Here is a 56,352-nt window from a genome sequence, read left to right on the forward strand (position 1 = left end):
TCGGCCGGTCGAGTTATGAAGTTCTTAGAATCAATGCCTTGCGGCCTACTATGCCCTACGGGCATGGGTAATCAGGGAGGGGTGGCCTCCTCCCTGAGTTAGTTATTAATTCACAAAATCATCAATTGTCTTTTCTCCATTTAAGATTGCTTCGGCATCTTCAGGCCACTTAATAAGCCCTTCTCGCTTGGCTCGGAACAGGTCATCAAGCCTAAGGGTATCTTTGACCTCGGGTAGCGCCATACCGAGTGTCTGTCTGATTATCTGGATCAGATTGGTCAGCTGAAGGCCGTCATGGTGGGAGATCTTCTCAAGCTCGAAAAGAGCACCTTCGACAAGCTCTAAGTCTTTAATAGAATGGGTGTTAGTCATCATCAGTATTTCTCCTACTGGTTGTGATTAGTGGCTGGCTCCAGTTGGCGCTGGCGTCAGTCACGATTGGATTTACTATGTTCTCCAGAAAGGTCCTGGCTCATGCTCAGGATCAAACAGCTGTTCGTTGTCGTATTCGAAAATCAGCCACTCCATCTCCAACCGTATCGTGGCGATCTCTCTCAACTTTTGATCGAAATAGAAGTTCAACTGGTCCCATACTTTGCCGGCTAGAAATGGGTCTTCTCTTTTCTGTAGCCCTCTCCAGTACCGTGAAAACTCGCGGATGATGTAGTGCAGATAGAGGCCCGTGCAGTCTCCGAAATTCTTCCTTGCGCGGGCTTCGATATCCTCTAGTGGCTCCAGATAAGGAATGACCTTCGGGGACACCATTAGTCTTCTACCATGACGAAGTCGCCGCAGAACTCGGTCTTAACTAGCTGCTCGATGCCTTCGGTGAATTTTACGAGTACCTCGATCTGTTCATTCATGGTCAGAACACCAACAACAACACCAGTCTTGCTGATTGGTGGGTTAGGCAGGCACGCGCGATCTTCAAGCCGAACGACTTCGCGGTTTAACACCGCGACAGCTTCTTCAACGGTAAAGCGGAGGTCTGGGTCCCAGTCACCCAAAGAATCAACACCCGGGAAATCGGTCATCTGTTTCATATCGTTATCTCGTTGGCTTGAACGCGCGTACAGTTATTGACACGAGTCCAAGGGAGCCGCGTCGGGTCGGCTGCGCCGATACCGTTCGCGTCTCTCCTTAGCTCGTTGGCAAAACCTGCTTGCTGCTCGCTCTCCGTCGCTCGCGCTTCGCTGGTCCTGCCTTCTCTTTCTAGTGAATCTGAGCCGATCAGCGTCCATTTCCTGAATCGTGAAATGAACTGATGACCATCGCTCTGCAGCCCAATGACTCGGGATGCGATGGGGTCGCCATAAGCGCCCAGGTTGTCTTCGAATAGTTCCCCCGTTTCTTCATCGACGCACTCTGTCTCGCTATAGAGAGGCTGGATTGGTCGGTCTTTCTTACGCAGGATCGGGCCACCCATTACCATGACGTACGCAGCCCACTCTGAAGCATCTGCAGCGATCATTGCCTGCATTAGCGCAGAGTCATCAGGCTTGGCATTTTTGAGCAAGTCAGAATGCGGAGAAGCTAGTCTTCGAAGCTCTCTCCAAACGGTTACGCTTGGACCTCCGATGAATTGGAATTGGCGGATTCCCCATGTGCTGGCCCAAGAGTCAATCGCGGCTGCAGCAGCTTTGGAATCACTGCCGTCTAGATCGTAATCGATGTGAGCACCGTCAATGTTCTTGGCGATGTATTTAGCGATGTAGCCAGCGGCGCTACCTTTCTCTCGGTCGATGCCAACAGCTTTAAAACGGTGCTTGGATGCCCCGCGTTCCTGGCCGTCTTCTTTCAATGAATACTCGGAGAAAATTTGCCGAACGGTTCTGCGATGTTGCTCAGGCATAAACAGCAGCAGATGCCAGTGAGGGGTTCCATCATGGTTTGGTTCAACGACCCGAATGCCGTAAACGAAGATCCCTTCGCGGTGAAGCTTTGCGCGGATGCACTGAAAAAGCTGGTTCAGGTGTTGGTGAGCTTCTATTGGTGTCGTGCCATCGTACTTCGGGTTGGCTTTTCCATTGCGCTTAAACCGGGCGTGCATCTTTGATGGGGCGGTTAGGGTGTAGAACTCGCCAATGTGACCAAGGTGCTCTGCTACCATCTCAAACCCTTTAATGCGGGTCATGAGTTCACCGCGGCGAATTGCTGGATTGGAAACAGATAGCTCGGCCAGCTCTTTAAGGCTGTATTTCTGCCCTTCATCGTTCTGAATGAAGGTGTTGGATAGGTAGTGATCGTTCCGGCTCTTTTGATCTTGCCGAATGCTTTGACTGATCATGCTGGAGTAGGGGGCGGCGTACTGTGACACCAGGCCGATATCTCGTGCGACGGCTTCGATAGTTCGGCGCTGGAGGGTAAACAGTTTTTTACGCCACCAGCGCTCACTTTCCATCCTGCGGATGCAAGGGCTGAATACTCCCTGCTCTTTGGGTGTCGGCGGCTCAAGGGTATATCGCTCCGCTAGTTGGGAGCAGAGCTGATACGACTTCAGAACGTAACCGTACCGAGCGGCAAAGTGCCGGCATCGACTCGCTTGGTAGTCTGCAAATCTTTTCAGCTGCACCGAGTCGGATGAGCAGTTGAAGTCTCTGATCTTGAGGCGAGCATCGAGGGCGCTTAGGTTTTGATTGGCGACAACGTAGCCTTTGGTTTTGGCTATGTCTTCGTAGATATGAGCAAACCCACTGGCTAGTTGTGGGTGGGCTTTGAAAATTTGAGCGCGGAATCGACGGCACTGGAAGGTTCCATAGCCATCAAGACGATTGGTGATGCTCGGCAGGTCTTGTGCCGAAATTGTGCCCGATCTGTGCCCAACTGTAGCCCTATGGGGACCACTGTGGACCAGATGGGTATTTGGGAGAGTTTGACCACAGGCCCCGTGGCCCGTGGTCTGCAGCGGTCTAGAATGGTCTCCAGTGCCGCTCTGTTTGGTGGAGCTGGCGGGACTTGAACCCGCGTCCACGATGTTTCCGAACCTATGATCTACATGCTTAGTCAGTCTTTTAAGTAACCCTTAAGACTCCGACAGACAGGATTCCGCAGGGCGTGCCGGATTAGTTTTAGCGCTTGGGTCCCCGGCCGGGCTTACACGCGATCCTGTATGGGATGACCCTCCGAACCCCAGCCTACAGGCAAGCCAGGTGGAAGGGCGCTAGGCAGGTGTTTAGGCTGCTAGTGCGTAGTTGTCGTCATTGGCAACTATAAGTTGGTATACGTTGATTTACGTGATCGTTTACCCCTCACGGCATGCACACAGGACATCCGCACCCTGTCGAAACCAAATCAGCCCCGAAACTTGTCGGTGTCCGTTATCGGCTTGCGGGCCGATGGGACTTTCCTCTCTTTTCTTCGCTGAATGCAGCGATAAGTTCTAGCTCAGCGTCTCCCCGTTGGAGTCGGGGAGGGGGGAGAAGTTCGAATTTGGTTGGCTTGGCGTTAGCCGCGCCCCATGATCCGTTGCTTCTGTCGACCCCAGTCGCGATCTTTTTCGGTCGCGCGCTTGTCGTGTTCTTTCTTACCCTTGGCCAGTGCGACTTCGCATTTGACCCGGCTGCCTTTCCAGTACAGCGCCATGGCGACGCAAGTATGGCCCTTCTGCTCGGTGCTGGCAAACAGCTTGGCCAGTTCGCGCTTGTTGAGCAGCAGCTTGCGCGGACGGGTTGGTTCGGCGACCACGTGGGTGCAGGCGGTCTGCAGCGGGGTGATGTAGGCCCCGAGGAGCCAGGCTTCACCGTCTTTGAGCCAGACGTAGCTGTCGACCAGTTGCACCTTGCCGGCGCGAATGCTTTTGACTTCCCATCCGGTCAGCACCAGGCCGGCCTCAAAGCGCTCTTCCACTTTGTAGTCAAAGCGGGCGCGTTTGTTTTGGACGATGGAGCCGGGGGAGGGGGATTTCTTCTTAGCCATGGGCGGCGATTATATAGGGAAAATCGCGTAAGTGTAGCGGATATGCACCGATGATCATTTTTTTCGACGGGGCATTCCTATAAAATCGCCCGACCTGTTTTCAGTCAGTCGGGTTTTTCATGCAAGATCGTCAATCTATTCACGGTTCCTGGGCGAGCCGTTGGACCTTTATTCTGGCCGCTACCGGTTCGTCCGTCGGCCTGGGCAACATTTGGAAGTTTCCGTACATCGCCGGCGAGAACGGCGGCGGTGCCTTTGTGCTGATGTATCTGGTGTGCATCGCGCTGGTCGGTATTCCGATCATGATGGCCGAGGTGCTGTTGGGACGTCGTGGGCGCCAGAGCCCGGTTAATACGCTAAAGGATATGGCGATTGAGATCGGTACCACCAAGCGCTGGGCCTGGATCGGCCTTTGTGGTGTCGCGGCCGGGATCATGATCCTGAGTTTCTACAGCGTCGTCTCCGGTTGGGTTATCGCTTACGTGGTTTACGCCGCCGAGGGCACCTTTACTGGCGCCGGGGTGGAGCAGATCGGCAAGGTCTTTAATGACCTGCTGGCCGACCCGCAGGAGCTGGTACTGTGGCACACGCTGTTTATGATCGTGGTGGCCGGTACCGTGGCGCGCGGCGTCAACAAGGGCCTGGAGGCCGGTATCCGTGTGCTGATGCCGATGCTGTTCGCGCTGCTGCTGTTGCTGTTGGTTTACGCCATCACCGCCGGTGATTTCGCCGCCGGCTGGGACTTTATGTTCCACGTCGATTTCGGCGCACTGAGCTGGGAAGCGGTGTTGATCGCGATGGGGCACGCCTTCTTTACCCTGAGCCTGGGGATGGGCTCGATCATGGTGTACGGCTCTTATATGCCGAAGAAAGCCTCGATCGGCGGCACGGTGTTGACCGTTGCCGGCCTGGATACGCTGGTGGCGCTGATTGCCGGTCTGGCGATCTTCCCGCTGGTATTCGGCAACCAGCTCGATCCGGGCGCGGGTCCTGGCCTGATGCTGGTTACCCTGCCGGTGGCCTTTGGTAACATGGCGGGAGGTCAGATCTTCGGCTTCCTGTTCTTCGCGATGGTGGCGATTGCGGCCTGGAGTTCGGCGATTTCGCTGCTGGAGCCGGTGGTGGCCTACGTGGTCGAGCGCTACAAGATCGGTCGGACCTCGGCCTGTGTGATCCTGAGCGGTTTCGTCTGGGTGCTGGGTGTCGGCGCGCTGGGCTCGTTCAACTTCGGCAGCGACTGGTCGTTCTTCGGGTTCAACTTCTTTGATCTGCTCGACTTTATGACCGCCAATATCATGCTGCCGTTGGGTGGATTGCTGGTCTGTATCTTCACCGGTTGGTGGGTCGGCAAGAAGATCACCGCCGACGAGCTGAACATGAAATCCGAGCTGGTGTTCAACAGCTGGTTCTTCGTGGTTCGCTTTATCGCTCCGGTGGCGGTGGCCATCGTCTTTATCGCCAACCTGTGGCAGAAGTTCGCAGGCTAACGGAGGCCCTATGACTCAAGTTGATCGCAGTGCCCTGGTTCTGCACTCCGCAGAGCAGATGTACGAGCTGGTGAACGACGTGATGAGCTATCCGTCGTTCCTGCCCTGGTGCAGCGGCGCTGAGATCATCGAGCAGGCCAAAGAGCAGATGGTGGCGAAGCTGAAGGTGGCCAAAGGCGGCTTCAAGTACAGCTTTGTCACCCGTAACTCGCTGGAGGCGCCGACCACGATCAAGATGGAGCTGGTCGAAGGGCCGTTCTCCAACCTGAGCGGCTACTGGCACTTCACCGCGTTGAGCGACGAGGCCTGCAAGGTCAACCTGAAGCTGGACTTCGATTTCAAAGGCAAACTGGCCGGGATGGCGATGAGTAAGGTGTTCAACCAGATCGCGATTGCGATGGTGGACGCCTTCTGCGCCCAGGCCGATAAACGCTACGGCTGAGTTTCAGCCCGCAGGTATCAACATGATCAATGTGGAAGTGGCCTTCGCGCTACCCGAAGAGCAGAAGATCGTCGCCCTGAAGGTGGAAGACGATTGCACCATCTATGACGCGGTGATCCGTTCCCGGATTGTGGAGTACTTTCCGCAGATCGATCCGGACAGTTTTCCGATGGGAATCTTCGGTAAGGCGGTGCGGGATCCGAAAACCGAGTTGCTCAAGGAAGGCCAGCGGGTGGAGATCTATCGGCCGCTGATTATCGATCCGAAGACCGCCCGCGCCAACCGCGCCGCCAAGATGAAAGCGGCGAAGCAGGATAAAGACTAGACAGCCGTCTAAAGACTAGAAAGTCTCGATCCGCCGAGGCTTATTGCGGCTCGGCGGTGGTGTCGGCCTGGGGTTGCGGACGGTAGTCGCCATCCATCTGAACCAGCTTGTCGTCTTCAAAGTACAGCGTCAGCCGTTTTTGCTCGAGTTCACCGTAGCCGGGCTTGAGGCTGTAGAAGTAATCCCAGCGGTTTTGGGTGAAGGTGTCGGTGACGATCGGCGATCCCATGATGTAACGAACCTGGCTGCGGGTCATGCCCGGCTTGAGCTTGTTAACCATCTCTTGGGTGATCAGGTTGCCCTGCTGCACATCGATCTTGTGTACGCCGGGAAAGAAGCCACCTTCGGGGATGTAACTCTCGATGGACGAACAGCCGCTAAGGCTGATCAGAGCGGTAGTTAGAGCCAAGGTGGAAATAAGATTTTTTTGCATTAGCTTACGGCTTCAATCAAACTGAGACGCAGGATGATAACCCATTCTTCCTGACGAGCTAAGCGCAAGTTAGTGACACTAGAAAAACGGTAAAAGAATTAATCATGAGTGCAGAGAATCAAGAACTTCGCAAAGCAGGCCTAAAAGTTACCCTTCCCCGGGTAAAAATCTACCAAATTCTGGAGAAGGCCGGCGAAGGTGATCACTTCAGTGCGGAAGATATCTATAAGCTCCTGATGGAGTCTGGTGAAGACGTTGGTCTGGCCACCGTTTACCGGGTACTGACCCAGTTTGAAGCCGCAGGTCTGGTCGTGCGCCACCACTTCGAAGGTGGTCATTCGGTGTTCGAACTGGCCGACGACGAGAAACACGATCACATCGTTTGTGTGAAGAGCGGTCTGGTCAAAGAGTTCAGCGATCCGCGCCTGAATGCGTTGCTGAATGAAATCGCCGAATCGATGGGCTTTACCGTCACCGACAGAACCATTTACCTCTACGGTGAACACAAGGATGCCAAAGATTAAGTAGCCGCAACGCTGCTGTAATCGTTAAAAAAGACCAGCCTGAGGCTGGTCTTTTTTTATGCCTGATCGGTAGCGCTTATCAGTGGTCGCTGGCGCTGGGTCCCGGGCACTGATCACCAGTCACGGCGCTGAAGGTAGAGAACTGGTGGTTCTGTGCTGAAGGATCAGTGCAGCGCCAGCATCTCTTCGGCGTGGTCGATCGAGCGCTGGGTGATATCGATACCACCTAGCATCCGGGCGATCTCTTGGATCCGGTCGTCGCTGTCGAGCTGACGGATCCGGGTTTTGTTGCTGCCGCGGCTGGTCTGCTTGCTGACCTGCAGGTGATGGTGGCCCTGGGAGGCGACCTGGGGCTGGTGGGTGACGCAGAGCACCTGACAGCGCTGACCCAGCTCGCGCAGCAGTCGTCCGACCACTTCGGCGATGGCGCCGCCGATTCCGACGTCCACCTCATCAAAGGCCAGCACCGGGGTGTCCGAGGTTTGGGCGGTCACCACCTGGATCGCCAGGCTGATCCGTGACAGTTCGCCACCGGAGGCGACCCGACTCAGCGCCTTGGCCGGTTGGCCGGGGTTGGTGCTGATCAGGAACTCGATCTCGTCTATCCCCTGGGCCTTGGGCTCGATCGGGGTCAGTTCGGGGTTGAAGCGGCTGTTGGGCATACCCAGCTGCTTGAGCTGCTCGTTGACCTGATCGCGCAGTTGCTTGGCGGTCTTGAGCCGCTGCTTGCTGAGTTTGGTGGCCAGTTTCTGATAGCTGTCCTGTTCCTGCTGGCAGCGGGCTTCGAGTTGCTCCAGCGCCTCGTCGCCCAGGCTCAGGCTGCTGAGCTCATCGGCCAGCTGCTGGTGCAGGGCCGGCAGTTGATCGGCCTCGACCCGATGTTTGCGGGCGATCTGAAAGAACAGCCCCAGGCGCTCTTCGACCTGCTGCAGTCGCTGCGGGTCCTGCTCGACCCGATCCAGGTAGTGGCCCAGCTCGCGGGAGGCTTCCTCCACCTGGATCAGCGCGTTGTTGATCATCTCGTTGACGCTGTCGAGGCTGTCGTTGCTCAGGTTTAGTTCGGCCAGTTGCTGCAGGCTGTGATTCAGCAGGCTGACGCAGTTGCCGTTATCGCTCTCGCTAAGCTGCTGGCGCACGGCCTCGCCGTTGAGCAGCAGGTTGTCGGCCTGGGCCAGCTGTTGCTGTTCCTGCTCCAGGGCCAGCAGTTCGTCCGGCTCCGGGGCCAGCTGGTCCAGCTCCTGTACCTGATAGCGCAGCAGCTGTTCGCGGGCGTTCTGTTCGTCGCTGCGGTTGCGCAACTGCTCCAGTTGCTGCTGCAACTGCTGCCAGGATTTGAACTGTTGCGCCACCTCGGAGGCCAGCGGTTCCAGTCCGCCGAAGCCATCCAGCAGCAGACGGTGGTGCTCTTTCTTCAATAGCTTCTGGTGTTCGTGCTGACCGTGGATTTCGATCAAGCGCTCACCCAGGGCGCGCAGATTGCCAAGCGGCGAGGGTTGACCGTTGATGTAGGCCCGCGAGCGACCGTTGCGTCCGACCACCCGGCGCAGGATGCAGTCATCGCCCTGGTCCAGTTGCTGCGTCTCCAGCCAGGCGCGGGCGTGGGGCAGTTGGCTCAGATCGAAGCTGGCGCAGATCTCGGCCCGCTCGCTACCGTGGCGCACCATGTCGGAATCGCTGCGATCGCCGAGCGCCAGTCCCAGCGCGTCCAGCATGATCGACTTGCCGGCGCCGGTCTCGCCGCTGATGACGGTCATGCCGTGGTCCAGCTCGATATCGAGTTGTTCAATCAGGGTGAAGTCGCGAATGCTCAGGTGGGTCAGCATGGTCATCTCCGGAGATAACGGATGTCGAATTCATGGTTATTTATACAGTACTTTTTTTGATCTCGCCAGCGATCTTAGCGAGACGAATTTTTAGCCTTGTTTTTGGCCTTGAAAGCCGCGCGGTTATCCCCATATAGGCCACAGTAATGATTTTGACCGTCTGAACGAGAGTTGGAGGCGTAGATGGCGAACGAAGACAAGGCTCCGGTTGAAGAGACAATCGAGCAGCCCGAATCCACCGTAGAGGTTGAGCTGGAGACAGCCGCCGAAGTTGAGGCCCAGCAGCAGAGCGAGCAAGACCAAGGCGCTGAGCAGCTGCAGCAGGAGCTGGAACAGGCTCAACAGGCTTTGGCCGAAGCGCAGGAGCAGGTGCTGCGTGCCCAGGCTGACGTGCAGAACATGCGTCGTCGTGCCGAGCAGGACGTGGCTAAGGCGCGCAAGTTCGCGCTGGAGAAGTTCGCCGAAGAGCTGCTGCCGGTGGTGGATAACCTCGAGCGCGGTATCGAGTCGTCCCAGAACGACCAGGCCGATGTGGCAACACTGCGTGAAGGGGTTGAGATGACCCTGAGCATGTTCGTCAACGCGCTGAAGAAGTTCAACATGGAGCCGGTGGATCCGCAGGGCGAGCCCTTCGATCCGCAGCTGCATCAAGCGATGTCGATGGTCGAAAACGACAACGTCGAACCCAACACCGTGCTGCACGTGATGCAGAAGGGCTATCTGCTCAACGGTCGTCTGGTTCGCCCGGCGATGGTGATGGTATCCAAAGGCGGTGCCAAGAAGCCGGATGCACCAAAAATCGACGAGCAGGCTTGAATCCCTGCGAAACGTACCTATATAGGCATTAACTGAATTCAAGCCGGCGGTCAGCACCCTATCTGGACGGCCGGCTAAGCAAGACTGGAGCAAAACATGGGTAAAGTAATTGGTATTGACCTGGGCACCACCAACTCCTGCGTGGCGGTACTGGACGGCGAAAAGCCGAAAGTTATCGAGAATGCCGAAGGCGATCGCACCACACCGTCGATCATCGCCTACACCGACGACAACGAAATTCTGGTCGGTCAGTCGGCCAAGCGTCAGGCGGTCACCAATCCGGACAACACCTTGTTCGCCATCAAGCGTCTGATCGGTCGTCGTTTCAAAGACGACGTGGTCCAGAAAGACATCAAAATGGTGCCGTACAACATCATCGAAGCCGACAACGGCGACGCTTGGGTTAACGTCAAGGATCAGAAGCTGGCTCCGCCGCAGATCTCTGCCGAAACCCTGAAGAAGATGAAGAAGACCGCCGAAGACTTCCTCGGTGAAGCCGTCACCGAAGCGGTTATCACCGTACCGGCTTACTTCAACGACTCTCAGCGTCAGGCCACCAAGGACGCCGGTAAGATCGCCGGTCTGGACGTCAAGCGGATCATCAACGAGCCGACTGCCGCCGCACTGGCCTACGGTATGGACAAGAACCGTGGCGACAGCACCATCGCGGTTTACGACCTGGGTGGTGGTACCTTCGATATCTCCATCATCGAGATCGCCGAAGTTGACGGCGAGCACCAGTTCGAAGTGCTGTCCACCAACGGTGACACTTTCCTGGGTGGTGAAGACTTCGACCTGCGTCTGATCGAGTACCTTGCCGACAGCTTCAAGAAAGAGTCCGGCATCGACCTGCACAACGACCCGCTGGCGCTGCAGCGTCTGAAAGAAGCGGCCGAGAAGGCCAAAGTTGAGCTGTCCACCAGCCAGCAGACCGACGTGAACCTGCCGTACATCACCGCTGACGCTTCCGGTCCTAAGCACCTGAACGTCAAGGTAACCCGCGCCAAGCTGGAATCTCTGGTTGAAGAGCTGGTTGAAAACTCGCTGGCACCTTGCGCCCAGGCGCTGAAGGACGCCGGTGTTAGCGCTTCCGAGATCGACGACGTGATTCTGGTCGGTGGTCAGACCCGGATGCCGCTGGTACAGGAAAAAGTTAAAGCGTTCTTCGGCAAAGAAGCCCGTAAGGACGTTAACCCTGACGAAGCCGTTGCCATGGGTGCTTCCATCCAGGGTGCGGTACTGTCCGGTGAAGTTAAGGACGTGCTGCTGCTGGACGTTACCCCGCTGACCCTGGGTATCGAAACCATGGGTGGCGTGGCGACTCCGCTGATCGAGAAGAACACCACCATCCCGACCAAGAAGTCGCAGGTATTCTCTACAGCCGACGACAACCAGACCGCGGTAACCATCCACGTGGTTCAGGGTGAGCGTAAGCAAGCGGTTCAGAACAAGTCCCTGGGTCGTTTCGACCTGGCCGACATCCCGCCGGCACCGCGCGGCATGCCGCAGATCGAGGTCAGCTTCGACCTGGATGCCAACGGTATTCTGAACGTGTCCGCCAAGGACAAGGCCACCGGCAAAGAGCAGTCCATCGTGATCAAGGCCTCTTCCGGTCTGTCCGACGATGAGATCGAGAAGATGGTTGCCGATGCCGAAGCGCACTCTGCCGAGGACGAGAAGTTCGAAGCGCTGATCGGTGCCCGTAACGCGGCCGACGGCATGATCCACACCAGCAAGAAGACGCTGGAAGAAGCCGGTGACAAGGCCACCGACGAAGAGAAAGCAGCCATCGAAGCGGCCATCTCTGCGCTGGAAGAAGCCGTTAAGGGTGACGATAAGGACGACATCGAAGCCAAGACCAACGCCCTGACCGAAGCGGTCTCCGGTGTGGCTCAGAAGATGTACGCCGACGCGGCTGCGGCCGAGCAGGCTGCTGGTGGTGCTGAGCAGGCACAGGATGCCGACTCCGCCAAGGCTGACGACGTTGTCGACGCCGAGTTCGAAGAAGTCAAAGACGACAACAAGAAGTAAGTCGTTACTGACTTGATGACAAGCGGGCTGTCGCGAACGCGGCAGTCCGACTGTCAAACCAGCGCGGGGGCAAGTCTCCCGCGTTGCTGTATCTGACCTTCAGGCAGAATTAAAGCTACTGCACTCGGTTATACAGCGTTAAAAGTCGGTTCAAAATGCTCACTTACCAGCCTGTAAGCTGCGCTTTCTCACCGACTTTTGCCTTGTCTAACCTTCGTTCGTGACGCTTTTCTCCAGCCTGAAGTTGGTAGTGGTGGTTTAAACCACACTCAACGAGCAAAAAGCTATGTCCAAACGCGATTATTACGAAGTGCTGGGGGTCTCCCGCGACTCCTCCGACCGTGACATCAAAAAGGCCTATCGCCGCCTGGCGATGAAGTACCATCCGGACCGGAACCCCGATGATTCGGCGGCCGAGGAGAAGTTCAAGGAGGCCAACGAGGCCTACGAAGTGCTGTCCGACGCCCAGAAGAAGGCGGCTTACGATCAGTACGGCCATGCCGGGGTCGACCCGAACATGGGCGGTGGCCACGGTGCTGGCGCCGGCGGTTTCGGTGATATCTTCGGCGACGTGTTTGGTGACATCTTCGGCGGAGGCGGCGGTGGTGGCCGTCGTTCCCGCGTCCAGCGTGGCGCGGACCTGCGCTACAACATGGAGCTGGATCTGGAAGAGGCCGTTCGCGGTGTCGAAAAGCAGATCCGGATTCCGACCCAGGTCGCCTGTGAGACCTGTAACGGTTCCGGTGCCAAGCCGGGTACTTCACCGAAAACCTGTGGCACCTGTGGTGGCATGGGTCAGGTACGGATGCAGCAGGGCTTCTTCTCGGTCCAGCAGACCTGTCCGGCCTGTCACGGCGAAGGCTCGATCGTCAGCGATCCGTGCACCGACTGTCACGGCCGTGGCCGCACCGAAGAGACCAAGACCCTGTCGGTCAAGATCCCGCCCGGAGTGGATACCGGTGACCGGATCCGTCTGGCCGGCGAAGGCGAAGCCGGCTCCCACGGCGGTCCATCCGGCGATCTGTTCGTGCAGGTGTCGGTGCGTCAGCATCCGATCTTCGATCGCGATGGCCGTAACCTCTACTGTGAGGTGCCGGTCAGCTTCGTCGATGCCGCCCTGGGTGGTGAGATCGAAGTACCGACCCTCGATGGTCGGGTCAAGCTGAAGGTGCCGGCCGAGTCCCAGACCGGCAAGATGTTCCGCCTGCGTGGCCGCGGTGTGCCGCCGGTTCGCGGTGGTGCCACCGGTGACCTGATGTGCCGGGTTGTGGTCGAGACCCCGGTCAACCTCAACAGCCGTCAGAAAGAGCTGCTGCGTGAGTTCCAGTCGACCCTGGATGAGAAGTACGAGAAGCACTCGCCGAAGAAGACCACCTTCTTCGACGGAGTGAAGAAGTTCTTCGAGGATATCTAGCCCTGACTGTTTCAGCACGTTATGGCGTCGTTAAAAACGGGTTCAAAATGCTCATTTACAATCAGTAAACTCCGCTTTTTCACCCGTTTTTGCCTAGCCCTAACGCACTGACCCAAGCCAGTGCTGCTGAGTGAAAGCCGCATTAAATGAAACGCCCCGCTAGCTTAGCTACCGGGGCGTTTTTTATGGATGGCTTTTGGTTGAGAGCGACGCTGAGTTACTGATCGTCGTCGAGTTGATACAGATAGCAACTGCCCTGGCCGGCTTTGAGCTGGCGATGCAGGCGCCAGTTGGCGGGTACCGGTAGTGGTTGCAGCTCGGACTCGGCTTCGACGTAGATCCAGCCGCCGGGGCGGATCAGTTGGCGTTGGTTCAGCTGTTCGCAGCAATCGGCCAATAGCCCCTTGCCGTAGGGCGGATCCAGGAAGACCAGATCGTAGCCTGGCTCACTGGAGGCTTGTTGCAGCCAACTGGTGGCGCTGGCCTGTACGAGGGTGGAATCGTCCAGTGCATCGAGCAGGCGCAGGTTCTGTTTGAGCTGATCCACCGCCGCGGCGGCTGTATCGACCAGGGTTAGGTGGGATGCGCCCCGTGACAGGGCTTCCAACCCCAGTGCGCCGCTGCCGGCAAACATATCCAGTACCCGTGCGCCCGGTAGTTGGGTTTGCAGCCAGTTGAACAGGGTTTCCCGGACTCGGTCGGTGGTGGGACGAAGCCCCGGCAGGTCGGCGAATTCGAGTTTACGGCCGCGCCAGCGCCCGGCGATGATCCGCAGCCGCTGCTGGCCGGTCTTGGCTTTGGCAGACTGTCCCGGCCCTTTGGGGCGTGAGCGGCGGCGAGAAGCGGCGGGTTTTGACGGGCGTCGGGGCATATCAGAATCGCTTTTTAACTGGCTGTCGTGGATGGATAGGGCTTGTGGTTAAGGCTTGGTCAGTGTTTCGCTGCCGAAGCGCTCGGGACTTAACTCGGCTTCCAGCCGTTGCCGCAAAGCCGCCCCATCAAGGTTCGCTATTGTAGCCTCAAACCGGGGCAGATAATCCAATGGCAGCTCGTAGAAGGCGATCACCTCCAGCTGCTCCAGCAGGGCGTCCGGTCGCTGGGGCAGCGCTTCCAGCTGTTCACCGATCTGCTCCGCCAGTTGGCGTACCTCCCAGTCCTTCATTCCGTTCAGACGTTGCTGAATCGACTGCAGCTGGCCTGGCAGGCTGGCATCGCTGTGCCTGGGCAGCCAGACCCGCCAGCTGCGTTGGGTGCTGCTCAGTTGTTGGATCTGGAACTGCTCGCTGAGTCCGGCCAGGATTCGGCTGTGGAGCAGCGCCTGGGTAAAGCTGTCCTGGTTTCTGCCCGGCAAGGACTGCCAGGGTACGGCGGCGGCTATCGGTTCGGTGCGAGTTTCGGCAGGAGGCCAGGGTTGGCCTGGCGGCAGCTGAGTCAGCCAGGATTGAATGGGCGGCTGCCAACTGTCGACTTCGGATGCGCGCAGTGCAAGTCGCAGATTGGCCTGATTGAACAGCTGTTGCTGTAAAGTCTCCAGCGCCTGGGCTGTCGGTAGGCCAGATTCGCCCCGTAGTTGTCGATCAAGCCGTTGCAGTCGGCTCTGTTGGTCGCGCTGCAGGTGGCGACGGGCTTGCTCGAGATCGAGTTGCTGCTGGCGCTGCTCGGGGCTGAACGGCGCTGTCAGCGCGCTCAGCAGCTGGGCAAGCCGATCATTCAGGCCGGTAGCAGAGGCAGGGGTGTGGATCAGGGTCAGTCGGTCCGGATGGGGCTGCAGCTGCCACTGTGCCGCCAAGCCGGATTGTTGCAAACGTTGTTGCAGCAGTTCGTTGAGTAAGAGCGCCGCCGTCGAAATCTGCAGCCCGGGGTCGGGTAGGGCGAAGCTGAGTCGAAGTTGAGCCGGTTGCTCGGCGTCGCTCAGGTGGGTCAGCACCACGCCGTCCAGCTGCCGACGCTCGAAGTCCGGCCAGGGATTGGTATCGATCGACAGCAGCGCCACCGCTGCGACGCAGACGATGATGATCAGGTTGAGTTGGCGGCGGCTGAACAGGGGTTTGTGGGGCTTCATTGCCACTCCTTGAAACAGGCTTAGAAGTCTAACCGCAGCAAGCGCTTGCGTCAGCAACAGCGGCGCAGAACTGTGGTAACATTTGCCGCTGTTTGGCTTGCCGTTTTGCGACGATGTGTCCCGGGGCAAGCGTATCTGAATTTAAGTGGATCTGAATTGATGAACGGGTTGGTTCAGGCTCTAGGTGGGCCCGAGATATTTCCCTACGTAATGGGGGCGCTGGCGTTGGTTATTTCGCTGGCGGGGGCTTACTGGTTAACCCGTTCGGATAATGGAGCGGATAACTAATATGGGCTGGACGAGTAAATTTAAGCGATTGTTCGGAGCCGAAGAGGCCAAACCGGCCGCTGACGAGGCGGTAGCGGATGAGCAGGCGGCCGAGGAGCAGAGTGCAGAGCTGTCGCCGAAGTCGGAGCCATCCTCTGAGCAGCCCAGCGATCAATCGACTCAAGTAGAGCCTCAGCCGGAAGAAGAGTCTCAGTCGGCAGAAGAGCCAAAGCCGCTAGAAGAATCTCAGTCGGTAGAAGAGAACCCGCCGGTAGCGGAATCCAGCTCTGAAGCGGAAGCTCTTGTTGAGCCTGAGCCTGAGCCTGAGCCTGAGCCTGAGCCTGAGCCTGAGCCTGAGCCTGAGCCTGAGCCTGAGCCTGAGCCTGAGCCTGAGCCTGAGCCTGAGCCTGAGCCGGAACCCACGCCCGAGCCGGAACCGGTGGCGTCAGCCGAACAGCCCAAGTCGGGTTGGTTTGATCGGATTAAGAAGGGCCTGGGCCGCACCAAGGCCAATCTGACCGATGGTCTGGCCAATCTGTTCCTGGGCGCCAAGGAGATCGATGACGATCTGCTCGAAGAGATCGAGACCCAGTTGCTGCTGGCCGATATCGGGGTCGAGGCAACCACCGAAATCATCGAAAACCTGACCGACCGGGTGGCGCGTAAGCAGCTTGGTGATGCCGAGGCGCTTTACCAGGCGTTGCAGCAGGAGTTGGCGGGGCTGTTGTCCGAACACAGCGGCGCGCTCCAGGTTGATTCCAGCAAGCAGCCCTATGTGATCCTGATGGTTGGCGTGAACGGGGTGGGTAAAACCACCACCATCGGCAAGCTGGCCAAGCGCTTCCAGGCCGAAGGCAAGTCAGTCATGTTGGCGGCCGGTGATACCTTCCGTGCAGCGGCGGTGGAGCAGCTGGAAGTTTGGGGCGAGCGCAACAATGTGCCGGTGGTAGCCCAGCATACCGGCGCCGACAGCGCCTCGGTGATCTACGATGCGGTCCAGTCGGCCAAGGCCAAGGGCGTCGATGTGGTGATCGCCGATACCGCCGGACGTTTGCAGAACAAAGCCCACCTGATGACCGAGCTGGAGAAGGTCGTTCGGGTGACGCGCAAACTGGACGACACCGCGCCCCATGAGGTGATGCTGGTGCTCGATGCCGGAACCGGCCAGAACGCGCTGAGCCAGGCGGCACTGTTCACCGACGCGGTGGGTGTCACCGGGATTACCCTGACTAAACTCGACGGCACCGCCAAAGGCGGGGTGATCTTCGCGATCGCCAAGCAGTTGGATCTGCCGATTCGCTTTATCGGTGTCGGCGAGCAGATCGACGATCTGCGGCCGTTCGATGCCGATGAGTTTATCCAGGCACTGTTCGCCCGCGACTAGGTTCCTTAGTCTTTAGTAAAACCAGACGAGCGCCGCGATGATCCGGTTCGATAATGTCAGCATGCGCTACCCCGGCGGCCACGAAGCGCTGAGCCGGGTTAGCTTCAGTTTGGAGCGTGGCGAGATGGCCTTTCTGACCGGCCACTCCGGAGCCGGTAAGAGTACCCTGCTGAAGCTGATCATGCTGATGGAGCGGGCCTCGCAGGGGCAGGTGTTTGTCGGCGATCAGAACCTGAACCGGATGGCGGTCGATCAGATTCCGTTTCTGCGCCGCAAGATCGGGGTGGTGTTCCAGAATCATCAGCTGCTGTTCGACCGCAGCGTGTTCGACAATATCGCGCTGCCGCTGCAGATCTCCGGTTACGAGAAGAGCAGTATCGGCCGGCGGGTACGGGCGGCGCTGGACAAGGTCGGCCTACTCAACAAAGAGAAGCTCAACCCGATTCTGCTCTCCACCGGCGAGCAGCAGCGGATCGGTCTGGCCCGGGCGATCGTCAACAAGCCCCAGGTGCTGCTGGCGGACGAGCCTACCGGCAATCTGGATCCGCAACTGTCGGCCGAGGTGATGGGCCTGTTTCATCAGTTCAACCAGGTCGGCGTTACCGTACTGGTAGCCAGTCACGATCTGGATCTGATCTCGCGGATGCCGCACCGCTGTCTGACGTTGCAACAGGGGCGATTGGCCGATGCGTAGTAGCCCTCAGCAAGATAAGCCCAAGGCGCGCGGTAGCGCCTCGACCCAGCAGCCCGATCTGAAGGACCGCGGCGGCAGCTACCTGAACCACCACTTCGAAACCGCCAAGGTCAGTTGGCAGCGGTTGATGGCCACGCCGCTGGCAACCCTGATGACACTGATGATGATCGCCATCGCGCTGAGCCTGCCGGGCGTGCTCTATGTCGGGCTGCAGAATGTCGAACAGTTGGGGCAGCGCTGGCAGGGCTCGGCCCAGCTGTCGGTGTTCCTGGCCGACGCCTTGAGCGAGGCGGAGGGCCGCGATCTGGCCCAGCAGTTGAGCGATAACAGCCAATTCAGCCAGCTCAGTTATCTATCCAAAGACGAGGCCCTGGCCGAATTCAAGGCCTATGCCGGGTTTGGCAATGCGTTGGAACTGCTTAAGGAAAACCCGCTGCCGGCGGTGATTCTGATTACCCCCAGCACCGATTACCTGCTATCGGATGATCTCTCTAATCTGACCCAGCAGCTGTTGTCGCTCGACGGCGTCGACGATGTGCGGGTCGATATGGATTGGGTCCAGCGACTACAGGCGATGGTGACGCTGGGGCAGCGCACGGTATTGCTGCTGGGATTGCTGCTGGCGCTGGGGGTGGTGCTGGTGGTCGGTAATACGATCCGGCTGGAGATTCAGAACCGCCGCGATGAGATTATCGTGGTCAAGCTGGTCGGCGGCACCGACAGCTTTGTCCGACGTCCGTTTTTATATACCGGTTTCTGGTACGGTATCGGTGCCGGGTTGGTGGCTTGGCTGTTGGTACAGCTGAGCTTATGGTACCTGGGAACAGTGGTGGATCGCTTGATCCAGTTGTACCATTCTGAGTTTCAGCTCCAGGGTTTGGGGCTGGGCGCAACGTTGTTGTTGATGTTAATCGCCGTAACACTGGGTAGCGGCGGGGCGTGGTTGGCGGTGCTGCGGCATCTGCGAGCTATCGAACCGCGTTGATCGGTGTGTGAGTTAGCGCTGGACTGGATGAAAAGTGCTTTTCAGGTAGTAGCGAAAGCGCACCAGGAGGTGCTTCATGTTTGGATCAGGAAAGCTAAAGCAACAGAACGAACAACTCCAGCAACAGTTGGATCAGGCTCAGCGTCAGGTTGAGCAGCTCGAAAGCGAGCTCCAGCAGGCACGCGAGCAGGCGGAAAATGCCCAGGCCAGTGTCAACGATGCCCACCGCCAGCAACAGGAACGCTTCCGAACACTCTGGTTTACCGGTGCCGATGCGGTGCTGGAAGTCCGTGAATCGATGGCCCAGTCGGCCGGCGTGCTCTACGAAGAGCGCCATATCCTCGATGATGCCAAGGATGTCTTCTCCCGCAGCGCTTCAACTCTCGAAGCGATGGAGTCCTCGCTGCAGGCGATCGCTTCCGATGCCGAGCGCAACTGTGAGCATGTCGGCGAGCTGCAGAACACCGCCCAGGAGATCAACAAGTTCGTCGGGGCGATCAGCGAAATTTCCGAACAGACCAACCTGCTGGCACTGAACGCAGCCATCGAAGCGGCCCGAGCCGGTGAGCAGGGGCGTGGTTTTGCGGTGGTTGCCGATGAGGTTCGTGCGCTGGCGCAGAAGGCCAATTCCGCCAGCTCCGAAATCACCCGTTTGGTTGGCAATATCACCCAGCGTACCGCCGTAGCCGACAGCGATATCCGCGGCATGGCCGAGCAGAGTCAGGATCTGGTCTCCTCCACCAACGAGGTTAGTGGCGCAGTGACCGAAGTGGTCGACCTGTCCCACAAGATGCACCAGATCGTCAGCCGGACCGCTGCCGAGACCTTTATTGAAACCGTCAAGCTAGACCATGTGGTCTGGAAGACCGAAGTCTACAAGCGTCTGCTGGGACTGAGCAGCAAACAGGCCAACGAGTTTGCCGACCATACCCAGTGCCGCTTGGGCAAGTGGTACTTCGAGGGTGACGGCCGCCAGTTCTACTCCGATAGCAGCAGTTTCCGCCTGCTGGATGGTCCCCATAAGGGGGTTCATGACAGTGGCCTGCAGGCGCTGGCGCTGATGGAGAAAGACGATTGCGAGGGTGCCCTGGGCGCCTTGGCCGACATGGAAGAGTACAGCGCCCGGGTGCTGGATCTACTCTGTCAGCTGTCCAACGAGCTGGTCCAATAGCGCTATTAGCCTGACGGACAAAATAGGCTTCCTTGCTATCTTGTCCGTCGCCCATCAAAAACTGGCGCCGTTGTGCGAAACGTCTTGTTTTTATTGGGCTCGCATTGGCCTACGGCCAATGATGATGCATCCCTGCATCAATCTATTACCCCGCCGGGTTAATATTCTCAAGCGGATCAAACGCTTAGTCCGTGACTTGCGATAGGCTTGAACGGCCGTTATAGTTACCGGTCCCGCGCGTTAAGGCGCGGGATTTTCGATGGAACCTTTGTTATCGCCAAGGGTCCATTAATCGACATTTTGAATTTGCGATAAGAGGTCGATAGATAGCGTATGGGTACCAGCCTGCAACCGATGGATCTGATGAGCCCGGGGCGTAACCTCGATGCTTATATTTCCACCGTCAGTGCGATCCCGATTTTGAGCCCTGAAGAGGAGCGCTCGCTGACCGAGCGGCTCTACTACCAGCAGGACCTGGAAGCGGCACGCCAGTTGGTTATGTCGCATCTGCGCTTTGTCGTCCATATCGCCAAGAGCTATTCCGGCTACGGCCTGAATCAGGCCGATCTGATCCAAGAAGGTAACGTTGGCCTGATGAAGGCGATCAAACGCTTTGACCCCCGGGTCGGCGTTCGCCTGGTGTCCTTCGCGGTGCACTGGATCAAAGCCGAGATGCACGAGTTCATCCTGAAGAACTGGCGTATCGTCAAGGTGGCGACCACCAAGGCCCAGCGTAAGCTGTTCTTCAACCTGCGCAGCTCCAAGAAGAGCCTGTCCTGGTTGACCAACGATGAGGTCGACGCGATGGCGACCGATCTCAAGGTCGAGCCGGCGGTAGTTCGCGAGATGGAGCGTCGCATGAGCGCCAGCGATGCGGCCTTTGACCTGGGTGTCGACGACGACAACGAGGAGGCCTACAAGGCCCCGGCCTACTACCTGGAAGACAAGCGCAACGATCCGGCCCGTCTGGTTGAGGATGCTCAGTGGGATCAGGATACCAACGCACGACTGGCGTCGGCGATCGGCGATCTGGACGAGCGCAGCCGTAACATCCTGGTGCAGCGTTGGCTCAGTGAAGAGAAGGCGACCCTGCATGAGTTGGCGGCTGAGTATCAGGTTTCTGCCGAGCGGATTCGCCAGCTGGAAAAGAACGCGATGAAAAAGGTTCGGGCGGTACTGGAGGCCTGATCCTGATTTGATCGTTACAAACGCCGGGCTTGTCCCGGCGTTGTCGTTTCTGGCCGACAGAGCCGGTCGAGAAGCGGCGTATCCATTAAGGTTGTGGAGGATGTTTGCGATGACACAACTATCGTTGAGAGGGAGCTGGATGCTGATTCTGGCTGCGTTGATGGGCGCGGCGTCGGTGGGATTGAGTGCGGCGGCGGCCCATGGCCTGGCCGGTCTGGTTGGACCGGAACATATCGAGCGACTCCAGACCGCCAACCGCTACCTGACCCACTACAGCCTGGTGATCCTGGTGCTGGGCTTGTTTTACCAGTTTCGTCCCTGGCCGGGGCTGCGCTGGGTGGTCGGCCTGTTTGCCGTTGGAACCGGTATTTTTTGTGGTGCTTTGTATATACTCTGCGTCACTGAAATCAGCTGGTTTGCGCGGCTGACCCCGATCGGGGGATTAACCCTGCTAGGGGCCTGGCTGCTGTTGGCCGGGGTCGTCTGGCGACAAGGCGCACAGAGTCGGAGAGAGTCATGATCGAGATCGAATTGAACGGTGAAGCCCACCAACTGAGCGGACCGACCACGGTCGCCGAGCTGCTGCAGCAGCTGGGTCTTGGCGAAAAGCGTGTGGCGGTGGAATACAACCTCGATATTCTGCCCAAGGGTCGCCATACCGAGACGCCGCTTAGTGCTGGCGACCGGGTTGAGATCGTCCACGCCATCGGTGGTGGTTGATTTTCTGCCCCAACGCCCATATCTAACCCCTATTCGTACCACCCCACTGCCCAATTAGAGAGCACACTATGAGTGAATCCCGCCTGGATACCCCGCTGAGTTTTGCCGGAATGACCTTTAACTCCCGTCTGCTGGTTGGTACCGGTAAGTACAAGGACCTGCAGGAGACCGGGGAGGCGATCGAAACCAGCGGTGCTGAGATCGTGACCGTGGCGGTGCGTCGAACCAATATCGGTCAAAATCCGGACGAGCCCAATTTGTTGGATGTGATCTCGCCGGACAAGTACACCATCCTGCCGAATACCGCCGGCTGTTTTAACGCCAAGGATGCGGTGCGTACCTGTAAGCTGGCCCGTGAGCTGCTGGGCGGTCATGATCTGGTCAAGCTGGAAGTGCTGGGTGATCAGAAAACCCTGTACCCCAATGTCACCGAAACCCTGGTGGCGGCCCGTGAGCTGATCGATGACGGCTTTAAAGTCATGGTTTACACCAGCGATGATCCGATTGTCGCCAAAGAGCTGGAAGAGATGGGCTGCGTGGCGGTAATGCCGCTGGGCTCGCTGATCGGCTCTGGTCTGGGTATCCGCAATCCCTACAACATCAAGCTGATCCTCGAGAACGCCAATGTGCCGATTCTGGTCGATGCCGGTGTTGGTACCGCCTCCGATGCCGCCTTGGCGATGGAGCTGGGCTGCGACGGCGTACTGATGAATACCGCGATCGCCGCTGCCGGTAATCCGGTGCTGATGGCCTCGGCGATGAAGAAGGCGATCGAAGCCGGACGTGAGGCCTACCTGGCCGGACGGATGCCGCGCAAACTCTACGCCAGCGCGTCGTCCCCGATCGACGGTTTGATCCTCTGATTGGATCTTTCGCGTTTTGATACGACGTCAGGCTGCTGAAAGACGCCGCCTGACGCTGTTATCGCAGGATATTTTCAGTTTCCGGTAACAGATATCAACGAACCGAGTCTTCTAGACTTGCAGTTGTCGGTAGCACCGATTCTTCTTAACAGGGCAAGTTCGATCTCGAGTTTTGCCATCGACCCAATGGGGTCGCCACTAACGGACAGGGCTTATGCCAACACAACTCCAGCGAATGCTCAGTGGACTCGAGGCCGACGGGCAGGCCGGGCTGCTAAAGGCGGTTCAGCACGGCATCGAAAAAGAGGGGCTGCGAGTCACGTCGCAGGCCCGGGTGGCGCAAAGCGGTCATCCTGAGTCGCTGGGATCGGCGTTGACCCATCCCCGTATCACCACCGACTATTCCGAAGCGCTGCTGGAGTTCATCACCCCGGTCTTTCAGGATGTGGACGCGGCGTTGGAGCATCTGTGCGAGCTGCACCGTTTCACCTATGGGCAGATTGGCGACGAGCTGATCTGGGGCGCCAGCATGCCGTGCCGGATCGACGACCCGAGCGAGATCCCGATCGGGCGTTACGGAGACTCCAACAACGGTCGGATGAAGCATATCTACCGGGTCGGTCTGGAGTCCCGTTACGGCCGGGTGATGCAGTCGATCGCCGGGATCCACTACAACTTCTCGATTCCCGATGGCCTATGGCCCGAACTGCAGCGATTGCAGGGCGATACGGGTGAGCTGCAGGACTTCCGTTCGCGCAGCTACTTCGGCCTGCTGCGTAACTTCCGTCGTTACAGCTGGTTGCTGAACTACCTGTTCGGCGCCTCCCCGGCGTTGAGCGACAGCTTTGTCGACGGCGATGATCACCAACTGGAGCGATTCGACGACAACACCCTCTATGCGCCGTACGCTACCAGTTTGCGGATGAGCGATCTGGGTTACACCAACCAGGCCCAGGCGTCGCTGTTTATCTGCTACAACACCCTGGAAAACTACGTCAACACACTCTCTGAGGCGGTGCAGACCCCCTATCCGGCCTACGAGCAGCTCGGCGTGAAGGATGACCAGGGACGCTATCTACAGCTCAACACCAACCTGCTGCAGATCGAGAACGAGTACTACAGCGATATCCGCCCCAAGCGGGTGACCGAGTCCGGCGAGAAGCCGCTGCAGGCGTTGGCGGCTCGTGGGGTTGAGTATGTTGAGGTCCGTAGCCAGGATATCAACCCGCTGTTGCCGCTGGGGCTGGATGCCGAGCAGTCACGCTTTATCGATACCTTCCTGCTGTTCTGTCTGCTGGCCGAGTCGCCGGAGATCGATGGTGATGAGTGCGAGCGGTTGCGGCAGAACCATAACCGGGTGGTCCGATACGGGCGTCAGCCGGAGCTGGTGTTGTTGTTTGAAGACGGCGAACGTGACCTGGTGAGCTGGGGTGAGGAGCTGCTGGATCAGACGATGAAGGTTGCCGAATTGCTGGATCGGGTCCACGGCAGCAGCTGCCACAGTCGTTCGGTCCAGCAGCAGCGCCTTAAACTGGCCGATAGCGAGTTGACCCCGTCGGCGCAGATCTTGCGGCTGATGAAAGAGCGAGGCCAGGGCTATGACGAGTTCGTGCTGGCCCAATCGAAGCAGCACCGCGAGCGTTTGCTGAGCGAGCCGCTGACCGATTCGCAGCGTCAGGGGCTGGAAGAACTGGCACGGCGTTCCCATCAGCAACAGCAGCAGATGGAACAGGCCGAACAACCGCCGTTCGATCAGTTCCTGGAGGACTACTTCGGCAGCTGAAATCGCTGATAGAAAAAACGCGCCCTTGGGCGCGTTTTTTATGTCCGTGTCGGCGGCTGGTCCGCCGGGTTTCAGTTCTGGGTTACGAAGCTGGTGAACAGCAGGTCATCCAGCATCGAGAACCCCTCTTCACCATACTCGCTGACCATGATCTGGCGGATGCTCTCCATCGCCTCAAGACGCAGCTGTTCGCGTCCGGCGGCAGTGCTCAGGCTCTCGTCGGTTTGGCGGCTGAACAGCATCACCAGGTTATTCCGAATATGCGGGGTATGGTGCTTGATATTGGCTTCGGCTTCGCTGCTGGTAACCCGGATCGAAACTTCGGCTTTGAGGTACTTGAGGGGGCCGACGCCACCATAGTTGGTGATAAAGGGCGGCTGCAGCTCGATGTACTCGATGTAGCCGCTATCCTTCGCCTCATCTTCAGCAAAACCGGACAGTGGCAGCAGGCAAAGTAAAAAGGCTAACAGCGTTCGTTGGAAAACCATGGGGCAGCTCTCGGTTTGGTCTGGGTTCAGTCTCGGCTTCGTCGCCAACAGGAGAACGGCTCGGGGCGGTCCTCGGTTGCTACGCAGTATATAACGTCGGTTCGGGTTTGTGCACTGAAGGCCGGCGGCGGCCGACTTCAAGCTGTTGATATGGCGATCGTCTTGGCGCTAGTATGGTCCTGACTAAATTGCCCTTGAAGGGGCCTTGAAAAGGAAGTGGCGATGTTAGAGCAATGTCGTAACGCAAAAGAGCGCTGGGGCGGTGTCAGTGACTTGATCGACCGCTGGCTGCAGGAACGTCAGGATCTGCTCAGTCTATTCGTCGCTCTGCCGCAGCAGCAGCTAGGGGACGAACTGTCCGATCTGCTTCGGCAGTTCAGCGAGATTCTGGTTGATTACGCCTCCTCGTGGCACTTCGGTGTCTATGAGCACCTGCTGGCAGAGGCTGGTGAGTTCAACGACGGTGGTCTGGAACTGGCCAAGGAAGTGGATCCGAAGATTCGTGCCACTACCGACCAGATTCTGGCCTTCAACGACCAGTATTCGGATCGGGAAGGTTTGAGCGTTCAGGAGGTTGCCCACCTGAGCCAGGATCTGTCGAAACTCGGTGAAGTACTGGCGGAGCGTTTTGAGCTTGAAGATCAGTTGATCGACAACCTGCATACCGCCCATAAAGACCGGATCTGATGACCCCAAGCCAAGCACGATTGGGTTTCGGGCTGGCGCTTGCGCTGGCCTTGGCCGGTTGTTCCCAGGGCGATAAGCCGAGCGACCAAGCCGAGTACGCGGTGCAGGGGCTCTACAGTGCCGGCATCTCCGAGGATGCGCGGTTCGGTATTGTCGGTTCTATTCAGCACGGCGGCAGTCTGTGGCAGTTGCAGGGTAACGAGCGGCTGTTCAACTGGAATCACAGCGAAGGCGCCTACAGTAATCTGGTGGCGGCCGACTTCTCCCCCGAAGGCGATTACGCCATCACCGCCGGTCAGCAGGATATGGTGCTGTGGCAGGTGTCCGACGGTCAACCGGTGTGGTTCTGGAACGCCCCTTCGGGGATTCTCGATGCCGCGCTGGCGCCGGACGGCAATTTTGCCCTGCTGGGGCTGGATAACCACACCGCAGTCTACTTTGATATCAAAAACGGCGGCTTACGCCATACCCTGACCCATCAAGGTCGGGTTCGTTCGGTCGATGTCAGCCAGGATGGTGACTGGGCCTTGACCGGCGCGGATGACAATATCGCCCGCTTCTGGGATCTGCAGAGTGGCGATCTGGTGCATCAGGTGCAGCATGAGAACGGTGTCAACACCGTCGCTCTGTCTCCCAGCGGTGCCTTTGCGTTCAGTGCTGGCCAGCTCGAGAAGGCGCTTGTCTGGCGCACCGGCAGCGGCGAGCTGCATCAGACCCTGAGTACCGATGAGAGCTTCGTCGCCCAGCGAATCAGCTATACCGCGGCGCGCTTTTCTGCCAACAGCGATCAGCTGCTGACCGGAACCAGTTCCGGATTGGTGCAGTTGTGGGATGTCAACGAGGGCTCCGAACTACGACGCTGGGAGCTGCACAAGCGTGATCCGTTCCGGCCCACCAGCGCGACCGTATTCGGGTTGGGCTTCGGTAACGGGGTCTACTACGCAATCGCCTCCAACGGTTTCGTTAACGTGCTGCGATAGCGTGGGATGGCATCGATCCAAAACGAAAAACGGAGGCCTAGGCCTCCGTTTTTTATGGCTGCTGAAGCAGGCGCTTATTGCGCTGCGGCTGCTTCGGGCTTGGCTTCTGCGCTCGGGTTGATATCCAGCAGCTCGACTTCAAATACCAGCGTCGAGTTCGGTCCAATCACCTGGCCCATGCCGATCGGGCCGTAGGCCAGTTTGGCCGGAATATAGAGCTCGGCTTTACCGCCCTTGGCCAGCAGTTGCAGGCCTTCGGTCCAACCCGGAATCACGCCGTTGAGCGGGAAGGTGGCCGGGCCGCCGTGGCTGTAGGAACTATCAAACTCGGTACCGTCGATCAGGGTGCCCTTGTAGTGCACCTGGACGGTATCGGTGGCCATCGGCTTGGCGCCTTCACCGGCTTCGATAATCTTGTACTGCAGGCCGCTTTCGGTGGTTACGACACCCTCTTTCTTGGCGTTCTCTGCCAAGTAGGCCTGTCCGGCCTGCAGGTTGGCTTCAGCCTGCTTGGCCTGTTGCTCCTGCTGACGCTGCTGGAAACGGGCCTGGGCCTGCTGCATCGCCTGCTGCAAGGCTTCATTGCTGATGCTGCGCTGCTCGCCCTTGAGGGCGAACTCCTGCAGTCCTTTCAAAAAGGCTTCCTGGTCCAGTTCGTAGCCCAAACCTTCCATCCGGGTACCGACATCCAGTCCCATGATGTAGCTGACCTTGGATTCGTCGGACTCGAGCCCGGCGGCTTGCGCCTGTGGCAGGGCGAACATCGTGGTTGCCAGAGCGGCGGCCAACATCGTTTTCTTCATTCTGATACCTTCAGGTCTATCTGGTAAATCAACGGACAGCCGTAGCTGAGGCGTTGAGGCTAGCTATAGGGGCAGCAATATAACTGGAAAGTTCAACCGAATACCAGCTTGGGGCTTATTGGAGCGCTTCGGCATCAAAGCGATGAAACCGCTGTGGTACACTTGCGCGCCATGATTGAACTGATCGAATTGAGCCTGCAGCGGGGCAAAAGTCAGCTGCTGCAACAGGTAGACCTGCGCCTGCATGCCGGTCATAAAGTGGGTCTTATCGGCGCCAACGGTTCCGGCAAATCGAGCCTGTTCCAGCTGCTGCTGGGCGGCTTGGAGGCCGATGGCGGCGAACTGAAGATTCCATCCCAGTGGCGCCTGGCCCATATGGCCCAGGAAGTGGCGGCACTGTCGCGCCCGGCGGTTGAGTATGTGCTCGACGGCGATCTCGAGCTGCGCTCGCTACAGCAGCAGCTGGCTGACGCCGAGTCCCAGGGCAAGGCCCATGATCTGGGTGAGTTGCATGCCCGGCTGGCGGCCATTGATGGCTATAGCGCCGACTCGCGGGCACGGCAGTTGATGCACGGCTTGGGATTTAGCGAGTCGGAGGTCGAAAAGCCGGTATCGCAATTCTCCGGTGGCTGGCGGATCCGCTTGAACCTGGCCCAGGCTCTGATGAGTCGTTCCGACCTGCTGTTGCTGGATGAGCCCACCAACCACTTGGATCTGGATGCCACCCTGTGGCTGGAGCAGTGGCTCAAGGCTTACGAAGGCACGCTGCTGTTGATCTCCCACGACCGTGACTTTCTCGATCGGGTGGTCGGCCATATCGTGCACCTGCATCAGGCCAAGCTGAATCTCTACAAAGGTAACTATTCGGCGTTCGAGAAGATCCGCGCTGAGCGCTTGGCGCAGCAACAGTCGGCCTACGAGAAGCAGCAACAACGAATTACCCAGATTGAGGGCTTCGTGCGCCGCTTCAAGGCCAAGGCGTCGAAGGCCAAGCAGGCCCAGAGCCGGATCAAGGAGCTGGAACGGATGGAGCTGATCGCTCCGGCCCATGTCGATTCGCCGTTCAGCTTCAGCTTCGACAGTTTCGACAAGTTATCCAGTCCGCTGTTGGCGTTGGAGAAGGCAGAGCTGGGTTACGGCGATCCAGCGCTAATCACCAACTGTTCGCTGAGTCTGCAGCCGGAGATGCGTATCGGCCTGCTCGGTGCCAACGGTACCGGTAAATCGACTCTGATTAAATCGCTGGTCGGCGATCTGCCGCTGTGCGGCGGGGTGCGCCGCGAGGGCGAGAACCTGCGGATCGGTTATTTTGCCCAGCACCAACTCGAAGCCCTGGACCTGGAGGCCTCGGCACTATTGCACCTTCAGCGGCTGGCACCGACCGAAAGCGAACAGCGGGTACGCGATTACCTGGGTAGCTTCGGTTTTCGCGGCGACGACTGTCTGGAGCCGGTGCGGCTGTTTTCCGGCGGCGAAAAGGCCCGCCTGGCGCTGGCACTGATCGCCTGGCAGAAGCCCAATCTGCTGCTGATGGATGAGCCGACCAACCACCTCGACCTGGAGGTCCGGCATGCGTTGACGCTGGCGCTACAGGGCTATCCGGGTGCTCTGATCCTGGTGTCCCACGACCGCCACCTGTTGCGGAACTGCGTCGATGAGTTCCTGCTGGTCAGCGACGGCAAGGTCGAGCCGTTCGACGGCGATCTGAACGACTACGCCCGCTGGTTGGCGGAACGCAACAGCGCCGCTGATGCGCAGCTGGCGGAAGCTAAGCAGGCGGTTGGTGGTGAGTCGGCGCAGGACCGTAAGGAGCGCAAACGGCAGCAGGCTGCGCGTCGCCAGCAACTGGCACCGCTACGTAAGCAGGTTGCCAAGCTGGAGGCCGAGATGGAGCAGCTCGAGTCCCAGTTGCAGCAGATCAACGATCAGTTGGCCGACAGCGCGCTCTACGAAGAAGATGCCAAGGAGCAGCTTAAGCAGTTGCTGCAGCAGCAAGCCCAGCTGCAGCAGCGGAGTGAGACCACCGAAGAGCAGTGGTTGAGCGGCCAGGAAGAGCTCGAACAGCTGCTGGAGCAGGAATAGCCCCGGCGAGACGAAACCGTCTGGGTTACTGCGGTCCGAGGTGGCCGATTAAGCGCGGTGGCGCAAAGGTGCCCTTAACCGGCCTCGAGAAAATTTGTCATCTCGTCCAGCTGATCGGTCTTTTCGTGGATCAGCTGGAAGGTCTCCTGCACCTTGGCAGCGTCCAGACCGAGTTGCTCGTAGAGCTCGGACGGAATGGCACCGGCAGGTCCATCTCCCATGCCGTTGATGCGCATCACCCGCAAGCTTAGGTCGATGATCTGGGCGTATTGGTGGAAGTCGCCGTCGTAGCTGGTCGAGTTCTGGTAACGAATCCCCTTGATCACCTCCTCGGGCAGGTTCCAGGTCTCCATCAACCAGGCGCCGATCTGCTCACGGGTCACGTTCAGAATCTGCTTCTCGATGTACTCGTGATGTAGATGGGGGTTGGCCTCGATGTAGCGCGAAACCAGCGAGAAGTGGGGCGGGAAGATATGAGCCAGGGTCAGGTAGCCGAAGTTGTGCAGCAGGCCGGTGAGGTAGACCAGACCGGGACGGGGGCGCCGATCGGCCGGAGCCAGCTTGGCCAGCTTTTCCGACAGCGTGGCGCAGAACAGCGCCTGCAGCCAGTACGGGGTGCTGCCACGGGGGGTGTCGGTGGGCAGCTGTAGCGTGCGGCCCATGGCCACGCCCAGCGCCAGGTTGACCACCAGGTCGTAACCCAGCACCCGCACGATGGCGTCATGAATCGAGTCGATGCCACCGGGGGCGGCGTAGTAGGGCGATGCCGCCCAGCTCATCACCTGAGCCGACAGGCTCGGGTCCATCTGGACGATCGGGACCAGATCGTCGACGCCGGCATTGGGGTCGGCCCGCAGCTCGATAATCTTCTGCGCGGTGGGGGGCAGGGTCGGTAGCCCCAGGGTGTCTTCCAGCCGCTGCTTGATCCGTAGGGTGGTGAACTTCTCCACCGCCCGGGTGATCACGGCGACGTCATTACCTTCGGGTTGTTTGGCGTCGATGGCCGCGGAGCTGATGCCGACCTTGCAGTACTGAACATTGTCGCCCAGCAACACGCTGTTGAGTCGCAGAACCCGGTTGCTATTGGGTTCGAGGACATCAAAGTCGCCATCGAGTTTACAGCTGGTATCGATCAGTACCGGCAGGGTCAGCAGCTGGCGAATTCCTTTCTCGGCACTCAGGGCATCCTGGGAGAAGAAGGTTTCCGAATCGTGGGCGGAGAGCGGTTGTAGTTGTCGCTGGGTGTGCTTCCAGACGCTAACCAGGTTGAGCAATTCGTCACCAGGCAGTATCACCAGGGCTCGGCCCTGGGAGTCGTTTAGCATGACGATGCGGAGCTTTGGCTGGCTCATACCTTTAATCCTTTAGCGTACTGGTCGTTAATCAATCGTAGTTTCGGCCTCTAGACTGCGTCAAGTTATAGCCGGACGGCTATTATACTCAGACGAATAAACTTTGCCGCTCCAGCTGTTAGCGGCTGAATTAGCGGGGAATTTAGCATCATGGACAGCTTCTATCGCAGTTTCTCGGGGCTCATCAGCATTGCTCTGCTGGTGGGGTTAAGCCCATTGTCACAGGCCGCGAGTCGGGCCGATCCGGAGCCGGCCACCGGGCTGCAGAGTCGGGTGGAAGCGGTGGCGGCCGAGCAGGTGCTGGTGGTCACGGCACACCCCGAAGCGACCCGGATCGGCTACCAGATCCTGAAAGGGGGCGGTAGTGCCGCCGATGCGGCGGTAGCCGTGCAGGCGGCGCTGACGATGGTGGAGCCGCAATCATCCGGTATCGGTGGCGGGGCCTTCCTGCTGCACTGGGATGCTGCCGAGCAGCGACTGCAGGCGTTCGATGGTCGAGAAACGGCGCCGGCACAGGCCGATGGCGAGCTGTTTATCGGTGCGGACGGTAAGCCGATGGCCTGGCGCGATGCGTTGGTTGGCGGCCGTTCTGTCGGGGTGCCGGGGGTGTTGCGGATGCTGGAGCTGGTCCAGCAACAGCACGGTAAGCTGCAGTGGCCGCAACTGTTTGACGAGCCGATCACGCTGGCCGAGCAGGGCTTCGAGGTGACTCCCAGGCTGCACCAGATGCTGGTGGATGAGATCAACCCGGGGATCAAGCGTTATCCTCAAGCTCGGGATTACTTCTACCCCGGTGGCGAGCCGTTGGCAGTCGGCACTCGGTTGCAGAATCCTTCGCTGGCGAAGGTGCTGAGCCAGATCGCCAGTGAGGGCGCCGATTATCTGTATCAGGGAGAGATGGCCGACAAGCTGGTCGAGCGGGTTCGCAGCGCCGAGGATAATCCGGGCCGCCTCAGTCAGCGGGATCTAGCGGATTACCGCGCCAAGGAGCGGGTGCCGCTTTGTCGAGCCTTTCTTGAGTACCGGGTTTGCGGGATGCCGCCTCCGACCTCCGGCGGCGCTACGGTATTGCAGATTTTGGGAATCTTGGAAGGCTTTGAGTTGGCCGGGATGGAACCCGGCGGGGCCGAGTTTGCCCACCTGATGACCCAGGCCTCGCGTCTGGCCTACGCCGATCGAGGTCGCTATCTGGCCGACAGCGACTTTGTCCCGGTCCCGCTGCCGCAGTTGCTGGATCCTGCCTACCTGAAGGCGCGTGCCGGGCTGATCGATCCCGATCAGGATATGGGCAAGGCTGATGCGGGCGAGTTTGACGGGGTCAGCTATATAGATGGCGGTTCACCGGAGCTGCCGTCGACCACCCACTTCGTAATTGTCGATCAGGATGGTAACGCGGTGTCGATGACCAGTTCGATCGAGATGGCGTTCGGCTCGACTCTGATGGTGGACGGCTTTCTGCTCAACAATCAATTGACCGACTTCTCCTTCGTCGCCGAGCGTGATGGACGCGCGGTGGCTAATCGGGTCGAACCGGGCAAGCGGCCGCGCAGCTCGATGTCGCCGATGATGGTGTTTGACCAGGATGACCGGCTGATCCTGCTGGGCGGATCCCCGGGAGGCAGCCGGATTATCAACTATGTGGCGCAGATGTTGTTGGGAAGCCTGGTTTGGCAACTGCCGATCGAGCAGGCGGTGGCGATGCCCCATATCAGTAACCGCAATGGCACCACTGAGTTGGAGCAGGGGACCGCTGCGGTCGATCTGCAGAGCGCGTTGGAGCAGCGGGGCCATAAGATCAAAGTGCGGGATATGAACAGTGGTATTCATGCGATCGTGCGCGGTGAAGACGGGCGTTGGTATGGTGCCGCTGATCCGCGCCGGGAAGGATTGGCGTTGGGAGAGTAGCTGTTATCTATCAGCATAAAAAAACGGGCGCTAGCGCCCGTTTTTTCGAGAGGCTGAAGATCAGTCGATCACCAGCACACCGTCCATCTCAACTTCGACGCCCTTGGGCAGCTCGTTGACGCCGATGGCGGCACGGGCCGGGTAGGGCTGTTCGAAATAGCGCGACATCACGTCATTGACGGTGGCGAAGTTGGACAGGTCGGTCAGGAAGATATTCAGCTTGGCGATCTGATTCAGGTTGCCGCCAGAGGCTTCGCAGACGGCGGACAGGTTTTCAAAGACCCGGACAACCTGGGCTTCGAAACCGCCTTCGACTTTCTCCATGCTGGTGGGATCCAGCGGGATTTGGCCGGACAGGTAAACGGTGTTGCCGATTTTAACAGCTTGGGAGTAGGTGCCGATCGCCTTGGGTGCGTTGTCGGTGTGGATGATGGCGCGGTTGCTCATAGAAACCTCGAATTGTTTTTGTGGGTTATGGACGAGCCTTGGCTCTTCTACTAACGGGTTTTAGATCGGGCAATTATTTCTAATATCGTCGAAATTGCAAGCATGGCTTGCTAGGTTCTGACGATTTTGGAGACGGATTTGATGGTTCGGATCCGCTTGATGATCTGCGCCAAGTGGATCCGGTCGCGAACCTGAAGGTCCAGATGCACGGTGCTCATCTGCGCCTCTTTCTCATCGATATCGATCCGATGGATATTGGCGCCGGCCTGGGAGGCCTTGGTCGCCAGGGTCGCGATGATGCCGCGCTGGGCGGCCAGTTCGATGCGCAGGTTGACGGTGAAGTCGTCATCGATATCTGCATCCCAGTTCAGATGGATGCATTTCTTCGGGTCATCACGGAAGTCCTGCATATTGCGGCAGTCATCCCGGTGCACGACGATACCGCGGCCGATGCTGATATGGCCGAGGATATGGTCGCCCGGAATCGGGTGGCAGCAGCGGGCGTAGGACAGAACCAGCCCTTCGGAGCCACTGACCGACATCGGTGTGGCGTTGCTGTCGCTCTCTTCGCTGCTCTGCTGCAGGCGCTGAGCGACCAGATAGGCCATCCGGTTGCCCAGGCCGATCTCCATCAACAGGGCGTCCAGGTCCTTCAGCTCGGCTTCACGCAGGTATTCCTGCAGCTGAATTGGATTGATCTCATCAACCGAGCTGCCCATGCCGGCCAGGAATTGATTCAGCAGTCGGCGACCCAGGTTGAGGGATTCCTCTTCCTGTTTGTGCTTGATGTAGTGGCGGATGTTGGAGCGGGCCTTACCGGTCACCACAAAGTTGAGCCAGGCCATGTTGGGCTGAGCGCTCTTGGTGGTGATGATCTCGACGGTCTGGCCGCTCTCCAGGGCGGTGCTCAGCGGCGCCAGGCGCTTGTTGATCCGGCAGGAGACACAGCTGTTGCCGATATCGGTATGTACCGCGTAGGCGAAATCCACCGGTGTCGCCCCCTTGGGGAGCTCGAATACGTTGCCTTTGGGGGTGAACACGTAGACTTCGTCGGGGAACAGGTCGATTTTGACGCTCTCGATAAAGTCCATCGAGCTGGTCGCTTTCTTCTGCATCTCCATCAGCCCCTGGACCCACTGGCGGGCGCGGTTGTAGCTGGTTTCGATGCGCGACTGGTCTTCGCTGCTCTTGTAGTGGCTGTGGGAGGCGATCCCCTGGTTGGCGATATCGTCCATCTCCTTGGTGCGGATCTGGATCTCGATCGAGATATCGCGGGCGCCGAACAGGTCGGTATGCAGTGACTGGTAGCCGTTGGCCTTCGGGATCGCGATGTAATCCTTGAAGCGACCGGGCACCGGCTTGTAGTGGTTATGGACTGCACCGAGGATGCGGTAACAGGTATCGATCTTGTCGGTCACGATCCTGAACGCGAACACATCCATGATCTCGTTGAACGACTTCTTCTGCGCCACCATCTTGCTGTAGATGCTGTAGAGGTGTTTCTCGCGGCCACTGACTTCGCCCGGCAGCCCCTGCTCTTTCAGAATCTTGCTGATGGTGTAACCGATCCGCTCGACCACATCGAGGCGATTGCCGCGGGCCCGCTGCACCGCTTTGCCGATCAGCTTGTAGCGCATCGGGTAGTAGGCCCGGAAAGCCAGGTCTTCGAGCTCGACATGGACATCGTGCATCCCCAGGCGACTGGCGATCGGGGCATAGATATCGAGGGTCTCGCGGGCGATGCGGCGCTGCTTCTGCGGCGGCATCACGCCGAGGGTGCGCATGTTGTGCAGACGGTCGCCGAGCTTGACCAGGATGACCCGGATATCCTCGGCCATCGCCATGATCATTTTCTGGAAGTTTTCCGCCTGGGCTTCGGCCTTGGTTTCGAAGTGCAGGTGGGTCAGCTTGCTGACGCCGTCGACGATACCGGTGACCGCTTCACCGAACTGACTGTTGAGCGCATCGGCGCCGACCTGGGTGTCCTCGATGACATCGTGCAGCATCGCCGCCATCAGACTCTGGTGATCCAGGTTCATGGTCGACAGAATCTGCGCCACCGCCAGAGGGTGGGTGACGTAGGGCTCACCGCTCTTGCGGCGCTGACCGTCGTGGGCCTGCTCGGCGTAGAAATAGGCGCGCCGCACCTGATGGATCTGTTCAGGATCCAGGTAGCGGGTCAGCTCATGGGAGAGGGTTTGAATCGTCGACATATCGCAACTATAACAGCAATTGCGGCGCTTGCTCGTCGATTCGGCGCCCGATCGCGGAACGACGGGCGCGGCAGGGATTTAGCGGGTGTTGATTACTCGCTCTCAACAGCTTCGGAAGCCTCTTCGAGCAGCTCCTCAACATCGACCGGACGCTCTTCCAGAATGCTGGCGTCGACCAGACCTTCAGCGATTTCACGCAGGGCAACAACGGTGGGCTTGTCGTTTTCCCAAGCAACCTTCGGCTCCTTGCCACCGGTAGCCAGCTGGCGCGAGCGCTTAGCCGAAACCATGATCAGTTCGAAACGGTTTTCGACATTTTCCAGACAATCTTCAACGGTTACGCGAGCCATTATCAACCTCAAGCAAATTCAACTGGCTTCAAAAAAGAGCCGTGCAGTGTACAGAAAATCGCCATCGACTGGCAAGCGATCGACGGCGCTAAGCGGTGAATAAGTGTCTTATTTAAGCAACAGCTCGATCATTTCACCGTGACGAAGCTGTTGGCTGGCCAGCAACTGGCGTCGGGCCACGAAAATGGCCTGCAGCTCGGACAGCGACTGTTCGAACTGATCGTTAACCACCAGATAGTCAAATTCATCGTAGTGAGACATCTCGCTGACCGCTTCGCTCATCCGTTGGGCGATCACTTCGTCCGAGTCCTGGCCGCGGTTGTTGAGGCGGCGTTCAAGCTCCGGGCGTGACGGCGGCAGAATAAACACCGAAACCGCTTCGGGCATCAGCTCCCGGACCTGGGCGGCACCTTGCCAATCGATCTCCAGAATCACATCACGACCTTCCTCCAGGGTTTGCTCGACCCAGCGTTTGGAGGTGCCGTATTTGTTGGTGAACACCTCGGCGTACTCGAGGAAATCACCGGCGGCGATCATACGATCAAATTCGGCCAGTTCGGTGAAGTGATAATCCTTGCCATCGACCTCGCCGGGGCGCGCAGCCCGGGTGGTGTTGGAAACCGAGACGCAGATCAGAGAGTCCTGCTCGAGCAGAGCCTTTACCAGGCTGGTCTTACCGGCGCCGGAGGGCGCGGAGATGATGTAGAGGGAGCCTTTAGCCATAACAGTATCGGGATTTTGCGATGCTTTAACGGAAAAACCGCCCCAGTCGGCGGTGCGAAAGCGGCATTGTACTGTAAACGGAGTGCCCGGTGGACAAATAGTCGTGTGGTTAATGGGGCCTTGGGTTATGTTGGGCGCTTTGATCATCGGAGGGTCGACGTTGGAACTGAGTCTTGAGCTGATCCTGCTGCTGTTCGCTGCCGGTGCGTTGGCGGGCTTCGTCGACGCGATCGCCGGCGGCGGCGGGATGATCGCGCTGCCTGCGCTGCTGTTTGCCGGGCTCACGCCGGCCCAGGCGTTGGCGACCAATAAGCTGCAGGGCAGCTTCGGCACCCTGTCCGCCAGTTGGTATTTCGTCAGACGGGGGCTGGTCGATCTACGTTCTATCGCGTTTATGATCGGCTGTACCTTTGTCGGCTCGGCGCTGGGAACCCTGCTGGTTCAGCAGCTGGATCCGAGTTTTCTGACCGGTGCGATCCCGGTGTTGCTGATCCTGATTGCACTCTATTTCGGTTTTTCTCCCCGGCTGGGGGAGGAGGATGTGCAACAGCGGATCAGCGAGCGAGCGTTCGCGCTGACGATCGGTTTCGGGATCGGCTTCTACGATGGCTTCTTCGGTCCGGGGACCGGCTCGTTCTTCGCGTTGGGGTTTGTCAGTCTGCTGGGGTTCGGCCTGACCAAGGCCACCGCCCATACCAAGGTGTTGAACCTGACCAGCAATCTGGCCTCACTTCTGTTCTTTGTCGCCGGCGGGCAGGTGGCCTGGACTCTGGGGCTGGTGATGGCATTGGGGCAGTTGATCGGCGGCCGCCTGGGAGCCCATCTGGTCGTACTGAAGGGGGCCGGCTTGATTCGCCCGCTGGTGGTGCTGATCTGTATTTTGATGAGCCTGAAACTGCTGTTGGGCTGAGCAATCGAAGCCTCAATGTTGCCCGTCGAGGTAGTTGCAAACGTTTTGGCCCCGCGTGGCTAGCGAGCAATCCCTGTCTTTGTAACGACTTGGCGACGAGAAGAGGCCAGTTCGCCGTCCTACCCTGCCTTTTAGTGCAGCGATAAGCTAAAATTGCCGCCATTCCATCGCCTCCGTCTGTATGCCGGGGGCCCATTTCCAGCTTCAAACTGACAGGTTGAACACAGACCGATGGCTCAATACGTCTATACGATGAACCGGGTGGGCAAGATCGTCCCGCCCAAGCGTGAAATCCTCAAGGATATCTCCCTCTCTTTCTTCCCGGGTGCCAAGATCGGGGTTCTGGGCCTGAACGGTGCCGGTAAATCGACGCTGCTACGGATCATGGCCGGTGTCGATACCGATATCGTTGGTGAAGCGCGGCCGCAGCCGGACCTGAATATCGGCTACCTGCCGCAGGAGCCGCAGATGGACGACTCCAAGACCGTCCGTGAAGTGGTTGAGGAGGCGATGAGCGCCGCCACCGAGGCGTTGGTCAAGCTGGACGAGGTTTACGCTGCCTACGCCGAGCCGGATGCCGATTTTGACAAGCTGGCTGCCGAGCAGGCCCGTCTGGAGAACATCATCCAGTCGATGGACGCCCACAACATGGAGCGCCAGCTGGAAGTAGCGGCCGACGCGCTGCGTCTGCCAGCCTGGGATGCCAAGGTTGAGCACCTGTCCGGGGGTGAGCGTCGTCGGGTGGCGCTGTGTCGTCTGCTGCTGACCAAGCCGGATATGCTGCTGCTGGACGAACCGACCAACCACCTGGATGCCGAGTCGGTAGCCTGGTTGGAGCGCTTCCTGGTCGACTTCAACGGTACCGTGGTGGCGATCACCCACGACCGTTACTTCCTCGACAACGCCGCCGGCTGGATTCTGGAACTGGACCGTGGCCACGGGATTCCGTACGAAGGCAACTACTCCTCCTGGCTGGAACAGAAGGAGAAGCGGCTGGAGATCGAAGCCAAGCAGGAAGCGGCTCACCGTAAGTCGGTCCAGGCCGAACTGGAATGGGTTCGTCAGGGCGCCAAGGGTCGTCAGTCCAAGTCCAAGGCTCGTCTGAAGCAGTTTGAAGAGATGAGCTCGCAAGACTTCCAGAAGCGTAACGAAACCCAGGAGATCTACATTCCGCCGGGACCGCGTCTGGGCGACAAGGTGATCGAGCTGCAAAATGTCGGCAAGAAGTTCGGCGACAAGGTGCTGCTGGAAGACCTGAACTTTGTTATCCCGCAGGGCGCCATCGTCGGCGTGATCGGCGGTAACGGTGCCGGTAAATCGACCCTGTTCAAGATGATCAGCGGTCAGGAGCAGCCGGACACCGGTGAAGTGGTGATCGGCGAGACGGTCAAGCTGGCTTACGTTGATCAAATGCGTGAGCTTGATGGTTCAAAAACCGTTTTTGATGAAATCTCCGACGGTCAGGACATCATCACCGTCGGTACCTACCAGGTTCCGGCCCGTGCCTACGCCGGCCGCTTCAACTTCAAGGGTTCCGACCAGCAGAAGTTCGTTAAGGATCTGTCCGGGGGTGAGCGCAACCGTCTGCACCTGGCCAAGCTGCTGAAAGAGGGCGGCAACGTGCTGCTGCTCGACGAACCGACCAACGATCTCGACGTTGAAACCCTGCGTGCCCTGGAAGAAGCGCTGCTGGCGTTCCCGGGTTGTGCGGTGGTTATCTCGCACGACCGTTGGTTCCTGGACCGGATCGCGACCCACATCCTGGCTTACGAGGGTGACTCCAAGGCCTACTTCTTCGAGGGTAACTACTCCGAGTACGAAGAGGATTGCGAGAAGCGCGGTATCGATACCAACCCACACCGGGTTAAGTACAAGAAGATCGATGCTTAATTGATCTTGGCAGAACGAAAAAGGGCGCATTAAGCGCCCTTTTTTTTCGCCGCGTTGAGGGGTAAGCCGACTTCCACTGGTTAGAAAGCGCTTTGCCCCAAGCGAGCGAGATCATTTCAGTTCAAACCGATCAGCATCCATGACTTTGGTCCAGGCTGCCACGAAGTCGTTAACAAACTTCACGTTGGCATCATCACAGGCGTAGACCTCGGCCAGGGCACGCAATTGTGAATTGGATCCAAAAATCAGATCGACACGAGTCGCTGTCCACTTCACTTCACCGCTGCTACGATCTCGCCCTTCGAACGCTTCCGCCTTCTCTGAGGTTGGTTTCCACTCAACCTTCATATCGGTAAGGTTGAGGAAGAAATCGTTACTCAGGACTTCCGGCCGGTCGGTCAACACGCCGTGCTGGGAGTCGCCGTAGTTGGCATTCAGGACCCGCATGCCGCCAACAAGAACGGTCATTTCCGGCGCCGTCAGGGTCAGCAGTTGCGCTCTGTCCAACAGCAGCTCTTCGGCTGAGTAGCTGTAGGCCTTCTTAAGGAAGTTGCGGAAACCATCCGCGATCGGTTCCAGCACCGCAAAGGACTCGGCGTCGGTCTGCTCGTCGGTCGCATCCACCCGACCGGGGGTGAAGGGGACCGCGACAGTAATCCCGCCATCCTGGGCGGCTTTTTCGACCGCGGCGCAGCCACCAAGAACAATCAGGTCTGCCATCGACACCGCTTTGGCGGATGACTGGGCATTGAAGTCCCGTTGAATCCCCTCGTAGACGCCGAGTACTTGTTGCAGTTTTTCCGGCTGGTTTACTTCCCAACCTTTCTGCGGCGCCAGCCGGATGCGAGCACCATTTGCGCCGCCGCGATAGTCCGACCCTCGGAACGTCGAAGCGCAGGACCAGGCGGTATAGACCAGTTCGGAAATGGTCAGACCCGAGTTGAGGATGGTTTGCTTCAAGGCGGCAATATCGGCAGCGTCGATCAGCTCATAATCCCGTGCCGGCAAGGGGTCTTGCCAGATCAAGTCTTCATCCGGCACTTCAGGGCCCAGATAGCGGGATTTCGGCCCCATGTCCCGGTGTGTCAGTTTGAACCAGGCCCGTGCGAAAGCATCGGCAAACTGATCGGGATTCTGATGGAAGCGTTTGGAGATTTCACCGTAGACCGGATCCATACGCATCGACATATCCGCTGTCGTCATCATGGTCGTTACCCGCTCAGATGCATCGTGGGCTTTGGGTGCCTGATGCGCGTCGTCGGCACCAACAGGCACCCACTGCCAGGCACCGGCCGGGCTTTTGACCAGATCCCAGTCGTAGCCGAACAGCATATCGAAGTAGCCGTTATCCCATTGAGTCGGATTCGGCGTCCAGGCACCTTCGATGCCGCTGGTGGTCGTGTCATCACCGTTGCCACTGCCGAAACCGTTGTTCCAGCCAAAGCCCATCTCTTCCAACGCTGCCGCTTCCGGTTCCGGGCCGACCAGGGCGGGATCCCCGGCACCGTGGGCTTTGCCGAAGGTATGACCGCCTGCCGTCAAGGCAACGGTTTCTTCATCAATCATCCCCATCCGGGCAAAGGTTTCGCGAATATCCCGGCCCGATGCCAACACACTGGGCTCGCCATTGGGGCCTTCCGGGTTCACGTAGATCAGCCCCATCTGCACCGCGGCCAGCGGGTTCTCCAGGTCACGCTCACCGGAATAGCGCTTTTCGCCGAGCCATTCGTTTTCAGTGCCCCAGTAAACGTCTTCTTCCGGTTCCCAGATATCTTCGCGGCCGCCGCCAAACCCAAAGGTTTTTAAGCCCATCGACTCGATTGCCACATTACCGGCAAGAATAAACAGGTCCGCCCAGGACAGGCTGTTGCCATATTTTTGTTTCACTGGCCAAAGCAGACGGCGGGCTTTATCGAGGTTGCCGTTATCGGGCCAACTGTTCAGCGGTGCAAAGCGTTGATTGCCGGTGTTGGCTCCGCCACGACCATCGGCGGTGCGGTAGGTCCCCGCGGCATGCCAGGCCATCCGAATCATGAACGGGCCGTAGTGGCCATAGTCGGCCGGCCACCAGTCTTTCGAATCGGTCAGCACCGCTTCGATCGCGTGTTTGACTTCGTTCAGGTCGAGCTTCTGAAACGCTTCAGCGTAATTGAAGCCTTGGTCCAGAGGGTTTGATTTGCGGTCGTTCTGATGAAGAATTCTGAGGTTCAGTTGGTTTGGCCACCAATCCATATTCTTGGTGCCGCTGCCGGCCATACGGGTGTTACCGCCATGCATGACCGGACATTTGCCCATCCCCGCTGTTTTATTGTTTTCCATGGTGCTGCTCCCATTCTGATTTAGGGAATCTGCGAACAAGTCCTGGCAGGCCATGATGGGTACGGTTTAGGCTTGGCAGCCCTGCTGTTAAGGGCTATGGCCATCGGTCGTAGCTTGCGGATGGACTCTACTCGCAGAGCCTGGCTAGGACTTGTGCGAAGGTTCCCTAGCCTTAGAGATAAAATCTAACGTTCACGAAAAGACTACGTTTGTAACGTTAAAGCACCACGATTGATTGTGATAATTAAATGATTTGAGCGTTACTATAGTTTTTATAAATAAGTTGTTTAACTAACTGATTATAATGATCCATTTTCAGGCAGCTCCCGGCTGCCAGCCGGTTAGCCCGCATCGGGTCGAACACAAGAAGATCGACGCCTGATCGGCTCGATGATTCTCAGAAAGGGCGCTTCAGGCGCCCTTTTTTGTAAATGGCCCCTTTTTCAAATCTTAAGGGCCAACAAGTCATGTAAGGTAGCCAGCCACAATCTATGCTGCTAGATTTGCTTCGGAATCCTCGCATTTAAATCAAGGTACATGGATGTATCGCTTTATTTTTCTCCCAATTCTCGCGTTATTAGTTGCAGGTTGCTCCAACTCTTTGCCGATGCCTGAAAAGGCAACTTCGTCAGATCGTTTTGATGGTGTATGGCTGGCGGAGCGAACGCTGGTAGACAAGTATCAAAGATACGGCCGAATTAATTACACATGTACACCTGCTGAGAACCAAAAATCACTGCTTTTCATTCATCAGGGCCATGTTGGCCTCATTGGAAACCCCGAAAGCTCTGGCGTTATCGATGATTCCGGGCTGCTTTTCTTAAGAGCTACGTCAGGGGAGTTCTTGATGCACTCGGAGATGAACAAGTCTCGTGACGAGATATATCACGGGCGCTTTGAATCAACTAGAGGTGATGGGCGGCATATCGCCGCTATCTCTGGAGAATCGGGAGGCTGCAAAGGTTCTTTCAAAGCAACAAAGATCGATTTAGTTGCTCATCTCTATACCGATTCATCAATGCGTGCTCACCGCTTTACCTTGCGGGCAGATGACAAAGTCAGCGTAGCGGAGTTTTGGAGCAAACCTATCTATAAAGCCAGATCTAGCTTAATCGCTCTAATAGACGATGCCAGATCTCGAGTCTGTTCGGGGTATTGGAATAAAAGTGATGAATACGCCATGTCAGGGCGTTGGGCTCTTTACTGCGGTGATGGTGTAACACTGGATGGGAACTGGCATTTACAAGGGAGTCGATTGACTGCTGAAGGGTTTGGGGTTGATGAAAAACCGGTGATCATTAGCGGGATGATCAATAACCCTCACAGAAAAAGCTGGCCTCAGAGCGGGATCTATATCGGCAACAAGCCCAAAGAAAGTCACTCAGAGATCGTTAACTGTCGTATAGGCCGTAAAGAGTTTATGACCTCCTCGATTTCTTGTCTCCATGAGAATGGTGAAATTCTGCCTTAGCTTTCAACTTGAACAACCCGTTTTGAAGGGCTCAGGCTTTGGCAACTACCCAGCGCCGCCAAAGCCGTCCATCGATCGCGGACAGTCCCAGCGCGATCAGCGCCATGCCGGTAAAGTGGACCAGTCCCAGGGTTTCGTTGAGAAACAGCGAACCGAGCAGGATCGCCGAGACGGGGATCAACAGGGTGACCAGCAGCAGATTGGTGGCCCCGGCCGACGCCAGCAGCTTGAAGTAGATCACATAGGCGAGCGCGGTCGAGAGTACCGCCAGGGCGAGGACCGACAGCCAGGTTTCCAGGCTGGGGGCGGTCAGATTGACGGCACCTTCGGTCATCAACGTCATCGGAATCATGATCAGGGTCGAGGCGCTGACCTGACCGGCGGCGACCAGAATGGGGTTGATCGCCATCGCCTTGAAGCGGCGACCGTAGACGCCGGCAAAGGCATAGGATAGCGCGGCAGCGATGATGGCGAGCTGGGCCAGAATACTGCTGCTACCACCATCCGAAGGCACCCCGAGCATCACCACCACGCCGATAAAACCCAGTGCCACCCCGAGCAGTTTCAGCGGGGTAGCCCGCTCGTCGGGCAGTAGCAGGCCTGCAACCACCACGGTGAACAGCGGCGTAGTGGCGTTCAGGATCGAAGCCAGACCGGAGGCGATCTGGGTCTGGCCCCAGACGATCAGCGCGAACGGAATCGCATTATTCAACAGCCCCATCCCCGCGAAGGCCAGCCAGACCTTGGCGCTGGTCGGTGGTCGGAGTCCCATCGCCAGGGCAATGCCCCAGAGTGCTGCTGCCGCCAGTGCGACCCTCAGGGTGACGATGGTCAGTGGCGGTAGCTCGGTGACGGCGACGCCGACAAAAAAGAACGAACCACCCCAGAGTACCGAGAGCAGGATAAGTAGCGCCCATTCTTGCGCCCCCATGGCGGTGTTGATCGATTCGTTGGAGGCGCTGGCCATGACGATTTCCTTAGCTGCGGTTGAGGACTGTTGGAGAGAAGCTTAACCATCGGGGGCTCAGCAAAACATCCGAATCTTGCAGCGATTTTAGTCTCGAAGCTTAAGTGGGTTTGCTGGGTAGATGGACAACCTACGTGATATTTCACAGCAATAAACGGATGGCGGCGCGATCTCAACTCAGGCTTTATAGTACAACCATCCATTGATTGAAGCAGATGCCATGCTGATGCCCACAGAACAACAGATGCGAGCCGCAATCGCCGCCCGAGACGAGTCTCAGGATGGCCGGTTCTACTATGGCGTGATGACCACCGGCGTGTTCTGTCGGCCGTCGTGCCGGTCTCGAGCGGCAAAACCCGAGAACCTGTGCTTCTTCGCTACCATAGAAGCGGCGATGGTGGCCGGTTATCGGCCCTGCAAACGCTGCCAGCCCGGTGAGGACTCGCCTAGAATTACCCGGCTGGTTGAGCTTGCCCGTCATATTGAAGCCCATGCCGACGAGCGTCTGACCCTTGCCGAGCTGGCCGAATTGGCTGGACTTTCTCCCTCCCGGTTGCAGCGGATCTTCAAGCAGGCCTTTGGGGTATCGCCCAAGGCTTATCAGGATGCGGTGCGAATGCGACATTTTAAGCACTCGTTACAGCGGGGAGAGGGGGTTACCGAAGCGATCTACGGGGCCGGATTCGGTTCGATCAGTCGTGTCTATGGCGAAGCAACCCGCAACATCGGGATGACCCCCAAAGCCTATCGTGCCGGTGGGCGTGGCGAGTCGATCAGTTACGCCTGCCGCGCTTCGGCCTTGGGGCCGATGATGATGGCGGCGACGGAGAAGGGGGTTTGTTTCGTCCAGTTCGGCGAGGATGAGCCGACGCTGCTGGCACAGCTGCAAGCGGAGTTCCCCAATGCCAATTTAATCCCATCGCAGGCGCAGCACAGTCCGGATCTGGACCACTGGATGGATGCCTTGGACCAGCATATCGGTCAGGGCGCCCCCCGACCGGAGCTGCCGCTGGATATCCGCGGTACCGCGTTCCAGATGCGGGTATGGCAGTTTCTGCTCAGTATCAAAGAGGGCGATGTGCTCAGTTACGGCGAGGTGGCCAAACAGATCGATCAACCCAAAGCGGTTCGCGCGGTGGCTTCGGCCTGCGGTAAAAACCGCATCGGCGTGTTGATCCCTTGCCACCGGGTGTTGCGCGGGGATGGCAGTCTGGGGGGGTATCGCTGGGGGTTGGCGCGCAAGCGGGCGTTGTTGGATAGCGAGCGTGAGCGGAACCGGAGTTAGGGCGATAGCGTTTAACAGGGATTAGGGTCTATGCTAGCGGGATAACATGTCAGATAGAGCAGGTGAGTTATGAGAACGCTGGTCGCATTTGCTGTTTTGCTGTGTACCTTTATGGCTGGGCCCGCAACGGCTGCCTCTAAGGCAGAGATCGATGCCAAGACGAAGGCTGCCCTGACCGCCTTCTATGAACACTCCTCTGCCGGTAAAGAGCTGGTGCAGAAATCTCGAGGCATGCTGGTGTTTCCCGAGGTGATCAAGGCCGGTGTCGGTATCGGTGGGGAATATGGCGAAGGTAAGCTGATCGAAGCCGGTAAAACCACCGGCTATTACAACATCGCCGCAGCCTCGATCGGGTTTCAGTTGGGCGCCCAGATCAAGTCGCAGATCATTCTGTTTATGACCCAGGATTCGCTGAACCAGTTTAAGCGCAGTGAAGGCTGGAAGGCGGGCGTTGACGGGAGTGTCGCGCTGGTCACCTTAGGGGCCGGTGGCGAGATCGATTCCAACAATATCAAGGACCCGATCATCGGTTTTATCTTCTCCAACAAGGGGTTGATGTATAACCTGTCGCTGGAAGGCAGCAAGATTACCCGGTTAAACAAGTAACCGACGTAGCCTGCGATGGCGTTGATACAAACCGGATGATTGTGTAGCAGGAGGCTATGACGTGTCCGAAATCGATCTGGGGGCATTGCTGGCCACTGGGCTGGCCTTCTTTATTGTGGCCGTCTCTCCCGGGCCGGCAACGCTTTCCAATGCAACCATTGCGATGAGCCATGGGCGTACAGCCAGCCTGGTCTATGGAGCGGGCTTGTCATGCGGTCTGATCTTCTGGGGACTGATTGCGGCGAGTGGAATGGGAGCCATCCTGCAGAGTTCGATCTATCTGCTGTCTGCGCTTAAAGTGGTCGGCGGGCTGTACCTGTTATGGCTGGCTTATCTATCCGCTCGTTCGGCCTGGACGCAAGCTCCCGGTGGACCAGTCGTTGTCCACCAACAAAAATGGTTTATCAAAGGGTTGCTGCTCAATGTCTCCAATCCCAAGTCGGTGGTGGCTTGGATGGCAGCGCTCTCCATCGGTCTTAATCCTGATGACGGCTTTTGGGCCATCGCGGCCGCGACGACGGTCTGCATTGTCGTCGGGTTTCTGGCTAATGCGTTGTATTCGGTGCTGTTCTCCATGGAGGGGATGATGCGAGCGTATCAGTACTGCAAACGTTGGATCAGTGGTGCGGTCGCCGGGCTGTTTGCCTTCGCCGGGATGGGGCTGATTCGCTCTGCGTTGTCGCGGTGATGGAAGTCAGCTACTCAAATTCCTCCACCGCAAAATCGATCAGCGCCCGCACCTTTCTCGATAACACGCTGCCGGACAGGTAAACCGCGCAGATCGGGCGTTGCCGGGTCTGGAACTCTTCCAGCAGCGGCACCAGGCTTCCGTCGGCCAATGACTGTTGCAGTACGAAGTCTGGACAGAGGGCAACACCTATTCCATCCAGCGCCCAGTCACGGGCCACCCGGGCACTGTTGACCATCAGCTGTCGGGACGGAGCGAAGGTGAACTCAGCCCCATTCTGTTGGAACGACCAGCGTGGATCACCGCGAGTATTGGTGTCGACGATGCAACGGTGATGCTGCAGGTCTGCCGGGTTTTGTGGTGTCGGGTATCGCTGCAGGTAATCCGGCGAGGCAACCAGCAGGTTTCTAACCTGTCCCAGCTGACGATACTTTAATGACGCCGATTCCAGTTGGCCGATTCGAAAGGCCAGATCGAAGCCTTCGGTGGCCAGATCCACATGGGCATCGTTCAGGCGCAGGTCGATGATGATGTTCGGATGGCGGCTCGAGAACCGGCTCAGCAGGCGGCGGAGGTGGGTTTCGCCGTAAGTTACCGGTGCCGAAATGCGCAGCAAGCCGCTCAGTCCCTTGGCATCTTCGGCGACCGATCCCAGCATATCCTCCAGTTCATCCAACAACGCCGGGGCTCGGGCCAACAGGTCCTGACCGGCCGGAGTCAGACTGACCTGGCGGGTGGTTCGCTGCAGCAGCCGGGTGTCGATTCGGGTTTCCAGCTCGGCTACGTATTTGGAAGTCAGCCGGTTGGAGATCCCCAACCGTTCCGCGGCTCGGGTGAAAGAGCCGGTCTGAGCGGTGGCAACAAAGGCTTTCAAGCCGTCGATCAGATCCATAGTAACCGCCAATTAAGAACAAAATGGAGTAAATGATTCTATATATGGATCGTTGTGTGGAAAACCCTAGGGGCGCATAGTTTTCCTATCTCAACACAGAACCACGACGAGGTAGACCATGCACACCATCCATCCCGATCACGCGTCCTATGCGGCATTGGTACTGCGGCTGACATCCGGCGCCCTCTTTATCGCCCATGGCCTGATGAAGGTTTTCGTCTTCACCATCCCCGGTACCGTCGGTTTTTTTGAGAGTCTCGGTTTACCCGGGCTGCTGGCCTATCTGACCATTGTTGCGGAGCTGGTCGGTGGGCTGGCCCTGATCCTGGGGGTGGCGGTGCGGCCGGTTTCGCTGCTGTTGATCCCGGTGCTGCTCGGTGCAACCTGGGCGCATGCCGGTAATGGCTGGGCCTTCGGCAATCAGGGGGGCGGTTGGGAGTATCCGTTGTTCTGGGCTTTGGTCCAGCTGGCGATCGGGTTGTTGGGTCGCGGCGCTTTTGCCCTGAAACTGGGCAATAAGCTGGCGGCAAGACAGGCCCAGGCAGCCTGAGCCCTCGATAAACCGAAATTCATCGATTCATCCACGCCCCGGCCGTTTGGCCGGGCGCACGATTAGGCGACAACAATGCTTGTAAATGGTCATTGGCAAAAGCGATGGGAACCGGTTCAGCAACAGGATGCCGACGGACGCTTTATCCGTCAGAACAGTACCTTTTCCGGCCGGCTGGAGGCCGATCTGGATGCCTATGTCGGTCGGTTGACGCTCTATGTTGGATATATCTGCCCCTGGGCGACCCGAACCCTGATCGCTCGTTCGCTGCTGGGGTTGGAGTCACAGGTTCCGGTCCGGGTGGTTGATCCGGTGCTGACCGATTACGGTTGGCGTTTCGGTGATTTTCCCGGCAGTACCGATCCGCAACTTGAGGATATTCAGTACCTGCACCAGCTCTATACCCGCACCGATCCCCACTACAGCGGGCGGGCGACGATTCCGCTGTTGTGGGATCGGCAGCGACAGCGGATCATTAACAACGAGTCGGCCGATATTCTGAAGATCTTCAACGAGGACCTACGACCCTGGCATCAATCTGAGTTGGATCTGATGCCCAAGGCTCTAGAGCCGGATATCGACGCCTTCAATGCGCGGATCTATCACCGTTTCAACAACGGTGTCTATCGGGCCGGGTTCGCTTCCAGCCAGCAGGCCTACGAAGAAGCGTTTACTGAGGTGTTCGAGACCCTGAACTGGTTGGAAACGCACTTCAGCCAGCACCCCTATGCGGTTGGCGAGCAACTGACCGAAAGCGATATCCGCCTGTTTGTGACCCTGAGTCGGTTCGATGTCGCCTACCATGGGCTGTTCAAGACCAATCTTCGACGGATACAAGACTATCCGGCGCTATCGGCCTATCTTGAGCGGCTGCTGGCCATTGAGGCGTTCGCCGATAACACCCGCATCGACCATATCAAGGCCGGTTACTACTCGGTCCAAGCACTCAATCCGACCGGAATCGTACCGCTGGGGCCGCACCTGCCCTGGTTCAGTTATCTGAAGGAGGGAGTATGACCCCATTGGCACCGGTGATGTTTATCAGCCACGGCTCGCCGACGTTCGCGCTCGAGCCGGGGACCGCCGGTCGGCTGTTGCGGCAGCGATCGGGGCTGTTTGACCAGCTGGAGGCGCTGCTGGTGATCTCTCCCCACTGGATGACCCGTGGCAGTTATCTAGGCGCCGCCGAGCACCCGGAGACGATCCATGACTTTGGTGGATTTCCGTCGTCGTTGTACCAGCTGAATTATCCGGCACCCGGTGCGCCGGTGCTGGCCGCGGAGATTCAAACCCAATTGGCACAGCAGGGCGTCGAGGTTCGGCTCGACCCAAGGCGCGGGCTGGATCACGGCGTATGGGTACCGCTGATGCACCTTCGGCCCGACGCCGATCTGCCGGTACTGCCGTTGTCGCTCAACGTGGATCACAGCCCGGCGCAGCTGCTGCAGCTGGGGCAGGCGTTGGCAGCGCTGCGGCAGCAAGGGGTGGCCATTATCGCGTCGGGCGGGCTGACCCATAACCTGAGGGATATACGTTTCAACGCTGCTGTAGCCGCCGACTATGCCGAGCGCTTCCAGGGCTGGGTGGGTGAGCAGGTTCGGGAGCGGGAGCTGATCGCGTTACAGAATCCAGCCCGCCACAGCCCGGATTTCGAACGTGCCCACCCGACTCCCGAGCACTACCTGCCGTTGTTGATCGCGCTGGGGGCGACCACGCAACAGGACCATTTAGAAACGCTGGATAGCGCCATTGAGCATCGTGCGATTTCGATGACCAGCTACCTGTGGCAGCGTTCAGAGGACAATTGATCATCGATCTGCTTTAACTCAATTTGATTTGAATTCAGGTTTCTAGGAATTTTTCCTACGACTTTTACCCGATTATGCAGTTCTGGCCTATTCTCAGGTGATAGCGCCAACAAGAGCGCGTTGTAATCAGGGTGAGACCATGCAGTTACTTCGAACGCTGTCGTTGAAATCGAAGATTTTGGCGAATTCTATCCTACTGTTACTCCTTCTCTGCCTCTGTGTAGGCTATTCCCTGATAACGATGAGCAGTATCGGCAAAGAGCTTGAAGGCATTGCCGAACTGGACGTGCCGTTGACGGAGAAGCTGACCGCCGTCAGCGAGCATCAGCTGCAGCAAGCGGTCCATTTCGAACGGGTGCTGCGATACTTCGAGCAGGCACAAGCCGGTACGGGTTCCGGTGATCGGATCGACAAGGAGCTCAGCTACATCGATAAGCTGGGGGCCAAGGTAAAGCAGGAGCTGTCCGAGGCCGAACAGCTGGCAAACCTTGCGGTTCGGCAGGCCCATAGCGCCGAAGAGCTGAGCGAGTTCAAGCAGGTGCTGGCCAGTATCGGCGAGATCAGCGGCGGATACGCGCAGTTCACCAGCCAGATGCAACGGGCGATCGGGTTGTTTAAGGACAACAAGCCGGAGCAGATGCTTGCGGTGGTGGATCAGATGGTTCAGCAAGAAGAGGCGTTGGTTCATCAGCTCGAAGAGCTGGTCCACGAGATCGGCCAGTTTACCGAGCACGCGGCGCGTGAAGCCTTGGCCCATGAGCAGAGCGCGCTGACGACACTGATCAGTATCGCCGTGGGTTCGATCCTATTGGGAATCATTCTGTCGCTGGTGATCGTCAGAGATATCTGGCGCGAAATCGGGCACGAGCCGCGGGCACTGAACCAGATCGCCCAGAGCATCGCCGATGGGGATCTAACCATGGAGGCGCCGGACAAGGCCAACGCTCTGGGCGTCTACGGCGCCCTGGGTACGATGTTGATCAACCTGAAAACCCTGATCGAGGGGATTCAGGTTGGCGGCGAGCACGTGGCTTCCTCGTCGCAGGAGTTGGCCGCCGTCACCGAGCAGACCAACCAGAACCTCAGCTCTCAACATCAGAGCACCGATCAGGTTGCCACTGCGATCACCGAGATGAGCTCGGCGGTGGAAGAGGTGGCGCGTAATACCACGGATGCTGCCGATGCGGCCAACGAAGCCACCAACCAGGTATCGCAAAGCAGTGCCCTGGTGGGTCAGACGGTCGAGGGGGTGCAGAGCCTGGCGCAACAGCTGCAGGATACGATGTCGGTGATCGGTGATCTGGAGCAGGGCGCCACCGAGATCAGCAGTATTCTGGATGTGATCAAGGGGATCGCCGACCAGACCAATCTGCTGGCGCTCAATGCTGCGATCGAGGCAGCCCGTGCCGGTGAGCAGGGCCGGGGCTTTGCCGTGGTTGCCGACGAAGTCCGTTCGTTGGCTAAGAGCACCCAGGAGTCGGCTGCCGAGATCGAAAATATGATTGTCCGGGTCCAGGCCAGTGCCAATCAGTCGGTGGGCGCCATGCGCCAGGGCACCGAGCAGGCCGAGCAGGTGTTGGTCCAATCCGAGCAAGTCACCGCAGCGCTGGATCAGGTCCAAAGCGCCGTCGGTGCGATTTCGGATATGAACACCCAGATCGCTTCCGCCGCCGAAGAGCAGAAAGCGGTGGCCGAGGATGTCAGCCGTAATATCAACGAGATCGCCACCATGGCGATGGAAAACGGCGAGGGCAGCAAGCAACTGACGGCCACCAGCGAGGAGCTGTCGCAGCTGGCGCAGCAGTTGCAATCGCAGATTCGACAGTTCCGGCTACAGGCGAGCTGAGCCCCGGTATTGGCTATGGGATCTGTTTCAACCAGATGGACCAGCAGGAGGCGGCCGAGATTGCCGTTCACGACGGTCAGTGCGGCTTGATGTTCGATGGCATCCCAGGTCTCGCACCTTCCTGACACGACCGCACCGGTTCCTGTGCTGGAACAGGAGCTGGAGCGGCGCTCGCTCAATGGGGTCTATGTCTACCTAGTCGCCTGGGCCATTATCGGCTGGGCGGGTCATCTGTTGCATGAGGAGCCGGGCCTGTTCTGGGGGGTGTTGCTGGTGCTGACCGGACTGGGTTGCGTCCGCCTGCTCAGTTATCACTACTCCAACCGGTTGCTGGCCTATCGGCCCCGCGTTTGGCATTGGATATTCGGATTCAATGCCCTGGCTCCGGCTGCGATTTACGGCGGGCTGATGGCGCTGGAGATGCTCCATAGCGATCATGATGAACACGAGCATGCGTTTACCTATCTGCTGATGGTGGTTTTTGCGTTGATCAGCGGCGGCATCGTGACCTTCTCGCCCAAACGGGCACTGGCCAATGCCTATCTGCTGGTGATCACGGTGCCGGCGATCCTGACCGCTATCTTGACCGACGCGGAACACCTGCATGAGGGGTTGTTGATCTTCCTCTACGGCGCTTTCACCTACATGCATATCAAACTGCTCAACGGCGAGTATCAGGAGCGGTGTGAGCAGCGGGGGATGCTGGAAAAGCTGACCCAGATGGATACCCTCACCGACATCTACAACCGCCGTTACTTCGATGATGCGCTGAACCTGTATTGGAAATCGCACCTGCGCAACGGCAAATCCCTGGCGCTGCTACTGATCGATATTGACCATTTCAAGCAGATCAATGACCGCTATGGCCATCCGACCGGGGATAAGGTCATTCAGCAGGTGGCCAACACCCTCAAGAACAGCTTTCGGCGGGATACCGATATCGTGGCGCGCATCGGCGGTGAGGAGTTCGCCGTGTTGATGTCCGAACCCTCCCTGGCAGTGGTTGAACAGTTGGCCGATGGCGTCAATCTGCAGATATCCCGGCAGTCGATCGACAGCGCCGGGGAGAGGATTCAGGTGACCGTCAGTATCGGTGTGGCTCTGCTGACCCCGGAACTCAACTGTCGTTCCCGGGAGTTGTACAAGGTCGCCGACCGTTGTCTGTATCAAGCCAAGGAGCAGGGCCGCAACCGGGTGGTGGTCGTTGCACCTCTGGCTGCGGAGGCTGATTCGGCTTGAGGCCGATGGCCGTTGGTTAGACGCTGAACGCGCGCATCCAGTGGGTCAGGTGCTGCAGCAACTGCTTCGGGCCTTCGGGTAGCTGACGGCCGAGCCGGGTAATCATATGGGCTTCGCCGGATGCCAGGATCGGATGGTCGATCGGCACCGCGCAGAGCTGGCCGTCGGCGATCTCTCGGGCTACCACAAAGGCGGGCAGGAAGGTCACGCCCATCTCGGAGCGGACAAAGTTCTTCATCACCGCGATCGAGTTGGTGGTGACGCTAGGATTGAGTCGGATTCGCTCCTTAAACTCGACGATCGACAACAGCTGACGGATACCGAAATTACCTTCCTGCAATGCCAGCGGATACGCCAGCGTCTCCTCCAGGCTGACCGGGCGTTGCAGCGCCTGCAACGGGTGCTGCGGCGGCACGATCACGCACAACGGCTGGCAGCTCTTGGCTTGGGTTCGAATCGCCGGATGGCTGGGAGGGTGAAACAGCAGTCCGATATGGGCCTGATCCTCTTCAACCCGGCGGATCACGTCATTGGTACCGCCCATGGTGACCGATACCGACAGCTCGGGGTAACGGCGGTTGAACTCGGGTAGCGGTTCGGACATCAGGTCGCCGACAAAGCCTTCGCCGACCGCCAGATCGATATGACCGCTCTTGAGGCCACGAAGGGCGTTGAGCTGCGACAGGCAGCCCTCCTGATGAGACAGCGATTCGCGGTAGTAACGCAGCACGATCTCACCTGCCGGGGTCACCTTGACCCCCTTGCGATGGCGCTCGATCAGGGTGGCGGCCAGCTCCTCCTCCAGCAGTGAGATCTGGCGGCTGACCGCCGACGGGGCCACATTGAGCTTATCGGCGGCGGCCCGCACGGTACCCATCTGAACCGCTTCAAACAGGTACTTGATCCGCTTCTCGTTGATTCCCGCGATCAGGTCTTTGTGGGTCATCGCCGTAAACCAGGACTCAGTCGCTGCTGTCCGGAGTCAGGCAGGCTTGGGCCAGATTGACCCAGTAGCTGGCCCCCAGCGGCAGGATCTCATCGTTAAAGTCGTAGTGGGGGTTGTGCAGTCCCCGACCGCCTTCGCTGCTGCCGTTGCCGATCCAGATATAGGCGCCGGGGCGCTGTTCGAGCATGAAGGAGAAGTCCTCGGCCCCCATGCTGGGTGGTTCGCACCGTTTGACCTTGGCTTCACCCACCAGCGCGCCGGTGACCTCGGCGCAGCGCTGGGCATGCTCCGGATCGTTGATCGTGGCCGGGTAACCGCGGCGGTAGTCCAGGGTACCGTTGGCGCCGTGGGCGGCGCAGATATGTTCCACCCGACGCTGCATCTCGGCTTCCAGGTGATCCTGCATCTCGGCGGAGAACGCCCGGCAGGTGCCCGACAGTCGGATCGACTCGGGGATCACGTTGTAGGCATCGCCACCATGCATCCGGGTGACGCTGACCACGCCGCTGTCGAGCGGGTTCAGACCACGGGCGACGATGCTTTGCAGCGCGCTGATCAGCTGGGCCGCGACCGGTACCGGATCGACCCCCAGATGCGGCATACCACCGTGGGCACCCTGGCCGACGATATCGATGTCGAACACCGCCATCGACGCCATCACCGGACCGTTGTGGACCGCAAAGTAACCGGCGTCGAGGCCGGGCCAGTTGTGCATGCCGTAGACCGCATCGACCGGGAATTTGTCAAACAGACCCTCTTCGCACATCTTCTTGGCGCCGGCTCGACCCTCTTCGGCCGGCTGGAAGATAAACACCAGGGTACCGGCAAAGTCCGGATTTTCGGCCAGGTGCTTGGCGGCGCCGAGCAGCATGGTGGTGTGGCCGTCATGGCCGCAACCGTGCATCTTGCCCGGGTGGGTGGAGCAGTGATCGAAGGTATTCAGCTCCTGCAGATTGAGTGCGTCCATATCGGCTCGCAGGGCAACCGACTTCTGCCCCGGCTGCCGTCCTCGCAGCACACCGACCACGCCGGTAACCGCCAGACCGGTGTGGACCTCCAGCCCGAATTCACGCAGCAGTTCGGCCACTTTGGCGGCGGTTCGGTGCTCTTCATAAGCGGTTTCCGGGTGGGCGTGCAGGTCGCGACGCCATTGCTGCATCTGCTGATGAAGTTCGCTGTTGGGTTGGATCGGTAACACGTTGATCTCCTTTGAGCCCGCGTTGGCACAAAAATCAGGGTAAAGGGTTCGGCTCTTCGTTATCGGGGTAGATCTCAATAATGGTGTTGCCGGCGTAGTGAGCCGGAATTCGTAAGCCGCCATCGTGGGTAGCCACGAACTCTACCCCATTTTGCCGTAGAAGAGCTTCTGCTTTTTCCGGGGTCGCGGTACTGACCCGGATCGCCACTCCGGTGGGCAGCTCGGTATCGTCGAGGTCCAGATCGACACCGTCAAAGCGCTGTTTGGCCTGCTCCAGGCTGAGTACTTCGAACAGCCCCCGGTCGGTCTGCACCTGCAGTCCCTGCTCGGTGGTGCTGACCGCCGCGTCGCCGTAGATGCCGATAAAACGGGGCCGAAGCTGCTCGGGGTCGGCGGCGACATAGCTGACCCGGGTGATGCCGTTGGCGCCGTTGGGGTGGTCCATCCACTCTTTGACCCAGACCAGATGGGGCTTGTGCTGGTGGCAGAAGAAGTGGGAGATGGCCGGGAACTGCGGGTTGATCAGCATTACCAGCGACACCACCGCCTCCTCTTCGCTACCGTCGGGGCGATGGGCTACCCGGCGAAAATCGACGATGCCGTGGTTATCGACGCCGCGTTGCTCCATCAGTTGATGGTCGGCGCGGGCATCTTCGCTATGCAGCGCCACCAGGGAAATCCCCTCTCGGCGCTCGATCGAGTCGCTGATAAAGCGTCCGAAGGCAAAACCTCGGTCATTCTTCAGATCCAGTTTGTCGGCATCGTAAATGCTGATCAGCTCGATAAAGTTATCCGGAAACATCAGCAGGTGGTTGTCGGTGCCCCAGGGGTGGTGGTGGCGGGGATTGATAAAGAACCCGAGCCGTTCGAAATTGCGGCTGGTCTGGTCCATATCGCGCACGGCGACCAGCGGATGATCGATACCCAGATGATTTTTCATACTCTGTTGCCTTTGTTTTCTGCGCTGCTTGCGTCCAATTTGGCCGCGCCGATCAATCGCGCGGCGCTGCCGACCACGGTCTGATTAGCTGCCACCGGTTTGACCACCACCGCACCGGCGGCAACCTTGGCCTCGGCGCCGATCTCGATATTGCCCAGTACCAGTGCGCCGGAACCGATAAAGGCGCCGCGACGTATTTTCGGATGCCGATCGCCTTGCCCCTTGCCGGTACCGCCCAGGGTCACGCTCTGGAAGATGGTGACCTCATCTTCGATCACGGCGGTTTCACCGATCACGATCCCGACCGCATGATCGATAAAGATGCCGGCGCCGATTCGGGCGGCGGGATGAATATCGACGCCGTAGAGCGACACCACCCGTCCCTGAATATAGTTGGCCAGCGGCTGATCACCGCGCTGCCAGCAGGCGTGGGCCAGTCG

General features: G+C 58.6%; 54 protein-coding genes, 1 other RNA gene and 1 pseudogene (1 of these 56 only partly in view). 32 read left to right on the forward strand and 24 right to left on the reverse strand.

From position 1 onward, the window contains the following. Positions 1-105 precede the first annotated feature (105 nt). The 6 genes from DV711_RS15290 to smpB all read right to left on the reverse strand — a co-directional run bounded on the left by DV711_RS15290 (position 106) and on the right by smpB (position 3,915). Positions 106-375 carry a hypothetical protein gene (locus DV711_RS15290; RefSeq protein WP_114696590.1) on the reverse strand — a complete coding sequence of 90 codons (270 nt, stop codon included), beginning with the start codon at positions 373-375 and terminating at the stop codon, positions 106-108. A 72-nt stretch (positions 376-447) separates the two neighbouring features. After that, positions 448-762, reverse strand: coding sequence for a hypothetical protein (locus tag DV711_RS15295; RefSeq protein ID WP_133297470.1), 315 nt, complete (start codon positions 760-762; stop codon positions 448-450). A gap of 2 nt (positions 763-764) precedes the next feature. Next, positions 765-1,043: a hypothetical protein gene (locus DV711_RS15300; RefSeq protein ID WP_114696592.1), complete on the reverse strand. Its 279-nt coding sequence runs from the start codon at positions 1,041-1,043 to the stop codon at positions 765-767. After that, entirely contained in the window at positions 1,040-2,971 is a 1,932-nt protein-coding gene (locus DV711_RS15305; RefSeq protein WP_165840132.1) for a replication endonuclease, read from the reverse strand. Before DV711_RS15305 ends, DV711_RS15300 begins: the two co-directional genes overlap by 4 nt. After that, positions 2,938-3,299, reverse strand: a transfer-messenger RNA (tmRNA) gene (gene ssrA, locus DV711_RS15310). The genes DV711_RS15305 and ssrA overlap by 34 nt, the downstream gene beginning before the upstream one ends. 145 nt (positions 3,300-3,444) lie before the next feature. Further along, entirely contained in the window at positions 3,445-3,915 is a 471-nt protein-coding gene (smpB, locus tag DV711_RS15315) for an SsrA-binding protein SmpB (protein ID WP_114696593.1), read from the reverse strand. Positions 3,916-4,034: 119 nt separating this feature from the next. Here smpB and DV711_RS15320 point away from each other — a divergent pair, with 119 nt between their 5' ends. Genes DV711_RS15320 through DV711_RS15330 form a run of 3 tightly spaced genes read left to right on the forward strand, consistent with a single transcriptional unit; the run spans position 4,035 to position 6,169 of the window. Then, positions 4,035-5,402: a sodium-dependent transporter gene (locus tag DV711_RS15320; RefSeq protein WP_114696594.1), complete on the forward strand. Its 1,368-nt coding sequence runs from the start codon at positions 4,035-4,037 to the stop codon at positions 5,400-5,402. A 10-nt stretch (positions 5,403-5,412) separates the two neighbouring features. Further along, the gene (locus DV711_RS15325) at positions 5,413-5,844 is read left to right on the forward strand and encodes a type II toxin-antitoxin system RatA family toxin (RefSeq protein ID WP_114696595.1); all 432 of its coding nucleotides are present in this window, start codon (positions 5,413-5,415) and stop codon (positions 5,842-5,844) included. A 22-nt stretch (positions 5,845-5,866) separates the two neighbouring features. Continuing rightward, on the forward strand, positions 5,867-6,169 hold the full coding sequence (locus DV711_RS15330; RefSeq protein WP_114696596.1) for an RnfH family protein: 303 nt from the start codon (positions 5,867-5,869) through the stop codon (positions 6,167-6,169). 40 nt (positions 6,170-6,209) lie between these two features. On the opposite strand, the gene DV711_RS15335 is transcribed toward DV711_RS15330, so the two are convergent. After that, on the reverse strand, positions 6,210-6,602 hold the full coding sequence (locus DV711_RS15335; protein ID WP_114696597.1) for an outer membrane protein assembly factor BamE: 393 nt from the start codon (positions 6,600-6,602) through the stop codon (positions 6,210-6,212). Between the two features lie 104 nt (positions 6,603-6,706). Here DV711_RS15335 and fur point away from each other — a divergent pair, with 104 nt between their 5' ends. Continuing rightward, positions 6,707-7,126: a ferric iron uptake transcriptional regulator gene (gene fur / locus DV711_RS15340; RefSeq protein ID WP_114696598.1), complete on the forward strand. Its 420-nt coding sequence runs from the start codon at positions 6,707-6,709 to the stop codon at positions 7,124-7,126. Between the two features lie 164 nt (positions 7,127-7,290). Here fur and recN read toward each other — a convergent pair whose 3' ends face one another. Next, complete coding sequence (gene recN / locus DV711_RS15345; protein ID WP_114696599.1) at positions 7,291-8,949, reverse strand: DNA repair protein RecN; 1,659 nt, start codon at positions 8,947-8,949, stop codon at positions 7,291-7,293. Between the two features lie 183 nt (positions 8,950-9,132). Here recN and grpE point away from each other — a divergent pair, with 183 nt between their 5' ends. The 3 genes from grpE (at position 9,133) to dnaJ (ending at position 13,210) form a co-directional block, all read left to right on the forward strand. Beyond that, positions 9,133-9,765, forward strand: coding sequence for a nucleotide exchange factor GrpE (grpE, locus tag DV711_RS15350; RefSeq protein ID WP_114696600.1), 633 nt, complete (start codon positions 9,133-9,135; stop codon positions 9,763-9,765). Between the two features lie 96 nt (positions 9,766-9,861). Next, a complete protein-coding gene (gene dnaK / locus DV711_RS15355) occupies positions 9,862-11,796 on the forward strand; it encodes a molecular chaperone DnaK (protein ID WP_114696601.1) in 1,935 nt (644 codons plus the stop codon). A 286-nt stretch (positions 11,797-12,082) separates the two neighbouring features. Then, on the forward strand, positions 12,083-13,210 hold the full coding sequence (dnaJ, locus tag DV711_RS15360; RefSeq protein WP_114696602.1) for a molecular chaperone DnaJ: 1,128 nt from the start codon (positions 12,083-12,085) through the stop codon (positions 13,208-13,210). A 217-nt stretch (positions 13,211-13,427) separates the two neighbouring features. On the opposite strand, the gene rsmD is transcribed toward dnaJ, so the two are convergent. Continuing rightward, on the reverse strand, positions 13,428-14,081 hold the full coding sequence (gene rsmD / locus DV711_RS15365) for a 16S rRNA (guanine(966)-N(2))-methyltransferase RsmD (protein ID WP_114696603.1): 654 nt from the start codon (positions 14,079-14,081) through the stop codon (positions 13,428-13,430). A 48-nt stretch (positions 14,082-14,129) separates the two neighbouring features. After that, complete coding sequence (locus DV711_RS15370; RefSeq protein WP_114696604.1) at positions 14,130-15,272, reverse strand: hypothetical protein; 1,143 nt, start codon at positions 15,270-15,272, stop codon at positions 14,130-14,132. A gap of 159 nt (positions 15,273-15,431) precedes the next feature. Between DV711_RS15370 and DV711_RS19710 the strand changes: the two genes are divergently transcribed. The 10 genes from DV711_RS19710 (at position 15,432) to gshA (ending at position 24,327) form a co-directional block, all read left to right on the forward strand. Continuing rightward, a complete protein-coding gene (locus DV711_RS19710) occupies positions 15,432-15,560 on the forward strand; it encodes a hypothetical protein (RefSeq protein WP_279386520.1) in 129 nt (42 codons plus the stop codon). Position 15,561: 1 nt separating this feature from the next. Next, positions 15,562-16,923: a signal recognition particle-docking protein FtsY gene (gene ftsY / locus DV711_RS15375; protein ID WP_114696605.1), complete on the forward strand. Its 1,362-nt coding sequence runs from the start codon at positions 15,562-15,564 to the stop codon at positions 16,921-16,923. A 37-nt stretch (positions 16,924-16,960) separates the two neighbouring features. Then, positions 16,961-17,617 (forward strand): cell division ATP-binding protein FtsE, encoded by a 657-nt coding sequence (gene ftsE, locus DV711_RS15380; RefSeq protein WP_114696606.1) that lies wholly within the window; start codon positions 16,961-16,963, stop codon positions 17,615-17,617. After that, a complete protein-coding gene (gene ftsX / locus DV711_RS15385) occupies positions 17,610-18,602 on the forward strand; it encodes a permease-like cell division protein FtsX (protein ID WP_114696607.1) in 993 nt (330 codons plus the stop codon). Before ftsE ends, ftsX begins: the two co-directional genes overlap by 8 nt. Before the next feature lie 76 nt (positions 18,603-18,678). Continuing rightward, on the forward strand, positions 18,679-19,773 hold the full coding sequence (locus tag DV711_RS15390) for a methyl-accepting chemotaxis protein (protein ID WP_114696608.1): 1,095 nt from the start codon (positions 18,679-18,681) through the stop codon (positions 19,771-19,773). Positions 19,774-20,106: 333 nt separating this feature from the next. Beyond that, positions 20,107-20,961 (forward strand): RNA polymerase sigma factor RpoH, encoded by an 855-nt coding sequence (gene rpoH / locus DV711_RS15395; protein WP_114696609.1) that lies wholly within the window; start codon positions 20,107-20,109, stop codon positions 20,959-20,961. Between the two features lie 109 nt (positions 20,962-21,070). Further along, complete coding sequence (locus DV711_RS15400) at positions 21,071-21,481, forward strand: DUF423 domain-containing protein (RefSeq protein ID WP_165840133.1); 411 nt, start codon at positions 21,071-21,073, stop codon at positions 21,479-21,481. After that, positions 21,478-21,681, forward strand: a complete 204-nt coding sequence (thiS, locus tag DV711_RS15405) for a sulfur carrier protein ThiS (protein ID WP_424398994.1) — start codon at positions 21,478-21,480, stop codon at positions 21,679-21,681. The genes DV711_RS15400 and thiS overlap by 4 nt, the downstream gene beginning before the upstream one ends. Positions 21,682-21,749: 68 nt before the next feature. Beyond that, the gene (locus DV711_RS15410; protein ID WP_114696611.1) at positions 21,750-22,544 is read left to right on the forward strand and encodes a thiazole synthase; all 795 of its coding nucleotides are present in this window, start codon (positions 21,750-21,752) and stop codon (positions 22,542-22,544) included. A gap of 214 nt (positions 22,545-22,758) precedes the next feature. After that, complete coding sequence (gshA, locus tag DV711_RS15415; RefSeq protein WP_114696612.1) at positions 22,759-24,327, forward strand: glutamate--cysteine ligase; 1,569 nt, start codon at positions 22,759-22,761, stop codon at positions 24,325-24,327. Positions 24,328-24,398: 71 nt separating this feature from the next. Here the strand turns inward: gshA and DV711_RS15420 are convergent, their stop codons facing one another. After that, positions 24,399-24,815, reverse strand: coding sequence for a flagellar basal body-associated FliL family protein (locus DV711_RS15420; RefSeq protein WP_114696613.1), 417 nt, complete (start codon positions 24,813-24,815; stop codon positions 24,399-24,401). A gap of 222 nt (positions 24,816-25,037) precedes the next feature. On the opposite strand from DV711_RS15420, the gene rsd reads away from it, so the two are divergent. Then, a complete protein-coding gene (gene rsd / locus DV711_RS15425) occupies positions 25,038-25,502 on the forward strand; it encodes a sigma D regulator (protein WP_114696614.1) in 465 nt (154 codons plus the stop codon). Then, entirely contained in the window at positions 25,502-26,482 is a 981-nt protein-coding gene (locus DV711_RS15430; RefSeq protein ID WP_114696615.1) for a WD40 repeat domain-containing protein, read from the forward strand. Before rsd ends, DV711_RS15430 begins: the two co-directional genes overlap by 1 nt. Before the next feature lie 74 nt (positions 26,483-26,556). Here DV711_RS15430 and bamJ read toward each other — a convergent pair whose 3' ends face one another. Then, positions 26,557-27,285: a BamJ family beta-barrel-assembly machinery protein gene (gene bamJ, locus DV711_RS15435; protein ID WP_114696616.1), complete on the reverse strand. Its 729-nt coding sequence runs from the start codon at positions 27,283-27,285 to the stop codon at positions 26,557-26,559. 171 nt (positions 27,286-27,456) lie between these two features. On the opposite strand from bamJ, the gene DV711_RS15440 reads away from it, so the two are divergent. Beyond that, positions 27,457-29,367, forward strand: coding sequence for an ATP-binding cassette domain-containing protein (locus DV711_RS15440; RefSeq protein WP_114696617.1), 1,911 nt, complete (start codon positions 27,457-27,459; stop codon positions 29,365-29,367). Positions 29,368-29,441: 74 nt separating this feature from the next. On the opposite strand, the gene DV711_RS15445 is transcribed toward DV711_RS15440, so the two are convergent. Next, positions 29,442-30,719, reverse strand: coding sequence for an HDOD domain-containing protein (locus DV711_RS15445; protein WP_114696618.1), 1,278 nt, complete (start codon positions 30,717-30,719; stop codon positions 29,442-29,444). A 150-nt stretch (positions 30,720-30,869) separates the two neighbouring features. On the opposite strand from DV711_RS15445, the gene ggt reads away from it, so the two are divergent. Then, the gene (ggt, locus tag DV711_RS15450) at positions 30,870-32,624 is read left to right on the forward strand and encodes a gamma-glutamyltransferase (protein ID WP_114696619.1); all 1,755 of its coding nucleotides are present in this window, start codon (positions 30,870-30,872) and stop codon (positions 32,622-32,624) included. Positions 32,625-32,684: 60 nt separating this feature from the next. Here ggt and DV711_RS15455 read toward each other — a convergent pair whose 3' ends face one another. From DV711_RS15455 to gmk, 4 genes are all read right to left on the reverse strand, one after another. Next, positions 32,685-33,071, reverse strand: coding sequence for a RidA family protein (locus DV711_RS15455; RefSeq protein ID WP_114696620.1), 387 nt, complete (start codon positions 33,069-33,071; stop codon positions 32,685-32,687). 110 nt (positions 33,072-33,181) lie between these two features. Beyond that, positions 33,182-35,284, reverse strand: coding sequence for a RelA/SpoT family protein (locus DV711_RS15460; RefSeq protein WP_114696621.1), 2,103 nt, complete (start codon positions 35,282-35,284; stop codon positions 33,182-33,184). A 92-nt stretch (positions 35,285-35,376) separates the two neighbouring features. After that, positions 35,377-35,634: a DNA-directed RNA polymerase subunit omega gene (rpoZ, locus tag DV711_RS15465; RefSeq protein ID WP_114696622.1), complete on the reverse strand. Its 258-nt coding sequence runs from the start codon at positions 35,632-35,634 to the stop codon at positions 35,377-35,379. Between the two features lie 108 nt (positions 35,635-35,742). Further along, positions 35,743-36,357: a guanylate kinase gene (gene gmk, locus DV711_RS15470; RefSeq protein ID WP_114696623.1), complete on the reverse strand. Its 615-nt coding sequence runs from the start codon at positions 36,355-36,357 to the stop codon at positions 35,743-35,745. Positions 36,358-36,517: 160 nt separating this feature from the next. On the opposite strand from gmk, the gene DV711_RS15475 reads away from it, so the two are divergent. Next, positions 36,518-37,267, forward strand: a complete 750-nt coding sequence (locus tag DV711_RS15475; RefSeq protein WP_114696797.1) for a TSUP family transporter — start codon at positions 36,518-36,520, stop codon at positions 37,265-37,267. Positions 37,268-37,498: 231 nt separating this feature from the next. Beyond that, positions 37,499-39,157 (forward strand): energy-dependent translational throttle protein EttA, encoded by a 1,659-nt coding sequence (gene ettA, locus DV711_RS15480; RefSeq protein WP_114696624.1) that lies wholly within the window; start codon positions 37,499-37,501, stop codon positions 39,155-39,157. A gap of 111 nt (positions 39,158-39,268) precedes the next feature. Here ettA and katG read toward each other — a convergent pair whose 3' ends face one another. After that, positions 39,269-41,476 (reverse strand): catalase/peroxidase HPI, encoded by a 2,208-nt coding sequence (katG, locus tag DV711_RS15485; protein WP_114696625.1) that lies wholly within the window; start codon positions 41,474-41,476, stop codon positions 39,269-39,271. A 541-nt stretch (positions 41,477-42,017) separates the two neighbouring features. Between katG and DV711_RS15490 the strand changes: the two genes are divergently transcribed. After that, positions 42,018-42,947, forward strand: coding sequence for a hypothetical protein (locus DV711_RS15490; RefSeq protein ID WP_114696626.1), 930 nt, complete (start codon positions 42,018-42,020; stop codon positions 42,945-42,947). 31 nt (positions 42,948-42,978) lie between these two features. On the opposite strand, the gene DV711_RS15495 is transcribed toward DV711_RS15490, so the two are convergent. Further along, positions 42,979-43,914 (reverse strand): DMT family transporter, encoded by a 936-nt coding sequence (locus tag DV711_RS15495; RefSeq protein WP_207802654.1) that lies wholly within the window; start codon positions 43,912-43,914, stop codon positions 42,979-42,981. A 220-nt stretch (positions 43,915-44,134) separates the two neighbouring features. Here DV711_RS15495 and ada point away from each other — a divergent pair, with 220 nt between their 5' ends. The 3 genes from ada to DV711_RS15510 all read left to right on the forward strand — a co-directional run bounded on the left by ada (position 44,135) and on the right by DV711_RS15510 (position 46,493). Then, positions 44,135-45,199 carry a bifunctional DNA-binding transcriptional regulator/O6-methylguanine-DNA methyltransferase Ada gene (gene ada, locus DV711_RS15500; RefSeq protein WP_114696627.1) on the forward strand — a complete coding sequence of 355 codons (1,065 nt, stop codon included), beginning with the start codon at positions 44,135-44,137 and terminating at the stop codon, positions 45,197-45,199. Positions 45,200-45,268: 69 nt separating this feature from the next. Further along, a complete protein-coding gene (locus DV711_RS15505) occupies positions 45,269-45,805 on the forward strand; it encodes a BPSL1445 family SYLF domain-containing lipoprotein (protein WP_114696628.1) in 537 nt (178 codons plus the stop codon). Positions 45,806-45,866: 61 nt separating this feature from the next. Next, the gene (locus tag DV711_RS15510) at positions 45,867-46,493 is read left to right on the forward strand and encodes a LysE family translocator (protein ID WP_243633843.1); all 627 of its coding nucleotides are present in this window, start codon (positions 45,867-45,869) and stop codon (positions 46,491-46,493) included. Positions 46,494-46,503: 10 nt separating this feature from the next. Here the strand turns inward: DV711_RS15510 and DV711_RS15515 are convergent, their stop codons facing one another. Further along, a complete protein-coding gene (locus DV711_RS15515) occupies positions 46,504-47,385 on the reverse strand; it encodes a LysR family transcriptional regulator (RefSeq protein WP_114696629.1) in 882 nt (293 codons plus the stop codon). Positions 47,386-47,503: 118 nt separating this feature from the next. Here DV711_RS15515 and DV711_RS15520 point away from each other — a divergent pair, with 118 nt between their 5' ends. The 5 genes and pseudogenes from DV711_RS15520 to DV711_RS15540 all read left to right on the forward strand — a co-directional run bounded on the left by DV711_RS15520 (position 47,504) and on the right by DV711_RS15540 (position 52,828). After that, positions 47,504-47,935: a DoxX family protein gene (locus DV711_RS15520; protein ID WP_114696630.1), complete on the forward strand. Its 432-nt coding sequence runs from the start codon at positions 47,504-47,506 to the stop codon at positions 47,933-47,935. A gap of 75 nt (positions 47,936-48,010) precedes the next feature. After that, entirely contained in the window at positions 48,011-48,952 is a 942-nt protein-coding gene (locus tag DV711_RS15525; RefSeq protein WP_114696631.1) for a glutathione S-transferase family protein, read from the forward strand. Further along, complete coding sequence (locus DV711_RS15530; protein WP_114696632.1) at positions 48,949-49,743, forward strand: dioxygenase family protein; 795 nt, start codon at positions 48,949-48,951, stop codon at positions 49,741-49,743. Before DV711_RS15525 ends, DV711_RS15530 begins: the two co-directional genes overlap by 4 nt. A 1,240-nt stretch (positions 49,744-50,983) precedes the next feature. After that, positions 50,984-51,589: pseudogene (locus DV711_RS19825) on the forward strand (methyl-accepting chemotaxis protein); the annotation flags it as partial. A 96-nt stretch (positions 51,590-51,685) separates the two neighbouring features. Continuing rightward, the gene (locus tag DV711_RS15540) at positions 51,686-52,828 is read left to right on the forward strand and encodes a GGDEF domain-containing protein (RefSeq protein ID WP_114696634.1); all 1,143 of its coding nucleotides are present in this window, start codon (positions 51,686-51,688) and stop codon (positions 52,826-52,828) included. 16 nt (positions 52,829-52,844) lie between these two features. On the opposite strand, the gene DV711_RS15545 is transcribed toward DV711_RS15540, so the two are convergent. The 4 genes in view from DV711_RS15545 to epsC are tightly spaced (at most 34 nt apart) and all read right to left on the reverse strand, a layout consistent with a single transcriptional unit that may run on beyond the window. After that, positions 52,845-53,774, reverse strand: coding sequence for a LysR family transcriptional regulator (locus DV711_RS15545; protein ID WP_243633844.1), 930 nt, complete (start codon positions 53,772-53,774; stop codon positions 52,845-52,847). A 16-nt stretch (positions 53,775-53,790) separates the two neighbouring features. Beyond that, on the reverse strand, positions 53,791-54,972 hold the full coding sequence (locus DV711_RS15550; protein WP_341537598.1) for a M20 aminoacylase family protein: 1,182 nt from the start codon (positions 54,970-54,972) through the stop codon (positions 53,791-53,793). Positions 54,973-55,006: 34 nt separating this feature from the next. Then, positions 55,007-55,912 (reverse strand): VOC family protein, encoded by a 906-nt coding sequence (locus DV711_RS15555; RefSeq protein ID WP_114696635.1) that lies wholly within the window; start codon positions 55,910-55,912, stop codon positions 55,007-55,009. Further along, positions 55,909-56,352, reverse strand: partial view of a serine O-acetyltransferase EpsC gene (epsC, locus tag DV711_RS15560; protein WP_114696636.1) — the 3' portion only. Its footprint extends 354 nt past the window's final position; 444 of the gene's 798 nt are visible here — the last part of the coding sequence; its start codon lies beyond the right edge, outside the window — the gene reads right to left on this strand; it ends in the stop codon at positions 55,909-55,911. The genes DV711_RS15555 and epsC overlap by 4 nt, the downstream gene beginning before the upstream one ends.

Origin of the sequence: Motiliproteus coralliicola (assembly GCF_003345655.1) — a bacterium.
Classification (GTDB): Bacteria; Pseudomonadota; Gammaproteobacteria; order Pseudomonadales; family Balneatricaceae; genus Motiliproteus; species Motiliproteus coralliicola.

Bases quoted from the DNA above. Each gene is read 5' to 3' on its own strand.
- DV711_RS15555 (WP_114696635.1), bottom strand. From the start codon at position 55,912: ATGAAAAATCATCTGGGTATCGATCATCCGCTGGTCGCCGTGCGCGAT.
- rpoZ (WP_114696622.1), bottom strand. From the start codon at position 35,634: ATGGCTCGCGTAACCGTTGAAGATTGTCTGGAAAATGTCGAAAACCGT.
- rsmD (WP_114696603.1), bottom strand. From the start codon at position 14,081: ATGCCCCGACGCCCGTCAAAACCCGCCGCTTCTCGCCGCCGCTCACGC.
- DV711_RS15525 (WP_114696631.1), top strand. From the start codon at position 48,011: ATGCTTGTAAATGGTCATTGGCAAAAGCGATGGGAACCGGTTCAGCAA.
- DV711_RS15490 (WP_114696626.1), top strand. From the start codon at position 42,018: ATGTATCGCTTTATTTTTCTCCCAATTCTCGCGTTATTAGTTGCAGGT.
- DV711_RS15540 (WP_114696634.1), top strand. From the start codon at position 51,686: ATGGCATCCCAGGTCTCGCACCTTCCTGACACGACCGCACCGGTTCCT.
- grpE (WP_114696600.1), top strand. From the start codon at position 9,133: ATGGCGAACGAAGACAAGGCTCCGGTTGAAGAGACAATCGAGCAGCCC.
- DV711_RS15455 (WP_114696620.1), bottom strand. From the start codon at position 33,071: ATGAGCAACCGCGCCATCATCCACACCGACAACGCACCCAAGGCGATC.
- DV711_RS15505 (WP_114696628.1), top strand. From the start codon at position 45,269: ATGAGAACGCTGGTCGCATTTGCTGTTTTGCTGTGTACCTTTATGGCT.
- ftsE (WP_114696606.1), top strand. From the start codon at position 16,961: ATGATCCGGTTCGATAATGTCAGCATGCGCTACCCCGGCGGCCACGAA.
- ftsX (WP_114696607.1), top strand. From the start codon at position 17,610: ATGCGTAGTAGCCCTCAGCAAGATAAGCCCAAGGCGCGCGGTAGCGCC.
- katG (WP_114696625.1), bottom strand. From the start codon at position 41,476: ATGGAAAACAATAAAACAGCGGGGATGGGCAAATGTCCGGTCATGCAT.
- DV711_RS15370 (WP_114696604.1), bottom strand. From the start codon at position 15,272: ATGAAGCCCCACAAACCCCTGTTCAGCCGCCGCCAACTCAACCTGATC.
- DV711_RS15330 (WP_114696596.1), top strand. From the start codon at position 5,867: ATGATCAATGTGGAAGTGGCCTTCGCGCTACCCGAAGAGCAGAAGATC.
- DV711_RS15400 (WP_165840133.1), top strand. From the start codon at position 21,071: ATGACACAACTATCGTTGAGAGGGAGCTGGATGCTGATTCTGGCTGCG.
- DV711_RS15320 (WP_114696594.1), top strand. From the start codon at position 4,035: ATGCAAGATCGTCAATCTATTCACGGTTCCTGGGCGAGCCGTTGGACC.
- DV711_RS15445 (WP_114696618.1), bottom strand. From the start codon at position 30,719: ATGAGCCAGCCAAAGCTCCGCATCGTCATGCTAAACGACTCCCAGGGC.
- DV711_RS15495 (WP_207802654.1), bottom strand. From the start codon at position 43,914: ATGGCCAGCGCCTCCAACGAATCGATCAACACCGCCATGGGGGCGCAA.
- bamJ (WP_114696616.1), bottom strand. From the start codon at position 27,285: ATGAAGAAAACGATGTTGGCCGCCGCTCTGGCAACCACGATGTTCGCC.
- DV711_RS15420 (WP_114696613.1), bottom strand. From the start codon at position 24,815: ATGGTTTTCCAACGAACGCTGTTAGCCTTTTTACTTTGCCTGCTGCCA.
- ada (WP_114696627.1), top strand. From the start codon at position 44,135: ATGCTGATGCCCACAGAACAACAGATGCGAGCCGCAATCGCCGCCCGA.
- DV711_RS15410 (WP_114696611.1), top strand. From the start codon at position 21,750: ATGAGTGAATCCCGCCTGGATACCCCGCTGAGTTTTGCCGGAATGACC.
- DV711_RS15460 (WP_114696621.1), bottom strand. From the start codon at position 35,284: ATGTCGACGATTCAAACCCTCTCCCATGAGCTGACCCGCTACCTGGAT.
- DV711_RS15545 (WP_243633844.1), bottom strand. From the start codon at position 53,774: ATGACCCACAAAGACCTGATCGCGGGAATCAACGAGAAGCGGATCAAG.
- fur (WP_114696598.1), top strand. From the start codon at position 6,707: ATGAGTGCAGAGAATCAAGAACTTCGCAAAGCAGGCCTAAAAGTTACC.
- thiS (WP_424398994.1), top strand. From the start codon at position 21,478: ATGATCGAGATCGAATTGAACGGTGAAGCCCACCAACTGAGCGGACCG.
- DV711_RS15300 (WP_114696592.1), bottom strand. From the start codon at position 1,043: ATGAAACAGATGACCGATTTCCCGGGTGTTGATTCTTTGGGTGACTGG.
- DV711_RS15440 (WP_114696617.1), top strand. From the start codon at position 27,457: ATGATTGAACTGATCGAATTGAGCCTGCAGCGGGGCAAAAGTCAGCTG.
- dnaJ (WP_114696602.1), top strand. From the start codon at position 12,083: ATGTCCAAACGCGATTATTACGAAGTGCTGGGGGTCTCCCGCGACTCC.
- recN (WP_114696599.1), bottom strand. From the start codon at position 8,949: ATGCTGACCCACCTGAGCATTCGCGACTTCACCCTGATTGAACAACTC.
- smpB (WP_114696593.1), bottom strand. From the start codon at position 3,915: ATGGCTAAGAAGAAATCCCCCTCCCCCGGCTCCATCGTCCAAAACAAA.
- gshA (WP_114696612.1), top strand. From the start codon at position 22,759: ATGCCAACACAACTCCAGCGAATGCTCAGTGGACTCGAGGCCGACGGG.
- rsd (WP_114696614.1), top strand. From the start codon at position 25,038: ATGTTAGAGCAATGTCGTAACGCAAAAGAGCGCTGGGGCGGTGTCAGT.
- rpoH (WP_114696609.1), top strand. From the start codon at position 20,107: ATGGGTACCAGCCTGCAACCGATGGATCTGATGAGCCCGGGGCGTAAC.
- ettA (WP_114696624.1), top strand. From the start codon at position 37,499: ATGGCTCAATACGTCTATACGATGAACCGGGTGGGCAAGATCGTCCCG.
- DV711_RS15430 (WP_114696615.1), top strand. From the start codon at position 25,502: ATGACCCCAAGCCAAGCACGATTGGGTTTCGGGCTGGCGCTTGCGCTG.
- DV711_RS15325 (WP_114696595.1), top strand. From the start codon at position 5,413: ATGACTCAAGTTGATCGCAGTGCCCTGGTTCTGCACTCCGCAGAGCAG.
- gmk (WP_114696623.1), bottom strand. From the start codon at position 36,357: ATGGCTAAAGGCTCCCTCTACATCATCTCCGCGCCCTCCGGCGCCGGT.
- DV711_RS19710 (WP_279386520.1), top strand. From the start codon at position 15,432: ATGAACGGGTTGGTTCAGGCTCTAGGTGGGCCCGAGATATTTCCCTAC.
- DV711_RS15515 (WP_114696629.1), bottom strand. From the start codon at position 47,385: ATGGATCTGATCGACGGCTTGAAAGCCTTTGTTGCCACCGCTCAGACC.
- DV711_RS15335 (WP_114696597.1), bottom strand. From the start codon at position 6,602: ATGCAAAAAAATCTTATTTCCACCTTGGCTCTAACTACCGCTCTGATC.
- dnaK (WP_114696601.1), top strand. From the start codon at position 9,862: ATGGGTAAAGTAATTGGTATTGACCTGGGCACCACCAACTCCTGCGTG.
- ggt (WP_114696619.1), top strand. From the start codon at position 30,870: ATGGACAGCTTCTATCGCAGTTTCTCGGGGCTCATCAGCATTGCTCTG.
- DV711_RS15290 (WP_114696590.1), bottom strand. From the start codon at position 375: ATGATGACTAACACCCATTCTATTAAAGACTTAGAGCTTGTCGAAGGT.
- ftsY (WP_114696605.1), top strand. From the start codon at position 15,562: ATGGGCTGGACGAGTAAATTTAAGCGATTGTTCGGAGCCGAAGAGGCC.
- DV711_RS15530 (WP_114696632.1), top strand. From the start codon at position 48,949: ATGACCCCATTGGCACCGGTGATGTTTATCAGCCACGGCTCGCCGACG.
- DV711_RS15520 (WP_114696630.1), top strand. From the start codon at position 47,504: ATGCACACCATCCATCCCGATCACGCGTCCTATGCGGCATTGGTACTG.
- DV711_RS15390 (WP_114696608.1), top strand. From the start codon at position 18,679: ATGTTTGGATCAGGAAAGCTAAAGCAACAGAACGAACAACTCCAGCAA.